The organism is Flavobacterium piscis, from assembly GCF_031457575.1.
In the GTDB taxonomy this organism is placed as follows: Bacteria; Bacteroidota; Bacteroidia; order Flavobacteriales; family Flavobacteriaceae; genus Flavobacterium; species Flavobacterium piscis_A.
Window position 1 is genome coordinate 230509 of the sequence record NZ_JAVDWQ010000006.1, and the last position, 42778, is coordinate 273286.

Below are 42778 nucleotides of genomic sequence, written 5' to 3' on the forward strand. Positions count from 1 at the left end.
GACTCTTTTGTGCCTGAATCTGAAATTACAACCACCTTAATTAAAGTTGAAGATGCTTACGTATCGTTCTCTAAACTTTTACAATTTTATAATCAGGTAAAATTAAACAAAAACGGAATTGAACCTCAGACGTTTATTTCTGAAGGAGTTAAATACGGTGAGAATCTGTATTTAGGGAGTTTTAGTTATATTGGGCAAAATGTGGTTTTAGGAAATAATGTAAAAATATATCCTAACAGTTTTATTGGTGATAATGTTGTTATTGGTGATAATGTGTATATTTTTGCAGGTGCCAGGATTTATTCTGAAACGATAATTGGAAACAATTGTACGATTCATTCAGGAACTATTATCGGAGCTGATGGTTTTGGTTTTGCGCCAAATGAAGATGGTGAGTACAATAAAGTGCCACAAATAGGGAATGTTATTATAGAAGATAATGTAGATATAGGAGCCAATACGACTATAGACCGGGCAACACTTGGTTCTACAATTATTAGAAAAGGTGTTAAATTAGACAATCAAATTCAGATTGCACACAATGTAGAAATTGGGAAAAACACAGTAATTGCTGCCCAGTCAGGGGTTGCAGGCTCTACAAAAATTGGAGAAAACTGTATGATTGGCGGACAAGTTGGAATAGCAGGTCATTTAACAATAGGGAATAATGTCAGGCTACAGGCTCAATCAGGTGTCGCAAGAAACATTAAAGATGATGAAGTTTTGCAGGGAAGTCCAACATTTGGTTATAGTGATTTTAGTAAGTCATATGTCCATTTTAAGAACCTGCCTAAAATTGTAGCTGAAATAGAAGAACTAAAAAAACGAATAATAAACCCAAAAAATGGAAATAATGGTTAAACAGAAGACCATCAGGAATGAAATTTCACTAACAGGAGTTGGATTGCATACCGGTAAAGAAGTTACAATGACTTTTAAGCCAGCACCAACTAATAATGGTTTCACTTTTGTGAGAGTAGATTTGCAAGGTCAACCAGTAATTGAAGCTGATGCCAATTATGTTGTTAACACACAAAGAGGTACCAATTTAGAAAAATTAGGTGTAAAAATTCAAACTCCGGAACATGTTTTAGCCGCATTGGTGGGCTGTGATTTAGATAATGTTATTATTGAATTAAATGCTTCAGAACTTCCAATTATGGATGGTTCTTCAAAATATTTTGTTGAAGCAATCGAAAAAGCAGGAATTGAAGAGCAGGAAGCAAAACGAAATGTCTATATAGTTAAAGAAGTGATTTCATTTACTGACGAAACTACCGGAAGCGAAATTTTGGTTATGCCAAGTGATGATTATCAGGTTACAACAATGGTAGATTTTGGCACCAAAGTTTTAGGTACCCAAAATGCTACTTTAAAAAGTATTGCTGATTTTAAAGAAGAAATTGCAAATTCAAGAACTTTTAGCTTTTTGCATGAATTAGAATCTTTATTAGAAAATGGATTGATTAAAGGTGGTGATTTAAATAATGCAATTGTATATGTAGACAAGGAAATCTCTGAATCTACAATGGAAAATTTAAAGAAAGCTTTTGGCAAAGAACAGATTTCTGTTAAGCCAAACGGTGTTCTTGATAATTTAACATTGCATTATCCAAACGAAGCAGCAAGACATAAGCTTCTGGATGTTATTGGTGATTTATCTTTGATAGGCGTTAGAATCCAGGGAAAAATCATTGCTAATAAACCAGGGCATTATGTGAATACACAGTTTGCAAAAAAGTTAGCAAAAATTATTAAGATAGAGCAAAGAAATTATGTTCCGGTTTATGATTTGAATCAGGAACCACTGATGGATATTCATAAAATTATGGCTGTTTTGCCACACAGACCCCCATTTTTGTTAATTGACAGAATTATTGAAATGTCGTCAACACATGTGGTTGGGTTAAAAAATGTAACCATGAACGAAAATTTTTTCGTTGGGCATTTTCCTGATGCCCCGGTAATGCCGGGTGTATTAATTGTTGAAGCGATGGCACAAACTGGTGGAATTTTGGTTTTAAGTACAGTTCCGGATCCTGAAAATTATTTGACTTATTTTATGAAAATAGATAATGTTAAATTTAAACATAAAGTGTTACCAGGGGATACCTTAATTTTTAAGTGTGATTTGATTTCTCCTATCAGAAGAGGAATTTGTCATATGCAGGCAAATGCTTACGCTAATGGAAAATTAGTAGCTGAGGCTGAATTAATGGCTCAAATTGCAAAAAAACAATAATAAATAATCAATTTTATTGTTTAGGTTTGTGCCCCAAATTAGATTATTTTAATTTTAAAATATAAAACATACAGATGAATCAACCATTAGCATATGTTCATCCTGGCGCTAAAATCGCTAAAAACGTTGTAATTGAACCTTTTACAACAATTCACAACAATGTCGTTATTGGCGATGGTACATGGATTGGTTCAAATGTAACTATTATGGAAGGTGCCCGTATTGGTAAAAATTGCAATATTTTTCCAGGAGCAGTAATTTCTGCCGTACCACAGGATTTAAAATTTGGAGGGGAAGATTCCCTTGCCATTATTGGAGATAATTGTACTATCAGAGAATGTGTAACGATCAATAGAGGAACTGTTGCTTCGGGACAAACTAAACTGGGAGACAATTGTTTAATTATGGCTTATGCACACATTGCACACGATTGTGAAATAGGAAACAATGCTATCATTGTAAACGGTGTTGCACTTGCTGGACACGTAGTTGTTGGTAACCATGCAGTAATTGGAGGCCTGGCAGCCATTCATCAATTCATTCATATTGGTGATCACGCCATGATTTCCGGAGGTTCATTAGTCCGTAAGGATGTACCCCCTTTTACAAAAGCTGCGAAAGAACCGTTATCATATGTTGGTATTAATTCTGTTGGTTTAAGAAGAAGAGGTTTTAGTACAGATAAAATCAGGGAAATTCAGGAAATTTATAGAATTTTATATCAAAAAAATTACAATACAACACAGGCTTTGAGTATTATAGAAGCCGAAATGGAAGCAACTCCTGAGAGAGATGAAATTTTAGATTTTATCAGAAATTCATCAAGAGGAATTATGAAGGGTTATTCAGGGAACTATTAATTTTAGAGTTTCGATTTCTGATTTTAGATTTCTTACTTCATCATTAAAGCTTAAAATAAATATAAAAAATAATAAAATGTAGATTATTAATTCTTTAGAAATCTAAAATCTACATTCTAAAATCTAAAATTAAATAAAATGGCATCTACATCAGATATTAGAAACGGGTTATGTATCAAATACAATCACGATATATATAAAATTATCGAATTTCTTCACGTAAAACCTGGAAAAGGTCCAGCTTTCGTAAGAACTAAATTAAGAAGTCTAACGACAGGAAAAGTGTTGGATAATACATTTTCTGCTGGACATAAAATTGAGGATGTGCGTGTTGAGACACATACATACCAGTTTTTATATGCTGAAGGTGATGATTTTCACTTTATGAATGCTGAATCTTTCGAACAGATTTCTCTGAACAAAAACATCCTGGATAATCCAGGGTTACTAAAAGAAGGGACAAATGTAATGGTTCAGATAAATACAGAAACTGATTTACCTTTATCTGTTGATATGCCGGCATCAGTAATTCTTGAAGTTACTTATGCAGAACCGGGAGTAAAAGGAAATACGGCTACAAATGCAACTAAATCGGCTACGGTAGAAACTGGTGCAAGTGTAAACGTTCCTTTATTCATTAATGAAGGGGATAAAATTAAAATTGATACCGCATCAGGTTCTTATATGGAGCGTGTAAAAGAATAGTTTTTATAAGTTTTTAGTTTTCAGTCGCAGTTAGCAGTTTGTTGATAGATTGAAAACTGAGACTGAAAACTGAGACAAAAACTAAATAAAAATATGAAATTTCCAAAAGTTCACTCTTTAGAAGAAATTGCAAATTTGCTTAACTGCGAATTTATTGGTGACAAGAATTTTGAGGTTTTAGGCATGAATGAAATACATGTAGTAGAACCTGGAGATATCGTTTTTGTCGACCATCCAAAATATTATGAAAAAGCTTTACAATCAGCAGCTACTATTGTTTTAATTAATAAAAAAGTAGATTGTCCTGAAGGTAAAGCTCTTTTAATTTCTGATGATCCTTTCAGGGATTTTAATACTTTAACCAAACATTTCAAGCCTTTTGAGTTTGCGAATGTAGCTATTGCAACTTCTGCAAGTATTGGTGAAGGCACATTAATTCAGCCAAATTGTTTTATTGGGAACCATGTAAAAATCGGTAAAAACTGTTTAATACATTCTAATGTCTCTATTTACGATCATACTGTAATTGGTGATAACGTAATTATTCATGCCGGAACCATTTTAGGAGCTGATGCTTTTTATTATAAAAAGCGTGCGGAAGGTTTCGATCAGTTAATTTCAGGTGGAAGAGTTGTAATTGAAGATAATGTTGGAATTGGCGCTCTTTGTACCATTGACAAAGGTGTCACAGGTGATACTACTATTGGTGAAGGAACAAAAATCGATAATCAGGTACATGTTGGACATGATTCTGTAATAGGTAAAAAATGCCTTATTGCTTCACAAACCGGTATTGCAGGCTGTGTAATTATTGAAGACGAAGTCACTATCTGGGGACAGGTAGGAACTACCAGCGGTATCACAATAGGAGCGAAGGCTGTTATTATGGGGCAAACCGGAGTTACAAAATCGGTTGAAGGCGGAAAATCTTATTTTGGAACTCCAATCGAAGAATCAAGAGAAAAGTTGAAGCAATTGGCCAATATCAAAAAGATTCCTGAAATTTTAAATAAATTGAAATAATATGTCTATTAAAGAATTTGTTCAGAAGTTTTATAAATCGGATGCTTTGATTGATAGTGAAATTATGAAAACCTATCTGCATCCTGAAGTTACTATAGAATGGAATAGTACTAAAGGATTAATTCATATGAATTATGATTCGATAATAGAAATGGCTAATGAATTAAATCGTGCCTATGTACGTTCAAAAGTAAGAATTAGTCATATTATAACCGAAGATGACTTGGTTTCGGTACGATATTCCCACTTTGTAAAGACGATTGAAAATCCAAGAGAAGAGATGTTGTTGGCTCACTTTTTTGTGATTTGGCAGATAAAAGATGATAAATTGTACCGGGGTTATCAAATGAGTCAATTTTCTTAATATTTTTTGCCAATAAAAAAGGTGAAAATAAGTTACAAAACCTTACTTTTGCATCACAATTTTAAAAACTACATAAAATATATATCATGAGTGTTTTAGTTAATAAAGATTCCAAAATAATTGTTCAAGGATTTACAGGAAGCGAAGGAACTTTCCATGCTTCTCAAATGATTGAGTACGGTACTAATGTTGTTGGTGGTGTTACTCCTGGAAAAGGGGGAACCAGTCATTTAGATCGTCCGGTTTTTAATACAGTAAAAGATGCTGTTGACCAGGCTGGAGCTGATACATCTATCATTTTCGTACCACCGGCTTTTGCTGCTGATGCAATTATGGAGGCTGCTGACGCTGGAATCAAAGTAATTATTGCTATTACAGAAGGAATTCCTGTAGCAGATATGATTAAAGCAAATAATTATGTTAAAGAAAGAAATTCAAGATTAATAGGACCAAACTGTCCGGGAGTAATTACTCCTGGTGAAGCTAAAGTTGGTATTATGCCAGGTTTTGTTTTCAAAAAAGGAACAGTTGGTATCGTTTCTAAATCTGGAACTTTAACTTACGAAGCTGCTGACCAGGTTGTAAAACAAGGTTTAGGAATTACTACAGCTATTGGGATTGGTGGAGATCCAATTATTGGAACTACAACAAAAGAAGCAGTTGAATTATTGATGAATGATCCGGAAACTGAAATTATCATCATGATTGGTGAAATTGGTGGTCAATTAGAAGCTGATGCTGCTAAATGGGTTAGAGCAGATGGTAACCGTAAGCCAGTTGTTGGTTTTATTGCCGGAGAAACTGCTCCTGCTGGTAGAACAATGGGGCACGCAGGTGCTATTGTTGGCGGCTCTGATGATACAGCAGCAGCTAAAAAACAAATTATGAGAGACAACGGAATCCACGTTGTTGATTCACCAGCTGAAATTGGTAAAAAAGTAAAAGAAGTTCTTGGATAATCTCCAATACTTAAAATAATAAATTCCAAAAAAAGTCTCAATATCTTGTTGGGACTTTTTTTACATTAATAGAATGTATGGAATAGAATGTAAATAGACACTTAGCAACTAAGTTCTTCAGAATCTTAGGACCTTCGTGACAAAATAAAAGAAATATGTATAAAGAATTAGAAAAGTTTACAGTAAAAGGAAATTTTACTTTTACACAAAATGACAGTTTAGAAGAAGTTTGCAATGCTCCGGAAACCGGAAGCGGTGTTTTTGTGGTTTATGCTGTTACTGGTGATGAAAAAGAATTGATTATGGTAGCATCTACAGGAACTATTCAAAATGACGGAACTTTAAAAATTAAAAATGGTGGTTTGTATGATAAAATTGTAAATGGTCACCAATTTGCAAAAACGGGTAGAAAATATTCCTGGCCGGCACAAATGAAAATAGAAAATATTGAAAGATTGGAAGTTTCATGGTATGAAACATTCAATGGCGATGTAAAATTAATCCCAACCACTATTGAGGGAAAAATTTTGCAGAATTTCTTAGATGAGAATAGTACTTTACCTAGATGGAATGTAGCTTTTTAAGTTATACAGAAATAAAATTTTATTATAGCCTTGCTTTTTTAGCAGGGCTTTTTTTTTGTTAACATTAGGTGTTTTTCAACTTTTAAAACTTAGAAACTAATGATTTCTGCTAATTTAATATTTATCCCGTTACTCCAAAAGAAATCCTGAATGTTGGATAGAAAGGGAAGATAGCACCAATATCGGTTGCAGAAAAAGTTTTAGTTATTGGTGTTTCAAAATTAAAGAGAAATAACATTTCGAAAATTAAAAATAATAAAGGAATTTCAGTATTAAAGTTTATTAACGAATTGGTCTTGATTAACGAAAGTTAAACCTTACAAAAATTTAATATCTACTTTGATTTTATTTTTTAACATTTCATTAAGAACATTGACTCAGTCAGTCCTGACAAGCATTTTTGATATTAAGAAACTTCCTCTTTTTTGTAAAAAATATTGGTTTATATATTTACATAATATATATTTATAAAACAAAACATGGAGTTAATGTTAAAAATAAGTCATTTTATCATTAAGCTATATTTTTTTTTATAATTATTCTACGCCAAATAATCATGAATAGCCAAATTTTAAATAATAAAACATCTAGCGATATTACTCTTTGGAGTAATCTAAAAGCGGGTGATGAAAAATCTTTTTCGTTACTTTTTAACAGATATTATAAGGATTTAATTAGTTATGGAAATTCTCTTTCTCCATACGAAGAAAAAGTACAGGATTGTGTACAGGATGTTTTTGCAAATGTATGGGTTTATAGAAACTCATTACAGGAAGATGTTATTGTAAAAGCTTACTTATTATCCAGTGTCAGAAAAAGAATTGCGCGTTTGTTTGAAAGAGATCATATTTTTCGCAAAACAACTTCAACTGAATCAATTGAATTTCTTTTTGACTTTTCAATAGAAAATGAATTAGTTCAGGATGAAGTAACCGCAGAACAAGTATTGCATTTAAACAAATTGCTGAACGATTTACCAGGTCGTCAAAAAGAAGCTTTGTATCTTAGGTATCATCAAGGTTTGACTGTAGAGCAAATTGCAGAATTACTTGATGTCAATTATCAATCAGCAAATAACTTACTATATCGCGGATTATTAAAACTGCGTAAAGAATGGAAAGGTAGCTTATCCTATATCACCCTACTATTTTTGGGGCTTTCTCAATTTTCTTAAAAAAAACTTAAAAATAATCATAATTAAGTGAGTATACAATTAGAAAACTGTCCTCTATGTTTTTGTAACCTTATTTTTAGATGCAAAAACGCAATACTTATACCGAAATTGAAGACTTTTTAGCCGATGAATCATTTCAGTTATGGATTTTATCCAAAATTGATGAGCAGCGATGGGAAGAATGGACTTTAGAAAACCTGCAGCGTGCTAAGTTGGTTGAAGATGCGAGGCTTTTATTGTTAGCAATGAAAGTTTCAGATGTTAATTTATCTCAAAATGAAATTAATTCAGCATTAGAATCAACTTGGATTAAAATTCAAGAAAAAGAAAGCCGTAAAAAAAATTATACAAAATCAAAAATAATATTTATCCAAAAGTATTGGTTAAGTAGTGTTGCTGCTTCGCTGTTATTTTGTTTATTTTCAATTTGGATTTATAAAAATAATAGTATAAAGAGTAATACTGTTATAACGTATAATGAACTTATTGATGATAATAATGAAGGGCTGGTTGAACAAACCAATAATTCTAACAAGTCGCAAATAATTACTTTATCAGATGGCAGTTCAGTACTATTACAGCCTAATAGTAAATTAAGTTATCCTAAAATCTTTACCGGAAACGAAAGAAAGGTGTATTTATCCGGCGAAGGTTTCTTTGAAATTAGTAAAAATCCAAAAAAGCCTTTTTTAGTTTACGCAAATGAAATTATTACAAAAGTGGTTGGTACTAGTTTTCGGGTAAGAGCATACTCAGACGAACCAAATGTAGAAGTTCTTGTTCGCACCGGTAAAGTAAGGGTAATTTCAAATGAACTTGCAATAAGCCCGACAAAGGAAGAGGTTGTTTTGTTACCTAATCAGGCATTACGGTTTTTTAGACGTGATTTAAGTTTTAATAAAATAACTAATATCACAGAAGATAAGACATTGGTAGGGAGTATTGGTAATATTGAACAACTAAGTTTTGAATTTACTGATATCCCTGTAGAGCAGATTTTGAAAACAATAGAACAGGCATATTTAGTTAATATTGATTTTCCTGAAGGAAAATTAAAGGATTGTCATTTAACAACTTCTTTAAGTGATCAGCCATTAACCGAAAAACTTAAAATTATTTGCAAAAGTATTGGTAATGATACCAATTTCGAAATGAATGGGAATCAGATTGTAATACTGTCACAGGGTTGTAATTGAATACATATTGTTTAAGTTCTTAATAATCAGATATTAATAAATTATAAATTAAATCATTTAGTAGCCTATGTAAAAAATACAAAAAGTGCCGAAATGCTGTAACATATTCGACACTTAATAAAAAATTTAATAGCTCTCTGTAAAGAGTTATTAATTATGTTTCTAAAATACACTTGAACAGTATTAATCAAAACAAACCAAAATTATGAAAAAACCAGTTGTTAAACAACGATTACTCCATCGAATCATGAAAATAACGCTATTTCAGTTCGTCTTAGCACTAGTGTTCTCCAGTGTTACTATGGCAAACAGTGTAAATGGACAAAGAAAGCTAGATACAAAAGTTACCATTGCTATTGAAAATTTAAGTTTAGACAATACACTGTCAAAACTTGAAAAGTATGCAAAGGTGAAATTTTCATACAATTCAAGACTTCCGCAGCTAAATCAAAAAGTGAGTATTGAGGCAAATCAGGAAACATTATCCAGCATACTTAGCAGGATTTTGAAACCTTTCAATATTACATATGCCGAAATAAGTAACCAGATTGTTTTGCAAAAGAGCACAAAGTTAGATGGCTTTGTTACTAATGAAAGCTATAATCCTTTATTTGAAGCATTGTCTGCAGGTCCTATTATCAGGGGTAAAGTAACAGATCCAAGTGGTGTGCCTTTACCAGGGGCAACTGTAATGGCAAAGGGAACTAAAATAGCTGTATTAACTGATTTTGATGGTAACTTTTCTATCGAAATGCCAGCTAATAGTACCGGTCTGGTTATTTCTTATGTTGGAATGGAAACCAAAGAAATTGGTATAGAAAATACTTCTCCGACCATAATTTTAAATGAATTAGGGCAAAATTTAAAAGAAGTTGTTATTACTACAGGTTACGAAAAAACGTCAAAAAGAACTTTTACCGGTGCAATAAGTAAAATTTCGGGAACAGAACTAAAAGTCGATGGTGTTGTAGATATAAGCAGAATGATTGAAGGTAAAGCCGCTGGGGTTACGGTTCAAAACGTAACCGGCACATTTGGTACTGCCCCTAAAATTACTGTTCGTGGATCTTCTTCTATCTTTGGGGATACAAAACCATTATGGGTAATTGATGGTGTTGTACAGGAAGATATTATCAATATTTCATTTGCTGATTTGGCTTCAGGAAATTCTGAAACTTTATTAAGTTCCTCTGTGGCAGGATTAAATTCAAATGATATCCAAAGTATTGAAATTCTTAAAGATGCATCAGCGACATCTATTTATGGTTCAAGATCATTGAACGGAGTTGTTGTTGTAACTACAAAACAGGGGCGCAGAGATTCGCCATTAAAAGTAAGCTATTCTGTTGAAAACACTGTAAGAACTGTACCTAACTATTCTCAATATGATATTCTTAATTCTCAGCAATCAATGAGTATATTAAAAGAATTAGAGGGATTTAATGGAGATGGTAAAGGATTTTTGGAAATAGCATCATCGCTTAATGGAAGATTTGGGGGCGTATATAATATTATGTCCAAACAAATTGATACTTACAATAGAACAAACGGTCAGTTTGGAGTTAGAAATGATGAAGTTAGTCGTAATGAATTTTTAAAGAAATATGAATTGGGTAATACTGATTGGTTTAGTGTTTTATTTAGACCGTCTATCACTCAAAATCATTCCCTAAGCTTTTCAGGTGGTGGAAAAAATAATACATTTTATGCATCATTAGGTTATTATACTGATCCGGGTTGGACTATAGCTGATAATGTAAAACAATTGACATCTAATTTAAAAGGAACCTTTTTTGTAAATGAAAAGTTAAATATAACCTTATCTACTGTGGGATCAGTGCGAAATCAAACTGCTCCGGGTAGTTACGAGAGTAAATCAGATCCTGTATACGGAAGTGTAAACAGAGAGTTTGATATTAATCCTTTTAAGTATGTTCTGAATACAAGCAGAACTTTAAGACCGTATGATGAGAATGGCAATTTAGAATATTACAGAAACAATTGGGCTCCAATGAATATTATTAACGAATTAGAAAATAATTCATTAGATATAAAAGTTAAAGACATTCGCTTCCAATTAGATTTAGATTATAAAATAAATAAACATTTAACTTATAATCTGACAGGTTCAGCACGTTATGCAAATACCTCCAGAGAGCATAAAATTTATGAAGATTCAAATGTAGCTGCTGCTTATAAAGCGGGTACTGCTTTGAGTACGGAAGGAGAAAATTCAATCGTTCAGGAAGCAAACATTTTTTTATACCGTGATCCGGATAATTTGACAGCGCCAAAAGTATCAGTACTTCCAAATGGCGGATTCTTAAGAAAATTCACCAATGATATGACTTCTTATAATATTAGAAATAGTATTAATTATAGAAATACATTTAATGATAAGCATGAATTAGAAGGTTTTTTTGGTACAGAACTTAGATCGGTAGATAGAAGCAGTGATAATTTTATAGCAGCAGGACTTCAATTTGATAGAGGACTTACTCCATTTATTGATCCAAGATTGATTTCAAAAATTGTAAATGATGGGGATTCATATTACGGATTTGATGCAGAACGAGAAAGAACAGTTGGTTTTTTTGGAAAAGTAGGATATACTTATGATCGTCGTTATACTACTTCTATTACAGGTCGTTATGATGGTTCTAACAGACAAGGAAATAGTGGCTCAAACAGATGGTTACCAACTTATACGATTAGTGGAAAATGGAATGTTACTGAAGAAAGTTTCATGAAAGATATTAAAACTATAAACAATTTAGCATTAAGAGCCTCTTACGGACTTACAGCAACCGCCGGACCAGCTACAAATTCACTGGCGATTTACGAAAGTTTCATTACGAATCGTCTTTTTCTGGCAAACAGAGAATCTGCAATATCAATTGACGAGTTGCAAAATGGTGATTTAACGTGGGAAAAACAATTTGAAACAAATATAGGTTTGGATCTTGGAATGTTTAATAACAGAGTGCAATTTGTAACAGATATCTATAGTCGCAAAGCTTTTGATTTGGTGGATTTTGTAACAACTTCAGGCGTTGGCGGTCAAAGTATTAAGCAAGGTAACAATGCTGATATGGAAACTAAAGGTCTTGAAGTAGGATTTACCACTCAGAATATTACAACTGATAATTTTAAATGGTCGTCAACACTTAATTTTTCTGTTTATGATCAAAAAATAAAAAAATTGCAAAATAAACCATCAGCTTTTAGCTTGGTAAATGGTAACGGTGGAAACGCATTGGGAAGCCCTAGAAATTCAATTTATTCCTATGAATTTACCGGTTTAGATAATCAAGGTTTACCCACTTTTAAATTGCAGGACGGAGCTGAGAATAATATGACTGATGCCAATTTTCAAGATACTGAGAATGTTACCAAATACTTGAAATATGAGGGTTCTATTGAACCAAATAAATCAATAGGTCTAGCTAATACTTTTACTTATAAAAGCTGGTCATTATATGTATTTATTGTTGGTTCAGGAGGAAATAAAGTTCGTTTAAATCCTGTATATGATAGTGTTTATGATGATTTGACAGTGTTTACAAAAGATTTTACAAATCGCTGGATAAATCCTGGAGATGAAAATATCACGAATATACCGGTTATTGCTGATAAAAGATTAATAGAGAATAATGGTGGTGAACGAACATTAGCCAAGGCTTACAATACCTATAATTACTCTGATGTCAGAATTGCCGATGGTGATTTCGTAAGATTAAAAAATGTATCCTTAAGTTGGGAATTTCCTAAAGATTTCAAGGAAAGATTAGGAGTAGGCACATTTACTCTAAAAGGATCTGCGGTAAATCCCTGGTTGATTTATTCTGATAAAAAACTGAACGGTCAGGATCCGGAATTCCGTAATACAGGAGGTGTAGCCTTTCCAATTACATCACAATACACTTTTGCCATAAACCTTTCATTTTAATTTATTGATTATGAAAAATATAAAAATACTTTTATATCTATTGCTGCTTATTGGTGTTAGCAGTTGCGATGATTTCCTCTCGGAAACACCAGATAATAGATTACAAATTGATACACCGGAAAAAATTTCAGAGTTGTTGGCAGATGCATACCCGGATGGTACATATATGGAAATTGCAGAAACTATGTCTGACAATGTATCTGATAATAAAACGTCACTTGTCAATTTAAATAATGTACAAAATTACAATTGGGATTTGCAAGATGATCAAACAGGCAGAGATACTCAGGGGTTTTACTGGAATGCATGTTACAAGGCAATTGCTACTACTAATCATGCGTTGGAAGCTATAAAAAAATTGGGTAACGCTCCTAATCTTAATCCACAAAAAGGAGAGGCTTTATTGGCTCGTGCTTACGCTCACTTTATGTTGGTTTCTTTATGGTCTAATCGTTACAATCCTGCTACAGCAGCGACTGATTTAGGTATTCCTTATGTAACAGAAACAGAAACCGTTTTGATTGGAAATTACAAGCGTAATTCAATGAAAGAAGTTTTTGACTTACTACAATCTGATATTGAGGAAGGCTTAAAGCATGTTACTAATGATTACAGAACAGATTATTTGAAATATCATTTTAATAAGGAAGCAGCCAAAGCATTTGCAGCCCGTTTTTATACTGTAAAAGGAGATTGGAACAGAGTATTAGAGCTTACCGAGGGGTTAGGAAATGCTCCTGTTGGAAAACTTAGGGATTGGGCAGCTTATAATGCTTATGATTTTCCAAGTAAACCAATTGAATATGCAAAAAATACACAGCCTACAAATTTATTAGTTGGATTTCCCAGTTCAATTTGGGGCAGAGGGATTAGGAATAATAGATTTTTCTTTACAAGAGCTAAAGAGAGAGATGAAATACTTGGAAGCCAGACCAATATATTCAATAAAGATTGGTTGATTGATATCGTAATACAGGGGGCAAGCGGAGCAAATGTAGCCATATATAAATTTGATGAATATTTTAAATATACAAATGTAACAGCACAGATTGGACTTCCATATACTGGAGTTGTGCTTTTTTCAAATGATGAAATGTTTTTAAACCGTATTGAAGCTCATGTTATGACAAATCAATTAGATATAGCAAATGCAGAGCTGGAATACTTTTTAGCAATCCGAACTGATGGATATGCCGCTTCAGATGTATTGACAAAAGAAAAAGTATATGCAAAATATCCGGTTGTTGCTGATGAATACACCCCATTTTACGCCCTTACACCAGAGCAGACATCTTATATCAAAGCAATCACAGAAGCAAGAAGAAGAGAGTTTCTACATGAAGGACTAAGATGGTTTGATATCAAAAGATTTAATCTCGTTGTAGAGCATAATACATTCAATCAACAAGGACAAATAATCAAAAATAATATTTTGGTTAAAGATGATAAGCGTCGTGCTGTACAAATACCACTAAATGCGTCTAATAATGGGATTGAAAAAAATCCGAGATAAATTTAAATTATTATGAAAGTAATTAAACAATATAAAATTATAGTGCTGGCACTTGGAATTATGACACTTATATCATGTGCTCATGAAGATCAGCCAAATGAAAGTTTATTAAATTTCACTCCAAAAGTAAAAACTGATTTAGATAAATGGATCGATCAAAACTATATAGATCCCTACAATATTAGTGTGCAGTATGAGTGGAACCAAAATGTAGTCGAAAACAATAGATTTTTGTACCCACCAGCAATTGAGAATGTCCAGCCTGCACTTGAAATGATTAAAAAAATATGGATAGACAGTTATACGACTATTGCAGGTGAAGATTTTGTTAAAATCATTGCGCCAAGGGATTTTGTTTTGGTAGGAGGAGTAAATGTAAATCCTGATAATATTTCTAATACATTAGGATTAGCTGAAGGAGGAAAAAGGATCTCTCTTTTTCAGGTAGATTACGTAGATAATAAAAATCGACAAAGTGTCACACAATTTGTTCACACCATTCAACATGAATATATACATATTTTAAATCAGACTAAAACTTTTGATGTAGAATCCTGGGCTAAAATAACACCGAACGACTATAGTTCAAATCCGTTTAGTATTACGGATGGTCAAGCACAGCAACTTGGATTTATAAGTGCTTATGCTAGATCAAATTATACAGAGGATTTTGCAGAAACTGCAGCAATAATTTTGCTTAAATCAAAAGCAGAATATGCGGCATTACTTGCAAGTGTAACAAACCCAACAGCTCTTGCCGCTCTTAAACAAAAAGAAGCTCTTGTAGTTCAGTATTACAGAGATGCTTTTAATATAGATTTTTATGCGTTGAGAGATGAGGCTCAAAAGAATACTACTGCTGTTCTGAATAATTAAAAATTTAAAAAATAAAATTATGAAAACTAAAAATATATTTAAGTATTTGATGCTTATCTTTTTGGCGGTGCAATTAAATAGTTGCGTTAGCACAGATGCTGAACAAAAGTTTGATGAATCGCCTACTGAACGTTTAAATAAACAAAAAAAAGAACTGAATGATTTGTTACTTTCTTCTGAAAATGGATGGAAAGCTGTTTACTATACAGATGATAATCAATTAGGAGGATTTACTCATTTGTTTAAATTTTTGCCAAATGGCAAGGTAGATATGGCTTCTGATTTTGATGATGACACAGAAATTCATAATAGTCAATATGAAGTACAATTAGGAAGTACTGTTAGTTTAGTTTTTACTACTCAAAATAAAATCCATCTATTATCAGATGCTAATAATTCGCCTCTTGCTGCTGGAAAAGGTTTTTTAGGAGACTTTCAGTTTTTGTACTACGGTCAGGAAGACGGAGATATTGTTTTTAGAACAAACAGAACGGTAAAAGAAGTTCGTTTTGTAAAAGCAACTCCGCAAGATTGGACAGACTTAAAGAAAAATACAATAATGAACGAGAATATGACAGGAAATATTTCCAGTCCGTTATTTCGCATACTTGAAATTACAGAAGAAGGAGCAGTTAAGAATTTTGAACTGAATTTTAATTCTGTAACACGTTTTGGAACAGCAATTCCGTTACAGGAAGGAAATTTTGAATCACTTAAGTTGGCTGTTGCCTATACTCCTGCAGGAATAACTGTAAAACCTGCAGTTGTTGTTGGAACTCAAAGTTTAACAGATTTTGTTTATAATGAAACTGATAAAAGTTTCGTTGCCGGAACAAACGGAGTGACAGCGAAAATTAAATTTTCAAATGCACCACCTAGATTAACTGATGATTATAAACTTTTTTTAGAAGGAAATCCTCAACTTGTTATATCATATATAGCTGCTAATTTATATACTGCAGCATCTACTTCTCCTTATGCCAAATCTATCTTAGATAACGTAAATGCTACTTTGGCTGCAAATCAAAAACTAGCCAGAGTTCAAATATATTTTAACGACCCTTTAAATGGTAATTATATCGCATATGCATTTAATGGAGGAAAAGCAACTATTTACCATTTTTTCACAACTACTGAGGATCCTGTAAATAAAACCATCATCTTAAGTGATGACGGTTGGATAGGAACTCCTGCTGCAAGAGCATTTTTAAAAATTTTAGATGATGAAATAACAAATCCTAAAGGTTTATATATCAAAAAAGAAAGTTTTACCATTTTCTATTCAAATGTGATTTACACTTATGCAAGTGCGGCTAGTCCATTTAGAATGACAAATTATAGATTATAGATTTAATTTCGTTTTTTATTTTGAAGAGAAGGCAGTTCAATTAGAGCTGCTTTCTCTGTTTTTAATACGCAGTTTTTTAGCAATTTGAAGGTTATTGCAATTGTTATTTTTTTAAAAAAAGGAATTGTTCTATATTTGACAAGTCATTCATAGCCCTGATAGAAGTGGAAATCCTTTTGTGTTTTTCTTTAAAACATAAAAGATTGCAACGGATAGCAGGATTAGCTACAAATAATTATTAATATTAATTTTGAATATGAAATTACTAGAAGGAAAAGTGGCCATTATTACAGGCGCTAGTCGTGGAATTGGAAGAGGAATTGCCGAAGTTTTTGCTAAACATGGTGCCAATGTTGCTTTTACATACAGTTCATCTGTAGAATCAGCTCAGGCTTTAGAAACTGAATTGAACGGTTTAGGTATTAAGGCAAAAGGATACCAATCGAATGCGGCGGATTTTAATGAGGCACAAACTTTTGTTGATGCTGTTTTGGCTGATTTTGGAACAGTTGATATTTTAATTAATAACGCCGGAATCACAAAAGATAACCTTTTGATGCGTATGTCTGAAGCAGATTTTGATCTGGTTATAGATGTCAATTTGAAATCGGTTTTTAATATGACAAAAGCGATTCAGAAAACCTTTTTAAAGCAACGTGCAGGATCAATTATCAATATTAGTTCTGTAGTAGGGGTTTCCGGAAATGCAGGACAAACCAATTATGCAGCTTCTAAAGCGGGTGCAATTGGTTTTACAAAATCAGTAGCATTAGAATTAGGTTCGCGCAATATTCGTTGCAATGCAATAGCCCCCGGATTTATTGAAACAGAAATGACTGCAAAATTACCTGAAGATGTAGTAAAAGGCTGGAGAGACGGAATTCCGTTAAAACGTGGAGGAACTACCGAAGATGTTGCCAATGCATGTCTTTTCCTGGCTTCTGATATGAGCGCTTATGTTACCGGGCAGGTTTTAAATGTTTGTGGAGGAATGCTTACTTAGAAAGTTTTCAGTGCTCAGTTGTTAGTATTCAGTTTTTAAACTGGATAAATAATAAATGCTGGGTATCTTATTATAATTGATTTCTAATTTTGATCACTTAAAACTGATTACTGAATACTAATATATATGACTACAAACACGATTCTATTATTATTACTTTCTTTAGTAATAGCTGGTGGATTGTCGTATTTTCAATATTTTTATAAAGCCAAAAACGATTCGAAAGTGAATCTGTTTTTGGCTTTTTTGCGTTTTTTAGCCATTTTTGGATTATTAGTTTTATTGATTAATCCTATAATGACTAAGAATTCGCTGGAAGTAACCAAAACGCCTTTGGCAATTGCGGTAGATAATTCGAGTTCAATTACGGTTTTAAAATCGGATAAAAAGGTTTCCGAATTATATCAGAAGTTAATTTCAAACCCTGCACTTCAGGATAAATTCGAAATTCAGTCGTATCAATTTGATACAGATTTTAAACCTTCTGACCAATTTGATTTTAAAGGAAAACAAACCAATCTTGATGAAGTTGCAAAGAATTTAAAGAGCATCAATAAAAACCTGATTTTTCCAACGGTTATCATTACTGACGGAAATCAGACTACAGGAAACGATTATGTCTATCGTTTTGATCCTGTTAATAAAGTCTATCCTTTAGTTGTAGGGGATACAACCACTTTTTTTGATTTAAAAATCAATCAGCTCAACGTAAATAAATACGCTTTTCATAAAAATAAATTTCCGGTTGAAGTTTTTCTGCAATATGCAGGAGATAAAAATACAACAGCTGATTTTACAATTTCGCAAGGAAGTACAGTTGTAGTCAAAGAAAAAGTTGCTTTTTCTCCATCTAAAAAAACGGCCACTTTAAATTTGCTTTTACCTGCTGATAAAATAGGTCTGCAAATTTTTAAAGCCAGTATTTCTTCAAATTTAAAAGAAAAAAACAGCTACAATAATAGTAAGAATTTTGCAGTTGAAGTAATAGATCAAAAGTCAACAATTGCAATAGTGTCGGCAATAAATCATCCTGATATTGGAGCATTGAAACGTGCGATTGAAACAAATGCTCAGCGTAAAGTGATATTGGTTAAACCAAATGATATTAGTCAATTACAAGATGTTTCTGTTCTGGTTTTATATCAGCCAACAAGTGCTTTTAAACCTATTTTTGATAATAACAAATTAGCAGGAACAAATACTTTTATCATTACAGGGAATAACACCGATTTTAATTTTCTGAACCAAAAACAGAATAATTTGGTATTTAAAATGAGTAATCAAAGGGAAGATTTTTTAAACGAATTTCAATCACAGTTTAATTTGTTTGCCATTGAAAACATTGGTTTTGAAAATTTCCCGCCATTGCAAAATCTATTCGGAACAATTACCGTAAACGGAAATGTCTCGGTTTTACTTTCTTCTAAAATCAGAAATGTTTCTACCAATGCGCCATTATTGGCTTTCGCCGAAAATCAAGGCAAACGAACCGCTTTTCTTTTAGGGGAAAACAGCTGGAAATGGCGTTTACAAAGTCATATAGACAATCAGTCTTTTGAAAAATATGATGTTTTTATAGATAAGATTATTCAGTATTTGGCAACATCAGCTTCAAAAAAATCTTTAGTTGTAGAACACGAAAGCTTTTACAATTCGGGAGAAGCAATTGTAATTAACGCCCAGTATTTCAATAAAAATTACGAGTTTGACGAAAAAGCCAGATTAACAATTACAGTTACAAATGCTGAAACTAAACAAACTAAAAATTACGATTTATTGAAAGGTAATAATTCTTTCTCAGCAAATTTAGATGGTTTAGCAGCCGGAAAATATAGTTTTATAGTAAAAGAATTGAATACGAACACAGTTTATTCAAGTCGTTTTGAGATTTTGGATTTTGATATAGAAAAGCAATTTGTAAATCCGGATGTTCAAAAATTGAAGCAATTAGCACTACAAACTAATGGAAAAGCCTTTTTTCAGGATCAGGTTGATGATTTGATTCACGCACTTTTAGAAAATAAGGAATACAAATCGATAGAGAAGAATGTCTCAACCAAAACACCATTAATTGATTGGGTTTGGTTATTGATTTTAATTGCTGCTTTATTGACGACGGAATGGTTTGTTAGGAAGTATAATGGTTTATTATAGTTTTTTGTTATTTGTGTTTTAATATTTAATCTGATTTATTCTAATCAAGATGTGTATATCACTAATTGTAATTTTTTTCAAGTAAAAATGTCTTCGACTGGTTATTTAGATTGGATTAAATCAGATTAAATATCATTTTACAAATAATTAAATGATAAGTAAACTTAAACGGTGACGAATTGTCACGGTTTAAAAAAATTCGTGATAATTCGTGAAATTTGTGTTTCACCTTTAATAAAATAAATAATGGATTTCAGGCTAAAAGTTTTCTACACCGTTGCGCTCCGCCTTAACTTTACTAAAGCGGCAACAGAATTGTATATTACCCAGCCAGCCGTTTCCAAACACATCCAGGAACTCGAAGAAACCTATAAAACTAAGCTTTTTGAGCGAAATGGTTCTAAAATTGCCTTAACGCCTGCCGGAGAAATTCTGTTGGAACACACCAAAAACATCTTCGAAATATATCGTGAAATCGATTTTGACATGAGTTCGTTTATCAATGAACGTCAGGGTTTATTAAGGTTAGGAGCAAGTACAACCATTTCGCAATATATTATTTCACCTGTTTTAGCACGATTTCATCAAAAACAGCAGGATATAAAAGTCAATTTGCTAAACGGAAATACAGAGCAAATTGAAAATGCCTTAATCAATAAGGAAATCGAAATCGGAATTGTAGAAGGGCAATCTAAAAATCAATCCATAAAATACATTCCGTTTTTAAAAGACGAACTGGTTCTGGTCTGCAATACCAAAAATCCATTGGTAAAGAAAGCTGAAATTTCATTGGAAGATTTAAAATCAATGAAATTCATAACACGTGAACGCGGATCTGGAACACTTGAAGTTATAGAATATGCACTAAAGCAAGTTGGCGTAAAATTAACCAATCTACAAATCGAAATGCAGTTAGGAAGTACCGAAAGTATAAAATCTTATTTATTAAATTCAGATTGTTTTGCGTTTATGTCCATACATGCAGTAAATAAGGAACTTATGAATAAAGAATTGATTGTACTGGATGTTGAAAATTTAGCTATCGAAAGAGACTTTTACATTATTACTTTATTAGGAAAATCAGACCCGTTATCTGAGTTGTTTATTCAAAATATCGCATCTTATTATAATCTGAAGTTATAGCCGATTGTATTTAACGATTGGTTAACCCAATATAAAAGACCGACCTTTGTGAGGTAAATACCAATTACCTTTATTTTGAAAACAAAACAACATTCTTCAGCACATTTATTAGAAGTTAGCCTTTATTTTCAGCAGGCAATTTTTGCATTGGTGATTATTTTGTGTTTATTTTCGATTATTTCTCCGCCGGTAGCCTTATTGTTAGGAGTAGTTTTAGTGAATGTTTTTGGAAATCCGTTTTTAGCATTCAACAATAGAGCAATTACTATTTTATTACAATTTTCAGTTGTAGGCTTAGGATTCGGAATAAATACCAACAACGCAATTTCAGCAGGAAAAGAAGGTTTTTTATTGACGATATTCTCAATTTTAAGCACATTGATTTTCGGTTTTCTTTTAGGTAAATGGTTCAGAACCGAGAAAAAAACATCACATTTAATTTCATGCGGAACAGCCATTTGTGGTGGAAGTGCCATTGCGGCCATTTCCCCGGTAATTAAATCAGATGAAAATCAGACATCCATTGCCTTGGGTGTGGTTTTTATTTTAAATGCAATTGCATTATTTGCTTTTCCGTTCATCGGGCATCAGCTTGATTTATCTCAAAAAGATTTTGGATTATGGTGTGCTATTGCTATTCATGACACGAGTTCCGTTGTGGGTGCAGCGAACAAATATGGTGCTGAAGCTTTACAGATTGCAACAACCGTAAAACTGGCCAGAGCATTATGGATTATTCCAGTTTCTATTTTAACAGCAGTGATTTTCAAAAATAAAAATTCTAAAATCAAGATTCCTTACTTTATAGGATTGTTTGTTTTGGCAATGCTTTTTAATACGTATGTGCCTTCGACTGCTGTTATTGCGCCCCATATCGTAAATATTGCCAAAATTGGATTGACCATTACTTTGTTTTTAATTGGGGCAACCTTGAATATAAATACCTTAAAATCAGTAGGAGTGAAGCCTTTGCTTCAAGGAGTTTTTCTTTGGATATTTATTGCAGCTTTAAGTTTAGTATCAATTTTTTATCTCAAATAAAGAGCTATTTAACATTAGAATATTTCACAACAGCTTTGCCTGTAATGTTGTACCATTTTCCATTAAACGAAAGACGTTTTTCAATTGTAAAATTAAATTGTTTTTTCGTTTTGGCCATTTCGCTGACTTCCATTGGTAAATCTACTTCAAAGTCATCTTCCGTGCCTTTTGCTTTTTTATAGAATCCGGTTGTTGTAACGGCAAAATCCCTAAAAAACTTTTTCTTGCCATCATTAACAACTGTGTAAGTACTTGACCAATTGGTACTACCTTCGGCATTATTAGAAAGTCTGTAATCTCCTAGTTCCATCAAAGGCTGGTATTTTCCATTAAAGCCTGCAATTAGATAGAGGTATGCGTTATAGGGACCGCCTGCACCACCATTGGCATGTATCAATGTAAAGGCATATTGATCTTCTCCAATTGCTACAACTTTCAAAGCAGGTATCCTGGCGAAAGCACCAAAAGCGGCAATTGCGGGTTGGAAAGACTTCATTTCCCACACATTTCCAGTTTTTGAAAATTTGGCTAATCCTAAAAGCCCTCCGCTAAAACGACCGGTCTGTGAACCATCCTCATCATAAACGGAATGATTAAAAACCAACATTTTAAATTCATTTCCTTTAGAATCGGTATAATTAATTGTAGTGTCAAGTCTCGTAGCAATACCCTCTGTGTATGGAAATAGCTGATCACCTTCCATACCATTAGCATCAGTGTAGGGAGTAGGTTTGCAATTTTTGCATTTCCAGCTCATAAAAGTATTACGATTTGATAATTTATAGAGTTTACCGGGAAATAATTTTTGCATTGTTTTTATTCCATCCAGCGGATCTTTTATTTTCAATGTTCGTTTGGTATTTAGAATCGTATCACTAACGTTTTTTAATTGTATAATATCTTCATCTTTCTGTGCTGTACAAAGAGAAATGATAAAAAAGAGAATACCCGAATAAATTAGGCGCATATATTTAAAAATTTAAAGTATAACCGAAACGAATTTACAAAGAAATTTTTAAATGAATTTATATTACTTATATGGTTTAAAAACTGAACAAAGTTAAATTAACACAATATTAATTAGTATTCTTTTGAATTATCCTTAAATGAAATAAATTTGTGCTTCAAACAAAACTTCAAAATGAAAAATTTTAAAATCAAATCAAAACTAATCGCTTTTGTAGTGATAGCAATTGGATTTTTGACCTTGTCATGGGGAATCGTAGGCCATGAACGCATTAATAAAGCGGCAGTAATGGCTTTGCCTCAGTCGTTACAAGTGTTTTTTTATAATCATATCGATTTTATTACACAGGAAGCTTCAGTCCCGGACATTCGTAAATATGCTTTAAAATACAAAGAAGAAAACCCGAGACATTACATTGATCTGGAGAACTTTGCAGAATCTATTGATAGTTTGCCTAAAAACTTGGAAGAAGTAAATAAAAAATACGATGCTAAATTCCTGAACGATAACGGAATCTTGCCTTGGTATATAGAAGACATGATGGTAAAATTAACCAAAGCTTTCAAAGAAAAAAACAGAGCTGAAATTTTATTTCTGGCTGCAGATTTAGGACATTATATCGGAGATGCCCATATGCCGTTACACACATCTGCCAACCATGACGGACAATTAACCGGCCAAAAAGGAATTCACTCACTTTGGGAAAGCAGATTACCGGAATTATTCGTTAAAAATTACAAGTTAAATGTACCGGAAGCTCAATATTACGAAGATGTCCACAAAGCAACCTGGGACATGATCAAAGATACGCACAGTCTGGTTCAGCCATTATTGGCAGTTGATAAAAAACTAAGAACTTCGACTCCTGAAAATCAGGTTTTTGTCGTTGATGCGGAGGGTAAAATTGTAAAGAGTAAATACAATTCAGCCAGATTTTCTGATGAATACGCTGCCAAATTACATACAGAATTAAACGGAATGGTAGAAAACCAAATGAAAAAAGCCATTACAGCAACAGCCAGTTTTTGGTATACGGCCTGGGTTAATGCTGGAAAACCTGACTTAAGTGATTTGGATTCAAAAGAACTTACAAAACGCAACAGCAAAGCTTTAAAACAGGATTTAAAATTATTTCAAAGAGGAAATCTTTTCGGAATGCAAAATCAAAATGATTAAATAAATTTAATTCTCGAATAGAAATAGAAAAGGCAGTTCAATTTTGAACTGCCTTTTCTAAATATTTTGAATTGTGAAATTAGTATAGCCTCGTAAAGAGCCCTTTTTTATTTCCAGAACCTCCACTGCCAGTAATAGTAATACGACCAGTGTTTCCATTTCCATCATATCCCCAGGCTAAATTATTTGTAGCAGTATTGTTGGTTACGGTATGGGCAACTTTTTGTCCCGCGCTCCCTAATTTAAATCCGTTGCCATCTCCATTAGATCCGAAACCATTATTACTTGCAGTACAATTTTTAATTGTTACAGTATAGGGCTGGCCATAAAGATCCCATCCATCATCAGAGTTGTGGTTGGCACTACAACTATCAAAGACGTTATTTTTTCCGGCAGATAATTTACAGGCATATCCATCAGCATTTTCACCGGCATTTGCTGCGTCATAGTTGTCGTTTGATTTACACGAGTAGACATAATTGTCATGTGATCCATTGTAAATTTGTAAACCTGAATCTCCATTGTTTGAAGTAATTACATTGTAAACGTAATTATTTCCGCCATGTTGGAAAACAATACCGCAATCAGGGGCATTTTTGACTGTCATATTGGTAATATTCCAGTAGCTTCCGTTTACTTTTACTCCCCAGCTTCCTGACGGCATGCCTGAACAGTTTAAAACACCGCCTGTCAAATTTATTTTTGCGCTGGAAGTACCACTTTTAGCAAGTTCCAGAGTTTGTGTTAAATTAATTGTACCGCTAATTTTAATAATATCACCGGCAACAGCTGATGCCACTGCAGATCTCAATCCGGATTCAGTGGTTATAGTAGTTGTTTTGGCTGTAAGAGAACTGTTTCCAGTTGTAATCTCTTCATTTTTAATTGCGGTTTCACTTGTAGTTGATGGAGTGTCATTTGTTTCACATGCAGTAAAAGAGACGATGGAACATAAGACGAGTAATTTAAAATTTGTTTTCATAATAATTTGGGTTTGGTTATTTAGTTAATAAAACGTGTTGCTGTTTTTTTGATGCTTAAAATATATTTTAAAAAACTGATTATCAGTTGTTAATAATTTTGACAAACTTATGTAAAATTTTAATAATAAATTAAATATTACTTAAAAAAACGCAATTAAAATAACTATTAATCAATTTTAACTACAAAAAAGTTGAATAAGTTCAATAATTTAACTAAAAAATAGTTTTATAAATTAAAAATATTTTGATGTAGTTTTGTCAATAAATAATTACTCAATCCTAAAAAATTAGAAGATAATTTTTTTAGGATTGAGTAATTAATAAAAAAATATAAGAGAGGTAATATTTTACTATACAATTGACTAGTGTTAAATGAGTTGTGAGAAGTCTGAAGCTGAAAATTTCAGAAGAAGGTTATTCAGAATTAGGCCGCTTGAAAGTTAACCTATGTGGTGGAAAAAGATAAAAAAATAATACTTTAGATTTTATTCAGTGAGAAGCAAGGATTATGAATGTAAAAATTAGTTAAACCAAAATAATGAAAAGAATCTGAAATGAAGACTTAGCAAATGCTCCAATATTCACAGATTTTTGTTTTAATTAAGGCTTGGCGATTCCGGAATTTTGATATTTTTTTTAGGCTTTTTTATAATTAGAAGATAAAAAGTAATCCCTCCCAAAACAACAAGCAAAGCAATCTGCAGCTGTCCAAGTGTATTATTGCCACTATGCATCGCATTGGCACTGGCCAGTTTTTCCTTTCCTTCCCTGACTTGAATTTCAGAAAGATGATTTAGTGTTTTTAAGGCTTTATTACTTGATTCCATTACTAAATTCCAGTTCTTATTTTGCGCCTGTTTGTCAATCTCTGAACAGGATACCAAAAAAGCATCAAAATGACTTTTTTCCTTTGGGGTCAGAACTGTTTTGACATACAAATTATCTATAGTATGGATGGTTTGTAAAGCATTTTCTATTTTGCCTTTTTTATAAGCATCATTTAAAATCGCTTTTTGAGTTTCTGCCTTTATTAAATGAAGCTCATTAGCATATTGAAAAATATAATAAGCCACAACCAGTCTGTCATTATAAATGGTATTGATGTTTTCGTTTGCATTTTTTGAATTCTGCAGCGTATTAAAATTACTCAATATGATGATCAGCATAATAACAAGTAAAATAAAAGCCGCTTTTGTTTTATTACTGTATTTTTTTAAAATTGTCCTCATTATATTCTAATCAAGTTTTATTAATAAGATCTTTTCTCAAATATAGAGAATTTGTATCAGATTAAACCAGAATACTGTAATCTAATGTGCTGTAATATAATAATTTAAAAGTAGTAATGATAGTGTAGTATCAGGAGCTGTTCCTGCTGTCTGCTGTATCTTTTTCCGGCAAAAAAGGCAGAAAAAGGATGTCGCTCCCATCAGGGTCAGGGCTCTGATTTTAACAAGATCATTGTGGTTTTAATAATTAGAAAATATTTTTAACAATAAACTATCGTTAAGTTAAATTAAAAATTGCTTTTTTATTAAATTTACTACTATATTTGCAACCGAATCAAAGAATAAAAAATCAACCAACAATGTTTTTAAATCAATTACATCATCATCATTTTCATAATTGCTCTCAGGCGATGTGTTAATGATATGCATGTAAATCATCATATTTTAAAACCCGTTTGAGTACATCAAACGGGTTTTTTATTACCTATTCTTTGTACTCAAACTATTAATTAAACAAAAAAAGAAAAATGAGTACTTTAAAAATTGCAATTCAAAAATCAGGTCGTTTAAACGAAGACAGCATTCAAATTCTTAAGGATTGCGGTATTTCAATCAACAACGGAAACGATCAGCTAAAAGCCGAAGCTTCCAATTTTCCCTTAGAAGTTCTGTACCTGAGAAATTCAGATATTCCTCAATATTTAATTGACGGCGTAGTGGATCTTGCTATTGTCGGAGATAATTTATTAGTAGAAAAAGGGAAGCATATTGAAGTAATTCAAAAACTGGGTTTCTCTAAATGCAAGGTTTCTGTAGCAGTTCCTAAAACTTTTGAGTACAATTCTATTCAGGATTTAGCTGGCTTAAGGGTCGCTACTTCCTATCCCAATACAGTTACTGAATATTTCGGTTCTTTTGGATTAACAGTTGATATTCACCAAATTTCAGGATCAGTAGAGATTGCGCCTAATATTGGCCTTGCGGATGCGATTGTGGATATTGTTTCAAGCGGAAGTACATTGTTTAAAAATAATTTGAAAGAAGTAGAAGTAATCCTGAAAAGTGAAGCTGTTTTAGCCGTTTCACCGAAAGTTTCTCCTGAAATTCAAAAACACATCGATACATTAAAGTTCAGGATCCAATCGGTTTTAAGGGCCCGAAGTTCAAAATACATTTTAATGAACGTACCCAACGAAAAAATTGATGAAATTGGCAGAATATTACCGGTTTTACGAAGTCTTACCGTTTTGCCATTGGCTGAGGAAGGCTGGAGCAGCGTACATTCTGTAATTGATAAAGACACTTTTTGGGATGTAATAGACCAGCTGAAAGAAGCCGGAGCCGAAGGAATTTTGGTTTGCCCAATCGAAAAAATGGTACTTTAGGACTTCGTCCGCTTTAGGCTTTAGGCAATACGCTTTAAGCCAAAAAAACATAAAGTTAATAAAGCTTATGGCCTACAGCTTAAAGCTTAAAGCATAAAAACAATGAATAAAATAGACAATCCAAAACCAGATACCTGGTCAGAAATATTAAAAAGACCAACCAAAACTATCGATGATATCGAAGTTACGGTCAAGGAAATTTTTAAGGAAGTGCAGAAAAAAGGGGATGAAGCGGTTGCAAAATACACTTCTATTTTTGATGGAATTGCTTTAGAAAATTATGAAGTGACTTCACAGGAAATTGAAGAAGCTATTAATTCAATTTCTGATGAATTGAAAGAAGCGATTCAGTTGGCAAAAGCAAATATTTATAAATTCCATAAAGCACAGAAAACAGAAAGAATTTCAATTGAAACAATTGAAGGTGTAAACTGCTGGCAGGAAAAAAGACCGATTCAAAAAATTGGTTTGTATATTCCCGGCGGAACAGCTCCCTTATTTTCAACGGTTTTAATGCTGGCAGTTCCTGCTGGAATTGCAGGCTGTAATGAAATTGTTTTGTGTTCGCCACCTGATAAAACCGGAAAAATAAATCCTGCAATTTTATATACTGCTAATTTATGTGGCGTAACCAAAATATTGAAGGTTGGCGGAATCCAGGCGATTGCCGGAATGACTTTTGGAACACAATCGATTCCGAAAGTGTATAAAATTTTTGGACCCGGAAATCAGTTTGTAACCGTGGCAAAACAACTGGCGACACAATTTGGAGTAGCCATTGATATGCCGGCCGGACCTTCAGAACTGTTGGTTGTGGCAGATGATACAGCTGTTCCTGCTTTTGTAGCTTCGGATTTATTGTCTCAGGCGGAGCACGGAACGGATAGTCAGGTGATTTTGGTTTCAACTTCAAAAAAACTGATTGATGCCGTTGAAAAGGAAATTCAGACACAAATAGAAGAACTTCCAAGGAAGGAAATTGCTAAAAAAGCGATAGCGAATTCTAAACTAATTTTTGTTGAAAACGATAAAATTGCGTTAGAATTAATCAATGAATACGGACCGGAACACTTTATAATTTGCTCAGAGTTTGATGATTTTTACTGTAATGGCGTTTTGAATGCAGGTTCTGTTTTTATTGGAAATTATACTCCGGAAAGTGCAGGCGATTACGCTTCTGGTACAAATCATACATTACCGACAAACGGCTACGCCAAGAATTACAGTGGTGTAAACCTGGATAGTTTCATGAAATCAATGACGTTTCAGAAAATATCAGAAAAAGGAATTCAGAATATCGGACGCGCCATTGAAGTTATGGCGGAAGCAGAAGGTTTGCAGGCACATAAGAATGCTGTAACACTTCGACTAAATAGTTTAAAGGAAAAAGAATAAAGAGCAAAGAATATAGAGCAAAGAATATAGATTATATTAAAGACTAGTGAGAAGTCTTTGTTCTTTACTCTTTTTTCTATCCTCTGATTAAAAAAAGAAGAAATGAAATTCGATATCAACACCATAACACGTGAAAACGTTAAAACATTAAAACCTTATTCTTCGGCTCGTGATGAGTTTGAAGATTTTGATACTGCCGAAATGATTTTTTTGGATGCGAATGAAAACCCGTTTCAAAATGGCGTAAATCGTTACCCTGATCCACAGCAGAACTCGGTTAAAGCAATTTTGGCAAAGAATAATAACGTAAAATCTAGTCAGATTTTATTAGGTAACGGAAGCGATGAAGTATTAGATTTACTTTTCAGGGCTTTCTGTGAACCAAAAACAGATAATATCATTTCATTACCGCCAACGTACGGAATGTATAGTGTTTTAGCAAATATCAATGCAGTAGAAAACAGGGAAGTTTTGCTTTCAAACGATTTTCAGCCACAGGTAGAAAAGATTTTAAATGCAGTTGATGACAATACCAAAATCATCTTTTTATGTTCACCAAATAATCCAACAGGGAATTCTTTTTCAGACGAAAGTGTGGTGACATTGCTACAAAACTTCAAAGGTCTGGTCGTAATTGATGAAGCGTATATCGACTTTTCGGAAAAAGAAAGCTGGTTGACAGAAATTGATGAATATCCAAATTTGGTGATTACCCAAACACTTTCTAAAGCGTATGGTCTTGCCGGAATCAGATTAGGAATTTGTTATGCTTCTGAGGCTGTAATTTCAGTTTTGAATAAAATAAAACCTCCGTATAATGTTAACGAACTGACTCAGCAAAGAGCCATTGTTCGTTTAAATGATTCGGAAAAAATAAAAGCTGAAATAACCTCTATTATTGAGCAAAGAGAACAATTACTTAAAGTATTAGGTGAGGTTGGTTTTGTTGAAAAAATCTATCCGACGGAAGCTAATTTTGTATTGATAGAAGTAGATGATGCCAATAAAAGATACAACGAATTGATTGCAAAAGGAATCGTGATTCGTAATAGAACAACCCAGCCCTTATGCGAAAATTGTTTGCGTCTGACAATTGGAATTCCGGAGGAAAATGCTATTTTGATTAAGGAATTGAAGATGCTGTAATAGAGAAAAGAATATAGAGCAAAGAAAAAAGAAAAATTGTAGAGCTGAGATTGAATTAAATCTATTCTCTTTACTCTATTTTCTTTATTCTAAAAAAATAAAATATGAAAAAAGTACTTTTTATCGATCGTGACGGAACGATTGTTTTAGAACCTGCAGATTTGCAATTGGATAGTTTGGATAAACTTGAATTTTATCCAAAGGCGTTTCAATACCTGGCTAAAATTGCCAATGAATTAGATTACGAATTGGCGATGGTAACCAATCAGGATGGTTTGGGAACGGATAGTTTTCCGGAAGATACGTTTTGGCCAACACAGAATTTTGTTTTGAGAGCTTTCGAAAACGAAGGCGTTTTGTTTGATGATATTTTTATTGATCGATCGTTTCCAGCAGATAATGCACCAACACGCAAGCCCAGAACCGGAATGTTGGCCAAATATTTGAATAATCCGGATTATGATTTGGCAAATTCATTTGTTTTGGGCGATCGCCTGACAGATGTTGAGCTGGCTAAAAACTTAGGAGCAAAAGCCATTTTCATGAATATGACTGATGGAGTTGGAACGAATGAAATTTCATCGAAACGTGAAGAATTAGACGAAACTATTATTTTGCAGACAACAGACTGGAAAACAATTTATGAGTTTTTGAAATTAGAGGCACGTTCTGCTTCGATTACCCGTAAAACACATGAAACGGATATTTTTATCAATGTAAATTTAGACGGAACAGGGAAAAGTAAAATAGACACCGGAATCGCTTTCTTTGATCATATGTTAGATCAGATTTCGCGTCACGGTCAAATGGATCTTGAGATATTGGTAAAAGGCGACTTAGAAGTTGATGAACATCATACAATCGAAGATACTGCAATTGCTTTGGGAGAAGTTTTTGCAAAAGCATTAGGTAATAAACTTGGAATCGAACGTTATGGTTTCTGTTTGCCAATGGATGATTGTTTGGCGCAGGTTGCAATTGACTTTGGAGGAAGAAACTGGCTGGTTTGGGAAACCGAATTCAAACGCGAAATGGTGGGTAAAATGCCTACTGAAATGTTTTATCACTTTTTTAAATCGTTCTCGGATGGAGCCAAAGCCAATATCAACATCAAGGCGGAAGGTGATAACGAGCACCATAAAATTGAAGCTATTTTTAAAGCTTTCGCTAAAGCAATAAAAGTAGCGGTGAAAAGAGATACTGAGAAAATGATATTGCCAAGTACAAAGGGAATGTTGTAGCCTCTAACCCCCGAAAGGGAATCAAATGATTAAAAATTATAAGTAGATGAATAAAATTGAAAAGCATTCAAATTCAACTTCCCCTTCGGGGGCTGGAGGGCTTGTTATTATAAATTACGGAGCAGGAAATATTCAAAGCATTATGTTTGCGATTGAAAGGCTTGGTTTTAAAGCTGTTTTAAGTAATAATCCGGAAGAAATTCAGGCTGCTGACAAAGTGATTTTCCCTGGTGTTGGCGAGGCGAGTTATGCCATGAGAAAACTGAAAGAAAGTGGTTTGGATAGCTTGATTCCGAATTTGAAACAACCTGTTTTAGGAATTTGTCTGGGGATGCAATTGATGTGTAATTCGTCTGAAGAAAGCAATACCAAAGGTTTGGGGATTTTTGATGTGGATGTGATTAAATTCACACCAAAAGTAAAAGTACCACAAATGGGTTGGAACCAGATTTATGATTTAAAATCGGATTTGTTTAAGGGAGTTCCGGAGAACGAATTCATGTATTTGGTACATAGTTTTTACGCTCCAAATTGCGCTGAAGCCATTGCGACAACAAATTATGAATTAGAATATGCATCGGCTTTACAAAAAGATAATTTTTACGGAACACAGTTTCATCCGGAAAAAAGCGGTGCAGTTGGAGAAAAAATACTAGAAAACTTTTTGAAATTGTAAAAGTTCAGCAATATCAAAAATCAATATCAATTTTAGAAAATCTGAAGTCAAAAATCGTTCACAATCAAAATCAAGACTTTACGACTTTAGACTTTCAAACTTTAAGACTTAAATAAATGAGAATAATACCAGCCATAGATATCATTGACGGGAAATGCGTCCGCTTATCAAAAGGGGATTACAACACTAAGATAATTTACAATGAAAATCCGATTGAAGTAGCGAAATCATTTGAAGCACACGGAATTGAATATTTACATTTAGTAGATTTAGACGGTGCTAAATCAAGCAAAATTGTCAATTATAAAATTTTGGAACAAATTGCTACACAGACGAAATTGAAAATTGATTTTGGAGGTGGTTTAAAATCGGATGCCGATTTAAAAATCGCTTTTGAAAGCGGTGCCAATCAAATTACCGGTGGAAGTATTGCGGTAAAAAACAGGATCATTTTCGAAAAATGGATTTCTGAATACGGTTCGGATAAAATTATTTTAGGTGCAGACGCCAAAGATGAAAAAGTAGCAGTTTCAGGATGGCTGGAAGATTCAGATGAAGATTTGATTCCGTTTATTCAGGATTATCAAAAAAAAGGAATCCAGTACGTTATTTGTACCGATATTGCGAAAGACGGAATGTTAGAAGGTCCAAGTTTTGATTTATATGCCAAGATTTTAGCAGAAGCTAAAGGGATAAAACTAATTGCTTCGGGTGGAATTTCAACTTTCGATGAATTGCCTAAATTAGCCGAATTAGGGTGCGAAGGAACGATTATCGGAAAAGCGATTTATGAAGGAAGAATTACATTAAAGCAATTAGAGAATTATATTTTAAATAAATAGATTATTTCGCAAAGTTGCACGAAGTAAAACACAAAGATTCACTAAAAAATCTTTGTGAATCTCTGTGGATTTTTTGCGAATCTCTGTGAAATAACTAAAAACATGCTTGCAAAAAGAATCATACCCTGTCTTGATATAAAAAACGGAAGAACCGTAAAAGGTGTTAATTTTGTAGACTTACGTGATGCCGGAGATCCGGTCGAATTGGCAGAAATTTATTCGGCGGAAGGTGCGGATGAATTGGTTTTCCTGGATATTTCGGCAACGGAAGAACGCAGAAAAACCTTGGTAAAGATGGTGAGAAGTGTTGCGGAGAAAATCAACATTCCGTTTACCGTTGGTGGTGGAATTTCATCTGTTGAAGATGTTGAAGTCCTTTTGAATAATGGAGCTGATAAGGTTTCGATTAATTCATCGGCAGTAAAAAATCCACAGTTAATAAATGATTTAGCTCAGAAATTCGGAAGCCAGTGCGTTGTCGTTGCTATTGATGCCAAACAAATTGACGGACAATGGATTGTGCATTTGGTAGGCGGAAAAGTACCAACAGAACTCAATTTATTCGATTGGGCGGTTGAAGTTGCAAAACGCGGTGCTGGAGAAATATTATTCACATCAATGGATAACGACGGAACCAAAAATGGTTTTGCCAATGAAGCTTTGGCGAAATTATCAACTTTAATTAATATTCCGATCATAGCCTCTGGTGGCGCCGGAAATATACAGCATTTCGTAGATTCATTTAAGGAAGGAAAAGCTGATGCTGCTTTGGCTGCGAGCGTTTTTCACTTCAAGGAAATCGAAATCAAAACTTTAAAACAAGAACTAAAAAATAATAATATAGAAGTAAGAATTTAGAAAATAGAGTAAAGAATAAAGAGAAAAGAAAATCTAATAGATAATTTTTTAATCTTTAAATTTTTCAATCTTTAAATAAAATATATGAACATCAATATCAAAAGCTCACACGGATTGATTCCGGCAATTATTCAGGATTCAGAAACTAAAAATGTCCTGATGCTGGGTTATATGAATGAAGAATCGATTCAAAAAACGATTGAAACACAAAAAGTAACTTTTTTCAGCCGCTCCAAACAACGACTTTGGACAAAAGGTGAGGAGAGTGGCAACTTTTTGAATCTTGTGGATATTAAAAATGATTGTGATGGCGATACGTTGTTAATTCAGGCAAAGCCAGTTGGTCCTACGTGTCATACAGGGGCAGACACTTGCTGGCAGGAAGAGAACAAAGAAAATTTCGGCTTTCTTTCCAGTTTAGAAAACACGATTAAAATCCGCAGGGAAAATGCTGATTCAGAAAAAAGTTATGTAGCTTCGTTATTCGAAAAAGGAATCAATAAAATTGCTCAGAAGGTAGGTGAAGAAGCAGTAGAAGTGGTGATCGAAGCCAAAGATGATAACGATGACCTTTTCCTGAGCGAAAGTGCCGATTTGCTTTTTCATTATCTTATTCTGCTGCAGGCCAAAGGTTTTCAACTTAATGATGTAGTCGATGTTTTGAAAAAACGTCAGAAATAAGTAATAAATTTTGAATAATTGGAGCTGTTTCCTGCTGTCCGCTGTATCTTTTTATTTTTAAAGAAAAAATAAAAAGGATGCCGCTTCCATCAGGGCTAAAACGTAATAAACGAGAAAAGATGAATTTGAAGAAAATAATTGTATTCCTTTTAGTTGGTTCTTTTTATAACGCTTTTGCACAAAAAGAAGACGGATACTGGGACAAAGATCGTGCGACCACAAAAGAAATCATTGTTTCAGCAGGTGACAGAATCACTGTTAAAACAGAAGATTTACCTGTTGGGACTACCGAAATTGTTTACCGGATAACTCTTTTGGATGAAAATCAGCAAATGGCCAATAGTCTGGTTTCAGTATTAAAAGCTATTCCAGATCCTTATGGTATCGGTCAGGGCTCTGCAGGAGCTGTATTCCTGATGTCAAAAATATCGGGCGATGATAAATGTACGTATGCACTTTTTACTTCTGATGCCAATGCAAAAAAATATGTTGATAACGGAAAAATTGATGATGCCTGTTTTTTACAGGCTGATCCATTAAGCAAGGATGCCAAACGTTTATCAATTGATAAATCATCCTGTTTAAAACAAAATACAACCACCATTTGGTTTGGATTTGAAAGCAAAAATTGGTTTTTAAAGCAAAAAATAGTATTAGAGGTTGTGCCCTGGGTTGATACAAAGCTTAACCGTGGCTGGAATCTGGATAATAAAAACGAAATTATCAGTTTGTGCAAAACCTCTACAATGGCACAAAAAATGGCTAATTCAGATGATTTTTGTGTTTGCATTATGGATAAAACCATGAAGCAATACCGATATGGTGAATTTCAAAAATTACTTGCCATAGAAAAAACTAAGGTTTATAAAGATTTTGGAAATGCCTGTTACAATGATGCCAATATTTCTAAAAATGTTTTTAATGATTTAAGAACACAGGCCAACACCTTAATAAAACTGCAAAAATACAATGAGGCGATTCCGAAGTTAAATACGATAATCACTTCGGGAAAAGCAACTGCGCTGGACTACGCTTCGATTGGTTACAGTTATATTTTGACCAAACAATATGCAAAAGCTCTGAAGTTCTTAAAAGAAGGCGAAAAATCGGATGATACCGAATTATTAGTAAAACTGTATTTGGCACATACCTATTTGGTTAGTGATGATTATAGTACGGCAAAATCCATTTATAAAAAATACCAAACTCAAAACGTTACCGACAGCCTTAGCTGGATTGATAAAACCAAACAGGATTTTGCCCTTTTTCAAAAAGCAGGATTGCCATCTTCAGACTTTGAGAGGGTTTTGAAATTGTATAATTAAAAAAATATTTCACCATATAAGTGATTATAAGTTCATTTAAATTTTGCCCCAAAGCTGAGCTTAAATTTTCTTATAATCACTTATATGGTTTAAAAAAGCATCATGCATGAAAGCTACTTATCACAAATATATGCTCGAATTTAAGCGTCCTTCGGGAACTTCACGTGGTATTATGACCGAAAAAGAAACCTGGTTTATAGTACTTGAAAAAGACGGTAAAAAAGGAATAGGAGAGTGTGGAATTTTAAGAGGATTGAGCGCTGATGACAGAGAGGATTATGAAGAGAAATTGAATTGGACTTGCCAAAATATTCATTTAGGGGAAGATGTTCTTTGGGAAAAATTATTAGAATTTCCTTCAATTCAATTCGGAATCGAGATGGCTTTTTTATCTCTGAAAAGTGAAAATCCGTATTTGTTATTTCCTTCAGATTTTACTAATAATACCAAATCAATTGTCATTAATGGACTGGTTTGGATGGGAGAGGAAGCTTTTATGAAAGAGCAGATTGAAGAGAAATTGGCTCAGGGATTTACCTGTATAAAACTGAAGATTGGGGCAATAGATTTTCAGAAAGAACTCGACTTATTACGCTTTATTCGTACTCATTTTACTCCTGATCAAATAGAAATTCGTGTCGATGCTAATGGTGCTTTTGATTTAAATGAAGCTTTAGATAAATTAAATCAATTATCTGGTTTTGAATTGCATAGTATTGAACAGCCTATTCAGAAAAACAACACTGACAGTATGGCAGAACTGTGTAAAATGACTCCTTTTCCTATTGCTTTGGATGAAGAGCTGATTGGAGTATTTTCCCTGGAAGAAAAAGAAGTATTGCTGCAAAAAGTCAGACCGCAATACATCATTTTGAAGCCAAGTTTTGTTGGCGGTTTTAGGGGAACTCAGGAATGGATTACGTTAGCAGAAAAATATAATATTGGCTGGTGGATTACCTCAGCATTGGAAAGTAATATTGGTCTTAATGCAATTGCGCAATGGACATTTTTGCAAAATTCCAATATGCCTCAGGGTTTGGGTACCGGAGCACTTTATACCAATAATTTTGATTGTCCTTTGGAAGTTTCAAATGGACAGTTGTGGTACAATACTTCTAAAGATTGGGATTCTTCTTTTCTTATAAATTCACAAATAAAATCTTTATTTGGACGTAATTTTCAGTCTTGAAATTAGAATTTTGAATTTATCTCTGATTTAAATTGAGTAACTTGCATTCAAATTAATTATCAGAAGAAATGATTGAGATTGAAAGAAAGTTTCTTGTAAAATCAGATGAATTCAAATCACAGGCTTTTGCTCAAAACAAAATTGCCCAGGGTTATTTGAGTTCACTTCCTGAACGAACTGTCCGTATCAGAATCAAAGGTAATAGAGGTTTTATCACGATAAAAGGAATAGGACAACAGGGGGGAATGTCCCGTTTCGAGTGGGAAAATGAAATTCCGCTTGACGAAGCACAGCAATTACTTAAATTGTGTGAAAAGGGAAAAATCGAGAAAACGCGTTTCGAAATAAAATCAGGCAATCATATTTTTGAAGTAGATGAATTTTATGGAGAAAATGAAGGCTTGGTCATGGCAGAAATTGAATTGCAATCAGAAACCGATTCATTTGAAAAGCCGGATTGGCTAGGAGAAGAAATTACCAATGATGAGCGCTACTACAATGCTTATTTAAGTAAAAATCCTTTTAAAGACTGGGGAAAATAATAATTTTATGACACAATCATACGATCTGATTATTGTAGGCGGTGGTCCAATTGGACTGGCTTGTGCAATAGAAGCCAAAAATAAAAACCTGAATTATTTGATTATAGAGAAAGGAGCCATTGTCAATAGTATTTTTAATTATCCGTTGTATATGACTTTTTTTTCTACGGCAGAAAGGCTTGAGATTGGTAATATCCCATTCAATTGTCTGGCACCAAAGCCTGGTCGTCAGGAAGCATTGGAATATTATCGAAATATTCATCGCTATTTTAATTTCAATATCAACTTATTCGAAAAAGTAACTCAGGTCCAGAAGCTGGAAAATTCACTTTTTAATATCAAAACAAATAAAAACTCATACGAAGCTAAAAACGTTATTATAGCAACTGGTTTCTATGATATTCCGATAGAAATGAGTGTAAAAGGGGAGGAATTACCTAAAGTCCGCCATTATTACAAAGAGGCTCATGAATATGCTTTTCGGGATGTTTTGGTTGTGGGAGCTAATAATTCTTCTGTAGATGCCGCTTTGGAATGTTGGAGAAAAGGGGCAAATGTAACCATGGTAATTCGTAAAAATGAAATCAATAACCGTGTGAAATATTGGGTAAAACCTGATATTGAAAACAGAATTGAAGAAGGAAGCATAAAAGCTTATTTTGAATCGAATATCACTGAAATTCGCGAAAGTGAAGTAGAAATTGAAACTCCAAACGGTAAAGTAGGCATCAAAAATGATTTTGTTTTGGCATTAACCGGCTATAAACCGGATTTGTCTTTTCTTGAAAAAATGGGTATTCAGTTATCAGGCGATGAATTGAAAATTCCTGCATACAATCCAGAAACTATGGAAACGAATGTAGAAGGACTATTTTTAGCAGGAGTGGTGTGTGGCGGTATGCAAACCCATAAATGGTTTATTGAAAATTCACGCATCCATGCTAATATGATTGTGAATTATATTACTTCAAAATAAATGTTAGCCACGAATTTCACGAATTTTCACTAAAAAATAATTGTATATGTAGTTGAAATTAGTAAAATTCAATTTTTAATCTAATCCGTTTTGTGCAAATTAGTGGAATTCGTGGCAAAAAAAATAATTAAGAACTACAGGAAAGCATCGAGCATCCTACTTTTGAACGAGCCCAATCCGGTCGTTTTGCAAACCATTTTTCATGTTCTGGCTGTTCATCATAAGGTTTTTTGAGTAACTCGTGCAACTTAGTAATTAGCGAATAATCCCCTTTATCGGCATCATCAATTGCCAGTTGCGCCATATAATTTCGTAAAACATATTTTGGATTAACTGAATTCATTAATATAAATCTTTCCTCATCTGAAGTGTTTTCCTGATTCAGTCTTTCTAAATAATCGGTAAACCATAATAACCAATTATCCAGAATCGTGTCCTTGATTTCCTTAGGATTATAAAAAGCATCTTCAATAGCTTTTAAAGCTTTTTCGGGAGAATCAGTTTTTTTAATCCGATTCAGATTGCGATAAAAAATAGTCATATCGGTTTCTGATAATTGCAAATTGGATTCTAAATACGCAATTAATTCATCGTCATTATCTATTGAAGTAGTAAGTCCTAATTTACTTAAAATCATTTTTTTATAATCAGAATCAAAATTAATCATAAATGATTCCAATATTTTTTCCAAAGGCTCCGATTCATTGATTAAAGGGAAAAGAGAATTGGCTAATTGGTACAAATTCCATTGGGCAATTTGAGGCTGGTTTCCAAAACGGTATCTTCTGTTTTGGCTGTCGGTTGTATTAGGCGTCCAGTTGGGATCGTAATTTTCCAGCCATCCATAAGGTCCATAATCGATTGTTATGCCGTGAATCGACATGTTATCGGTATTCATTACGCCATGAACAAAGCCTACACGTTGCCAATGCAGAATCATTTCGCGGGTTGTATCGGCCACGGTTTTAAAAAACTGCAGGTATTGTTCTTTTGGTTCGCCTTTAATTTCGGGGAAATAATGCTTGATAGTGTATTCTGTAAACTGTTTTAGATTCTTCAGTTCATTTCTGGCCGTGAGCATTTCGAAACTTCCAAACCGAATAAAAGAGGGAGCGACACGACAGACAATAGCCCCTTTTTCGTAGGCAGGATTTCCATTGTATAAAATATCACGAAGTACTTCATCACCTGACAACATCAGTGAAAGCGATCGGGTAGTAGGTACTCCCAAATAGTGCATGGCCTCAGCGCACAGATGTTCCCTTACTGATGAACGTAAAACAGCCAGGCCATCAGCAGTTCTCGAGTATGGTGTTTTTCCAGCTCCTTTTAATTGTAAAGTTAAAAACTGATCGTCATTTACAACTTCAGTTAAATTGATCGCACGGCCATCACCCAATTGCCCTGCCCAGTTTCCAAACTGATGTCCTGCATAACACATCGCATACGGACGTGTTTCGGATAAGATTTCTTTACCTGAAAAAATATTCAGAAATTCTTCTGATTGAATTTCATCTGTTGAGATTCCAACCAGTTCAGCTACTTCTTCGGAAGCGTGAATTAGTTTAGGATTGGAAGGTTTTGTTGGATTTACATACGAAAAAAGTGCATTCGAAACCTGACGTACTTCATTAGTTTCAATAAGATCAGCTGGTAATTCAGCAGTAAATCGGTTATGTGTTTTTAAATTTTTCATTCTGATTTATTCAATTATTTTATCAGCGTACATTTTTTTTAATTTATACACTTTTGGGTCAATCACCATTCGGCAATAGCCCGCTTCCGGATTATCATTATAATAATTTTGATGATCTTCTTCAGCTTCGTAAAATACCTGAAAAGGTTTTAACTGTGTAACAATTGGATCTGAAAAAACCGACCTGATTTCATTAAAAACCTGTTCAGCAATTGTTTTCTGAGTTTCATCATGATATAAAATGATAGATCGGTATTGTGTTCCGCTATCTGCGCCTTGTCGGTTTAATGTTGTGGGGTCGTGACTTGTCATGAAAACAGTAATTAAGTCATGGTATGAAATTATGTCAGGATTAAAAACAACTTGTATAACTTCAGCGTGACCGGTTCTTCCTGTACACACTTCCCTGTAGGCTGGATTTTTTATTTGCCCATCAGAATAACCTGATTTTATAGTTTCAATTCCTTTTAAACGCTGAATTACAGCTTCTATACACCAAAAACAGCCACCTCCAAAGGTTGCTACTGATAAATTTTTCATTTATTATTTTTTAGTTACCAACTTATCCTATTAGTTATATAGAATATTATAGTAAATTATTTGTAAAAAGTCTATTTGATTAAAGATATTAAAAAGTAATTTAAAATTTGAAGTTTGTAATTGATAAATCCGCAATTTTATTAAAAAATAATATATTTGCTGTCAAACAAAAAGTACATTCGTGTACAGCAAAAATAATACCATGACTTTAGAAGCTTATTTTAACGATTTCAGAAAAAATATTGTTGGAATTAATCAGGAATTTACTTCGCCTTACGGTAAAAAACAGATTATTTATACAGACTGGACTGCCAGCGGGAGGTTGTATCGCCCGATTGAAGATAAACTTCTAAATAATTTTGGTCCTTTTGTAGCTAATACGCATACTGAAACTACCGTGTCAGGTACTGCCATGACAAAAGCGTACCATCATGCCAGAAAAATTATAAAACGCCATACTAATGCTAATCAGGATGATGTATTGATTACAGATGGTACCGGGATGACGGGTGTTGTAAATAAATTTCAGCGTATTTTAGGATTGAAAGTTCCTGAGAATCTGAAAGCCTTTACAAATGTTCCTGCTGAGAAAAAACCAATCGTTTTTATTTCGCACATGGAACATCATTCCAATCAGACTTCTTGGCTTGAAACGATTGCTGATGTTGAAATTATTCCGTCCTGCAATAAAGGACTTTTTTCTTTGGAGAATTTAGCAGAATTACTTGAAAAATATAAAGACAGAACAATAAAAATAGCTTCGATAACATCGTGTTCAAATGTCACGGGTCTAAAAACTCCTTTTCATGAAGCTGCCAAATTAATGCATCAGCATAATGGTGTTTGTTTTGTAGATTTTGCCTGTTCAGGGCCGTATGTTAAAATAGACATGCATCCTGAAGATCAGGAAGCGTATCTGGATGCGATCTTCTTTTCGCCGCATAAGTTTTTAGGTGGTCCCGGGACCTCCGGCGTTTTGATTTTTAATAAAAAACTATACAATAATATGATTCCGGATTGTCCTGGCGGAGGAACCGTAAGCTGGACCAATCCGTGGGGAGAACATAAATATATCGATAATATTGAAGATCGTGAAGATGGCGGAACTCCGGGTTTTCTACAAGTGATTAAAACTGCCCTTGCGATTGAGCTGAAAGAAGAAATGGGGATTGAAAATATCCTGCAACGCGAGCATGAAATTATAGATTTTGTGTTTCAAGAATTGAATGGAATTCCAAATATTAAAATTCTGGCAGGCCAACATCAGGAACGTTTGGGAGTGGTTTCATTTTTTATTGAAGATTTGCATTTTAATTTGGGTGTAAAATTACTGAATGACAAATTTGGAATTCAGACAAGGGGCGGATGCAGCTGTGCCGGAACTTACGGGCATTTTTTACTGCATGTGGATCAGGAAACTTCAAATAAACTGGTTGATGAAATCAGCATTGGTGATTTAATCAAAAAACCGGGATGGATCAGGATGTCGATTCATCCAACAACTACAAACGAAGAGATTGCTTTTGTTTGTGAAAGTATTAAGGAGATGGCTAAAAACCATGAAACATGGAAACTGGATTATTCGTATGATAAAAACACGAATGAATTTATTCATAAAAATGCTAATTCGTTTGAGGATGAATTAGTGGCTGGTTGGTTTAGGTCTTAGAATAAAATTATAATTTATATAAACCCGACAGGTTTTTAAAAACATAGGTGTTCGGAAGTTATCTAAGTTGTATTAAATAGTGGTGATTTGCTTGGGTCCCCATCGCAGATTACCACTATTTCTTTTAT

38 protein-coding genes (1 of these 38 cut by a window edge) are annotated in these 42778 nt (G+C 33.5%); 32 read left to right on the top strand and 6 right to left on the bottom strand.

The genetic code is table 11. The annotated features are described in order from the left end of the window. The 18 genes from lpxD to J2W48_RS11230 form a co-directional block, all read left to right on the top strand. On the top strand, nt 1-861 hold the 3' portion of the coding sequence (gene lpxD / locus J2W48_RS11145) for a UDP-3-O-(3-hydroxymyristoyl)glucosamine N-acyltransferase (RefSeq protein WP_310281270.1). 183 nt of this gene lie to the left of the window's left edge; the window shows 861 of its 1044 coding nt (coding positions 184-1044); its start codon lies off the left edge, out of view; it ends in the stop codon at nt 859-861. Then, nucleotides 854-2242: a bifunctional UDP-3-O-[3-hydroxymyristoyl] N-acetylglucosamine deacetylase/3-hydroxyacyl-ACP dehydratase gene (locus tag J2W48_RS11150; protein ID WP_310281271.1), complete on the top strand. Its 1389-nt coding sequence runs from the start codon at nt 854-856 to the stop codon at nt 2240-2242. Before lpxD ends, J2W48_RS11150 begins: the two co-directional genes overlap by 8 nt. A gap of 74 nt (nt 2243-2316) precedes the next feature. Next, the gene (gene lpxA, locus J2W48_RS11155; protein WP_310281273.1) at nt 2317-3102 is read left to right on the top strand and encodes an acyl-ACP--UDP-N-acetylglucosamine O-acyltransferase; all 786 of its coding nucleotides are present in this window, start codon (nt 2317-2319) and stop codon (nt 3100-3102) included. A gap of 138 nt (nt 3103-3240) precedes the next feature. After that, nucleotides 3241-3807 (top strand): elongation factor P, encoded by a 567-nt coding sequence (efp, locus tag J2W48_RS11160; protein ID WP_310281274.1) that lies wholly within the window; start codon nt 3241-3243, stop codon nt 3805-3807. A gap of 93 nt (nt 3808-3900) precedes the next feature. Beyond that, complete coding sequence (locus J2W48_RS11165; RefSeq protein WP_310281276.1) at nt 3901-4830, top strand: UDP-3-O-(3-hydroxymyristoyl)glucosamine N-acyltransferase; 930 nt, start codon at nt 3901-3903, stop codon at nt 4828-4830. Nucleotide 4831: 1 nt separating this feature from the next. Then, nucleotides 4832-5194: a nuclear transport factor 2 family protein gene (locus tag J2W48_RS11170; RefSeq protein ID WP_310281277.1), complete on the top strand. Its 363-nt coding sequence runs from the start codon at nt 4832-4834 to the stop codon at nt 5192-5194. A gap of 86 nt (nt 5195-5280) precedes the next feature. Further along, complete coding sequence (gene sucD / locus J2W48_RS11175; protein WP_007808093.1) at nt 5281-6153, top strand: succinate--CoA ligase subunit alpha; 873 nt, start codon at nt 5281-5283, stop codon at nt 6151-6153. Between the two features lie 155 nt (nt 6154-6308). Further along, a complete protein-coding gene (locus tag J2W48_RS11180; protein ID WP_310281281.1) occupies nt 6309-6737 on the top strand; it encodes a hypothetical protein in 429 nt (142 codons plus the stop codon). Between the two features lie 556 nt (nt 6738-7293). Next, nucleotides 7294-7911, top strand: coding sequence for an RNA polymerase sigma factor (locus J2W48_RS11185; protein WP_310281283.1), 618 nt, complete (start codon nt 7294-7296; stop codon nt 7909-7911). Nucleotides 7912-7991: 80 nt separating this feature from the next. After that, nucleotides 7992-9107, top strand: coding sequence for a FecR family protein (locus tag J2W48_RS11190; protein ID WP_310281285.1), 1116 nt, complete (start codon nt 7992-7994; stop codon nt 9105-9107). 205 nt (nt 9108-9312) lie between these two features. Then, entirely contained in the window at nt 9313-13056 is a 3744-nt protein-coding gene (locus J2W48_RS11195; RefSeq protein WP_310281287.1) for a SusC/RagA family TonB-linked outer membrane protein, read from the top strand. A gap of 10 nt (nt 13057-13066) precedes the next feature. After that, complete coding sequence (locus J2W48_RS11200) at nt 13067-14569, top strand: RagB/SusD family nutrient uptake outer membrane protein (protein ID WP_310281289.1); 1503 nt, start codon at nt 13067-13069, stop codon at nt 14567-14569. Between the two features lie 12 nt (nt 14570-14581). After that, nucleotides 14582-15445 carry a substrate import-associated zinc metallohydrolase lipoprotein gene (locus J2W48_RS11205; RefSeq protein WP_310281292.1) on the top strand — a complete coding sequence of 288 codons (864 nt, stop codon included), beginning with the start codon at nt 14582-14584 and terminating at the stop codon, nt 15443-15445. Between the two features lie 19 nt (nt 15446-15464). Continuing rightward, on the top strand, nt 15465-16793 hold the full coding sequence (locus J2W48_RS11210; RefSeq protein ID WP_310281294.1) for a DUF4302 domain-containing protein: 1329 nt from the start codon (nt 15465-15467) through the stop codon (nt 16791-16793). Between the two features lie 256 nt (nt 16794-17049). Continuing rightward, nucleotides 17050-17796 (top strand): 3-oxoacyl-[acyl-carrier-protein] reductase, encoded by a 747-nt coding sequence (gene fabG / locus J2W48_RS11215; protein WP_310281295.1) that lies wholly within the window; start codon nt 17050-17052, stop codon nt 17794-17796. Nucleotides 17797-17922: 126 nt separating this feature from the next. Beyond that, nucleotides 17923-19950 carry a hypothetical protein gene (locus J2W48_RS11220; RefSeq protein ID WP_310281297.1) on the top strand — a complete coding sequence of 676 codons (2028 nt, stop codon included), beginning with the start codon at nt 17923-17925 and terminating at the stop codon, nt 19948-19950. 246 nt (nt 19951-20196) lie between these two features. After that, on the top strand, nt 20197-21093 hold the full coding sequence (locus tag J2W48_RS11225; RefSeq protein ID WP_310281299.1) for a LysR family transcriptional regulator: 897 nt from the start codon (nt 20197-20199) through the stop codon (nt 21091-21093). 75 nt (nt 21094-21168) lie between these two features. Further along, nucleotides 21169-22134 carry a YeiH family protein gene (locus tag J2W48_RS11230; protein WP_310281300.1) on the top strand — a complete coding sequence of 322 codons (966 nt, stop codon included), beginning with the start codon at nt 21169-21171 and terminating at the stop codon, nt 22132-22134. Nucleotides 22135-22138: 4 nt separating this feature from the next. On the opposite strand, the gene J2W48_RS11235 is transcribed toward J2W48_RS11230, so the two are convergent. Continuing rightward, complete coding sequence (locus J2W48_RS11235; RefSeq protein ID WP_310281302.1) at nt 22139-23101, bottom strand: hypothetical protein; 963 nt, start codon at nt 23099-23101, stop codon at nt 22139-22141. 174 nt (nt 23102-23275) lie between these two features. Between J2W48_RS11235 and J2W48_RS11240 the strand changes: the two genes are divergently transcribed. Further along, complete coding sequence (locus J2W48_RS11240) at nt 23276-24277, top strand: zinc dependent phospholipase C family protein (RefSeq protein WP_310281303.1); 1002 nt, start codon at nt 23276-23278, stop codon at nt 24275-24277. 79 nt (nt 24278-24356) lie between these two features. Here J2W48_RS11240 and J2W48_RS11245 read toward each other — a convergent pair whose 3' ends face one another. The 3 genes from J2W48_RS11245 to J2W48_RS11255 all read right to left on the bottom strand — a co-directional run bounded on the left by J2W48_RS11245 (nt 24357) and on the right by J2W48_RS11255 (nt 26918). Then, complete coding sequence (locus tag J2W48_RS11245; protein ID WP_310281306.1) at nt 24357-25259, bottom strand: right-handed parallel beta-helix repeat-containing protein; 903 nt, start codon at nt 25257-25259, stop codon at nt 24357-24359. Between the two features lie 597 nt (nt 25260-25856). Next, nucleotides 25857-26489, bottom strand: a complete 633-nt coding sequence (locus tag J2W48_RS11250; protein ID WP_310281308.1) for an MCP four helix bundle domain-containing protein — start codon at nt 26487-26489, stop codon at nt 25857-25859. Nucleotides 26490-26771: 282 nt separating this feature from the next. Further along, entirely contained in the window at nt 26772-26918 is a 147-nt protein-coding gene (locus J2W48_RS11255) for a hypothetical protein (RefSeq protein WP_310281310.1), read from the bottom strand. A gap of 98 nt (nt 26919-27016) precedes the next feature. On the opposite strand from J2W48_RS11255, the gene hisG reads away from it, so the two are divergent. The 12 genes from hisG to J2W48_RS11315 all read left to right on the top strand — a co-directional run bounded on the left by hisG (nt 27017) and on the right by J2W48_RS11315 (nt 38745). Next, on the top strand, nt 27017-27874 hold the full coding sequence (gene hisG, locus J2W48_RS11260) for an ATP phosphoribosyltransferase (protein WP_310281312.1): 858 nt from the start codon (nt 27017-27019) through the stop codon (nt 27872-27874). A 102-nt stretch (nt 27875-27976) separates the two neighbouring features. Continuing rightward, entirely contained in the window at nt 27977-29269 is a 1293-nt protein-coding gene (gene hisD, locus J2W48_RS11265; RefSeq protein WP_310281314.1) for a histidinol dehydrogenase, read from the top strand. Between the two features lie 102 nt (nt 29270-29371). Continuing rightward, nucleotides 29372-30415 (top strand): histidinol-phosphate transaminase, encoded by a 1044-nt coding sequence (gene hisC, locus J2W48_RS11270; RefSeq protein WP_310281316.1) that lies wholly within the window; start codon nt 29372-29374, stop codon nt 30413-30415. 104 nt (nt 30416-30519) lie between these two features. Next, nucleotides 30520-31656 carry a bifunctional histidinol-phosphatase/imidazoleglycerol-phosphate dehydratase HisB gene (gene hisB, locus J2W48_RS11275; protein ID WP_310281318.1) on the top strand — a complete coding sequence of 379 codons (1137 nt, stop codon included), beginning with the start codon at nt 30520-30522 and terminating at the stop codon, nt 31654-31656. 46 nt (nt 31657-31702) lie between these two features. Continuing rightward, nucleotides 31703-32332, top strand: coding sequence for an imidazole glycerol phosphate synthase subunit HisH (gene hisH, locus J2W48_RS11280; protein WP_310281320.1), 630 nt, complete (start codon nt 31703-31705; stop codon nt 32330-32332). Nucleotides 32333-32448: 116 nt separating this feature from the next. Then, entirely contained in the window at nt 32449-33174 is a 726-nt protein-coding gene (hisA, locus tag J2W48_RS11285) for a 1-(5-phosphoribosyl)-5-[(5-phosphoribosylamino)methylideneamino]imidazole-4-carboxamide isomerase (RefSeq protein WP_310281322.1), read from the top strand. A gap of 102 nt (nt 33175-33276) precedes the next feature. Further along, nucleotides 33277-34032: an imidazole glycerol phosphate synthase subunit HisF gene (hisF, locus tag J2W48_RS11290; protein ID WP_310281324.1), complete on the top strand. Its 756-nt coding sequence runs from the start codon at nt 33277-33279 to the stop codon at nt 34030-34032. A gap of 84 nt (nt 34033-34116) precedes the next feature. Further along, complete coding sequence (hisIE, locus tag J2W48_RS11295) at nt 34117-34713, top strand: bifunctional phosphoribosyl-AMP cyclohydrolase/phosphoribosyl-ATP diphosphatase HisIE (protein ID WP_310281326.1); 597 nt, start codon at nt 34117-34119, stop codon at nt 34711-34713. Nucleotides 34714-34832: 119 nt separating this feature from the next. After that, the gene (locus tag J2W48_RS11300; RefSeq protein WP_310281344.1) at nt 34833-36038 is read left to right on the top strand and encodes a tetratricopeptide repeat protein; all 1206 of its coding nucleotides are present in this window, start codon (nt 34833-34835) and stop codon (nt 36036-36038) included. A 106-nt stretch (nt 36039-36144) separates the two neighbouring features. Beyond that, nucleotides 36145-37227, top strand: a complete 1083-nt coding sequence (locus J2W48_RS11305; protein ID WP_310281328.1) for an o-succinylbenzoate synthase — start codon at nt 36145-36147, stop codon at nt 37225-37227. 68 nt (nt 37228-37295) lie between these two features. Continuing rightward, on the top strand, nt 37296-37769 hold the full coding sequence (locus J2W48_RS11310; protein ID WP_310281330.1) for a CYTH domain-containing protein: 474 nt from the start codon (nt 37296-37298) through the stop codon (nt 37767-37769). A gap of 7 nt (nt 37770-37776) precedes the next feature. Continuing rightward, nucleotides 37777-38745, top strand: coding sequence for a YpdA family putative bacillithiol disulfide reductase (locus J2W48_RS11315; RefSeq protein ID WP_310281332.1), 969 nt, complete (start codon nt 37777-37779; stop codon nt 38743-38745). Between the two features lie 127 nt (nt 38746-38872). On the opposite strand, the gene J2W48_RS11320 is transcribed toward J2W48_RS11315, so the two are convergent. Both J2W48_RS11320 and msrA read right to left on the bottom strand, forming a co-directional pair. Further along, nucleotides 38873-40441 carry a protein adenylyltransferase SelO gene (locus J2W48_RS11320; protein WP_310281334.1) on the bottom strand — a complete coding sequence of 523 codons (1569 nt, stop codon included), beginning with the start codon at nt 40439-40441 and terminating at the stop codon, nt 38873-38875. Nucleotides 40442-40447: 6 nt separating this feature from the next. Next, nucleotides 40448-40981: a peptide-methionine (S)-S-oxide reductase MsrA gene (gene msrA / locus J2W48_RS11325; RefSeq protein ID WP_310281336.1), complete on the bottom strand. Its 534-nt coding sequence runs from the start codon at nt 40979-40981 to the stop codon at nt 40448-40450. A gap of 202 nt (nt 40982-41183) precedes the next feature. On the opposite strand from msrA, the gene J2W48_RS11330 reads away from it, so the two are divergent. After that, the gene (locus tag J2W48_RS11330; RefSeq protein WP_310281338.1) at nt 41184-42650 is read left to right on the top strand and encodes an aminotransferase class V-fold PLP-dependent enzyme; all 1467 of its coding nucleotides are present in this window, start codon (nt 41184-41186) and stop codon (nt 42648-42650) included. Nucleotides 42651-42778: the final 128 nt, after the last annotated feature.

Excerpts from the sequence above, each read along its gene's own strand:
- J2W48_RS11250 (WP_310281308.1), bottom strand. The coding sequence starts at position 26,489 with ATGAGGACAATTTTAAAAAAATACAGTAATAAAACAAAAGCGGCTTTT.
- J2W48_RS11210 (WP_310281294.1), top strand. The coding sequence starts at position 15,465 with ATGAAAACTAAAAATATATTTAAGTATTTGATGCTTATCTTTTTGGCG.
- hisC (WP_310281316.1), top strand. The coding sequence starts at position 29,372 with ATGAAATTCGATATCAACACCATAACACGTGAAAACGTTAAAACATTA.
- J2W48_RS11220 (WP_310281297.1), top strand. The coding sequence starts at position 17,923 with ATGACTACAAACACGATTCTATTATTATTACTTTCTTTAGTAATAGCT.
- hisH (WP_310281320.1), top strand. The coding sequence starts at position 31,703 with ATGAATAAAATTGAAAAGCATTCAAATTCAACTTCCCCTTCGGGGGCT.
- J2W48_RS11315 (WP_310281332.1), top strand. The coding sequence starts at position 37,777 with ATGACACAATCATACGATCTGATTATTGTAGGCGGTGGTCCAATTGGA.
- J2W48_RS11255 (WP_310281310.1), bottom strand. The coding sequence starts at position 26,918 with ATGCATATCATTAACACATCGCCTGAGAGCAATTATGAAAATGATGAT.
- efp (WP_310281274.1), top strand. The coding sequence starts at position 3,241 with ATGGCATCTACATCAGATATTAGAAACGGGTTATGTATCAAATACAAT.
- J2W48_RS11225 (WP_310281299.1), top strand. The coding sequence starts at position 20,197 with ATGGATTTCAGGCTAAAAGTTTTCTACACCGTTGCGCTCCGCCTTAAC.
- J2W48_RS11195 (WP_310281287.1), top strand. The coding sequence starts at position 9,313 with ATGAAAAAACCAGTTGTTAAACAACGATTACTCCATCGAATCATGAAA.
- J2W48_RS11235 (WP_310281302.1), bottom strand. The coding sequence starts at position 23,101 with ATGCGCCTAATTTATTCGGGTATTCTCTTTTTTATCATTTCTCTTTGT.
- J2W48_RS11200 (WP_310281289.1), top strand. The coding sequence starts at position 13,067 with ATGAAAAATATAAAAATACTTTTATATCTATTGCTGCTTATTGGTGTT.
- msrA (WP_310281336.1), bottom strand. The coding sequence starts at position 40,981 with ATGAAAAATTTATCAGTAGCAACCTTTGGAGGTGGCTGTTTTTGGTGT.
- J2W48_RS11320 (WP_310281334.1), bottom strand. The coding sequence starts at position 40,441 with ATGAAAAATTTAAAAACACATAACCGATTTACTGCTGAATTACCAGCT.
- J2W48_RS11240 (WP_310281303.1), top strand. The coding sequence starts at position 23,276 with ATGAAAAATTTTAAAATCAAATCAAAACTAATCGCTTTTGTAGTGATA.
- J2W48_RS11330 (WP_310281338.1), top strand. The coding sequence starts at position 41,184 with ATGACTTTAGAAGCTTATTTTAACGATTTCAGAAAAAATATTGTTGGA.
- hisIE (WP_310281326.1), top strand. The coding sequence starts at position 34,117 with ATGAACATCAATATCAAAAGCTCACACGGATTGATTCCGGCAATTATT.
- J2W48_RS11170 (WP_310281277.1), top strand. The coding sequence starts at position 4,832 with ATGTCTATTAAAGAATTTGTTCAGAAGTTTTATAAATCGGATGCTTTG.
- fabG (WP_310281295.1), top strand. The coding sequence starts at position 17,050 with ATGAAATTACTAGAAGGAAAAGTGGCCATTATTACAGGCGCTAGTCGT.
- J2W48_RS11180 (WP_310281281.1), top strand. The coding sequence starts at position 6,309 with ATGTATAAAGAATTAGAAAAGTTTACAGTAAAAGGAAATTTTACTTTT.
- sucD (WP_007808093.1), top strand. The coding sequence starts at position 5,281 with ATGAGTGTTTTAGTTAATAAAGATTCCAAAATAATTGTTCAAGGATTT.
- hisB (WP_310281318.1), top strand. The coding sequence starts at position 30,520 with ATGAAAAAAGTACTTTTTATCGATCGTGACGGAACGATTGTTTTAGAA.
- J2W48_RS11300 (WP_310281344.1), top strand. The coding sequence starts at position 34,833 with ATGAATTTGAAGAAAATAATTGTATTCCTTTTAGTTGGTTCTTTTTAT.
- hisD (WP_310281314.1), top strand. The coding sequence starts at position 27,977 with ATGAATAAAATAGACAATCCAAAACCAGATACCTGGTCAGAAATATTA.
- J2W48_RS11245 (WP_310281306.1), bottom strand. The coding sequence starts at position 25,259 with ATGAAAACAAATTTTAAATTACTCGTCTTATGTTCCATCGTCTCTTTT.
- hisG (WP_310281312.1), top strand. The coding sequence starts at position 27,017 with ATGAGTACTTTAAAAATTGCAATTCAAAAATCAGGTCGTTTAAACGAA.
- J2W48_RS11310 (WP_310281330.1), top strand. The coding sequence starts at position 37,296 with ATGATTGAGATTGAAAGAAAGTTTCTTGTAAAATCAGATGAATTCAAA.
- J2W48_RS11185 (WP_310281283.1), top strand. The coding sequence starts at position 7,294 with ATGAATAGCCAAATTTTAAATAATAAAACATCTAGCGATATTACTCTT.
- J2W48_RS11190 (WP_310281285.1), top strand. The coding sequence starts at position 7,992 with ATGCAAAAACGCAATACTTATACCGAAATTGAAGACTTTTTAGCCGAT.
- J2W48_RS11165 (WP_310281276.1), top strand. The coding sequence starts at position 3,901 with ATGAAATTTCCAAAAGTTCACTCTTTAGAAGAAATTGCAAATTTGCTT.
- J2W48_RS11305 (WP_310281328.1), top strand. The coding sequence starts at position 36,145 with ATGAAAGCTACTTATCACAAATATATGCTCGAATTTAAGCGTCCTTCG.
- hisF (WP_310281324.1), top strand. The coding sequence starts at position 33,277 with ATGCTTGCAAAAAGAATCATACCCTGTCTTGATATAAAAAACGGAAGA.
- J2W48_RS11150 (WP_310281271.1), top strand. The coding sequence starts at position 854 with ATGGTTAAACAGAAGACCATCAGGAATGAAATTTCACTAACAGGAGTT.
- J2W48_RS11205 (WP_310281292.1), top strand. The coding sequence starts at position 14,582 with ATGAAAGTAATTAAACAATATAAAATTATAGTGCTGGCACTTGGAATT.
- lpxA (WP_310281273.1), top strand. The coding sequence starts at position 2,317 with ATGAATCAACCATTAGCATATGTTCATCCTGGCGCTAAAATCGCTAAA.
- hisA (WP_310281322.1), top strand. The coding sequence starts at position 32,449 with ATGAGAATAATACCAGCCATAGATATCATTGACGGGAAATGCGTCCGC.